The 57,671-nt window shown below is 57.1% G+C and carries 51 protein-coding genes; 36 read left to right on the top strand and 15 right to left on the bottom strand.

Translation table 11 applies throughout. The features are described 5' to 3' along the window. Positions 1–42: 42 nt before the first annotated feature. Complete coding sequence (locus tag AC13DD_RS03575) at positions 43–894, bottom strand: 6-carboxytetrahydropterin synthase (RefSeq protein WP_092029916.1); 852 nt, start codon at positions 892–894, stop codon at positions 43–45. Between the two features lie 73 nt (positions 895–967). On the opposite strand from AC13DD_RS03575, the gene AC13DD_RS03570 reads away from it, so the two are divergent. Continuing rightward, a complete protein-coding gene (locus AC13DD_RS03570) occupies positions 968–1,672 on the top strand; it encodes a nucleotidyltransferase family protein (RefSeq protein ID WP_405420413.1) in 705 nt (234 codons plus the stop codon). On the opposite strand, the gene AC13DD_RS03565 is transcribed toward AC13DD_RS03570, so the two are convergent. The 3 genes from AC13DD_RS03565 to AC13DD_RS03555 form a co-directional block, all read right to left on the bottom strand. Further along, positions 1,632–2,726, bottom strand: a complete 1,095-nt coding sequence (locus AC13DD_RS03565) for a response regulator (protein ID WP_008175032.1) — start codon at positions 2,724–2,726, stop codon at positions 1,632–1,634. The genes AC13DD_RS03570 and AC13DD_RS03565 overlap by 41 nt on opposite strands. Before the next feature lie 52 nt (positions 2,727–2,778). Next, a complete protein-coding gene (locus AC13DD_RS03560; RefSeq protein WP_008175029.1) occupies positions 2,779–4,092 on the bottom strand; it encodes an MORN repeat-containing protein in 1,314 nt (437 codons plus the stop codon). A gap of 115 nt (positions 4,093–4,207) precedes the next feature. Beyond that, positions 4,208–4,669, bottom strand: coding sequence for a hypothetical protein (locus tag AC13DD_RS03555; protein ID WP_008175027.1), 462 nt, complete (start codon positions 4,667–4,669; stop codon positions 4,208–4,210). Positions 4,670–4,768: 99 nt separating this feature from the next. Here AC13DD_RS03555 and AC13DD_RS03550 point away from each other — a divergent pair, with 99 nt between their 5' ends. Then, positions 4,769–7,693, top strand: a complete 2,925-nt coding sequence (locus tag AC13DD_RS03550) for an insulinase family protein (RefSeq protein WP_008175025.1) — start codon at positions 4,769–4,771, stop codon at positions 7,691–7,693. A 101-nt stretch (positions 7,694–7,794) separates the two neighbouring features. Here the strand turns inward: AC13DD_RS03550 and ppsR are convergent, their stop codons facing one another. Next, the gene (gene ppsR / locus AC13DD_RS03545; protein ID WP_008174940.1) at positions 7,795–8,610 is read right to left on the bottom strand and encodes a posphoenolpyruvate synthetase regulatory kinase/phosphorylase PpsR; all 816 of its coding nucleotides are present in this window, start codon (positions 8,608–8,610) and stop codon (positions 7,795–7,797) included. 215 nt (positions 8,611–8,825) lie between these two features. Between ppsR and ppsA the strand changes: the two genes are divergently transcribed. Further along, complete coding sequence (gene ppsA / locus AC13DD_RS03540; protein WP_410796000.1) at positions 8,826–11,162, top strand: phosphoenolpyruvate synthase; 2,337 nt, start codon at positions 8,826–8,828, stop codon at positions 11,160–11,162. A 30-nt stretch (positions 11,163–11,192) separates the two neighbouring features. Further along, entirely contained in the window at positions 11,193–11,672 is a 480-nt protein-coding gene (rraA, locus tag AC13DD_RS03535) for a ribonuclease E activity regulator RraA (RefSeq protein WP_008174943.1), read from the top strand. 51 nt (positions 11,673–11,723) lie between these two features. Here rraA and AC13DD_RS03530 read toward each other — a convergent pair whose 3' ends face one another. From AC13DD_RS03530 to AC13DD_RS03520, 3 genes are all read right to left on the bottom strand, one after another. After that, positions 11,724–12,014 carry a PilZ domain-containing protein gene (locus AC13DD_RS03530; protein WP_008174945.1) on the bottom strand — a complete coding sequence of 97 codons (291 nt, stop codon included), beginning with the start codon at positions 12,012–12,014 and terminating at the stop codon, positions 11,724–11,726. Positions 12,015–12,018: 4 nt separating this feature from the next. Beyond that, the gene (locus tag AC13DD_RS03525; protein WP_039882073.1) at positions 12,019–12,690 is read right to left on the bottom strand and encodes a TIGR04211 family SH3 domain-containing protein; all 672 of its coding nucleotides are present in this window, start codon (positions 12,688–12,690) and stop codon (positions 12,019–12,021) included. Positions 12,691–12,815: 125 nt separating this feature from the next. Further along, the gene (locus tag AC13DD_RS03520) at positions 12,816–13,115 is read right to left on the bottom strand and encodes a YciI family protein (protein ID WP_008174948.1); all 300 of its coding nucleotides are present in this window, start codon (positions 13,113–13,115) and stop codon (positions 12,816–12,818) included. Positions 13,116–13,246: 131 nt separating this feature from the next. Here AC13DD_RS03520 and AC13DD_RS03515 point away from each other — a divergent pair, with 131 nt between their 5' ends. Then, positions 13,247–14,125 (top strand): PHP domain-containing protein, encoded by an 879-nt coding sequence (locus AC13DD_RS03515; protein WP_039882074.1) that lies wholly within the window; start codon positions 13,247–13,249, stop codon positions 14,123–14,125. On the opposite strand, the gene AC13DD_RS03510 is transcribed toward AC13DD_RS03515, so the two are convergent. Together AC13DD_RS03510 and rne are read right to left on the bottom strand one after the other, a co-directional pair. After that, a complete protein-coding gene (locus AC13DD_RS03510) occupies positions 14,122–14,664 on the bottom strand; it encodes a YecA/YgfB family protein (RefSeq protein WP_008174953.1) in 543 nt (180 codons plus the stop codon). The two genes, AC13DD_RS03515 and AC13DD_RS03510, sit on opposite strands and share 4 nt — an antisense overlap. 3 nt (positions 14,665–14,667) lie before the next feature. Continuing rightward, positions 14,668–17,901 carry a ribonuclease E gene (gene rne, locus AC13DD_RS03505; RefSeq protein WP_092029911.1) on the bottom strand — a complete coding sequence of 1,078 codons (3,234 nt, stop codon included), beginning with the start codon at positions 17,899–17,901 and terminating at the stop codon, positions 14,668–14,670. 595 nt (positions 17,902–18,496) lie between these two features. On the opposite strand from rne, the gene rluC reads away from it, so the two are divergent. The 3 genes from rluC to AC13DD_RS03490 are packed head-to-tail and all read left to right on the top strand — an operon-like array spanning position 18,497 to position 21,282. Continuing rightward, positions 18,497–19,555 (top strand): 23S rRNA pseudouridine(955/2504/2580) synthase RluC, encoded by a 1,059-nt coding sequence (gene rluC / locus AC13DD_RS03500; protein WP_092029910.1) that lies wholly within the window; start codon positions 18,497–18,499, stop codon positions 19,553–19,555. After that, positions 19,552–20,199 (top strand): HAD family hydrolase, encoded by a 648-nt coding sequence (locus AC13DD_RS03495; protein WP_053112398.1) that lies wholly within the window; start codon positions 19,552–19,554, stop codon positions 20,197–20,199. Before rluC ends, AC13DD_RS03495 begins: the two co-directional genes overlap by 4 nt. Positions 20,200–20,238: 39 nt before the next feature. Further along, positions 20,239–21,282, top strand: a complete 1,044-nt coding sequence (locus AC13DD_RS03490) for a S49 family peptidase (protein WP_092029908.1) — start codon at positions 20,239–20,241, stop codon at positions 21,280–21,282. Between the two features lie 4 nt (positions 21,283–21,286). Here the strand turns inward: AC13DD_RS03490 and AC13DD_RS03485 are convergent, their stop codons facing one another. Next, positions 21,287–21,895, bottom strand: coding sequence for a Maf family protein (locus AC13DD_RS03485; protein WP_092029906.1), 609 nt, complete (start codon positions 21,893–21,895; stop codon positions 21,287–21,289). Positions 21,896–22,033: 138 nt separating this feature from the next. Between AC13DD_RS03485 and AC13DD_RS03480 the strand changes: the two genes are divergently transcribed. The 16 genes from AC13DD_RS03480 to AC13DD_RS03405 all read left to right on the top strand — a co-directional run bounded on the left by AC13DD_RS03480 (position 22,034) and on the right by AC13DD_RS03405 (position 37,845). After that, the gene (locus AC13DD_RS03480; protein ID WP_008174965.1) at positions 22,034–22,588 is read left to right on the top strand and encodes a YceD family protein; all 555 of its coding nucleotides are present in this window, start codon (positions 22,034–22,036) and stop codon (positions 22,586–22,588) included. Positions 22,589–22,688: 100 nt separating this feature from the next. Then, positions 22,689–22,868, top strand: a complete 180-nt coding sequence (rpmF, locus tag AC13DD_RS03475) for a 50S ribosomal protein L32 (RefSeq protein ID WP_008174968.1) — start codon at positions 22,689–22,691, stop codon at positions 22,866–22,868. 43 nt (positions 22,869–22,911) lie between these two features. Continuing rightward, entirely contained in the window at positions 22,912–23,913 is a 1,002-nt protein-coding gene (plsX, locus tag AC13DD_RS03470; protein ID WP_014577545.1) for a phosphate acyltransferase PlsX, read from the top strand. Between the two features lie 112 nt (positions 23,914–24,025). Next, on the top strand, positions 24,026–24,964 hold the full coding sequence (fabD, locus tag AC13DD_RS03465) for an ACP S-malonyltransferase (RefSeq protein ID WP_053112394.1): 939 nt from the start codon (positions 24,026–24,028) through the stop codon (positions 24,962–24,964). An 18-nt stretch (positions 24,965–24,982) separates the two neighbouring features. Further along, positions 24,983–25,726, top strand: coding sequence for a 3-oxoacyl-ACP reductase FabG (fabG, locus tag AC13DD_RS03460; RefSeq protein WP_008174974.1), 744 nt, complete (start codon positions 24,983–24,985; stop codon positions 25,724–25,726). 133 nt (positions 25,727–25,859) lie between these two features. Beyond that, positions 25,860–26,093: an acyl carrier protein gene (acpP, locus tag AC13DD_RS03455; RefSeq protein WP_012136033.1), complete on the top strand. Its 234-nt coding sequence runs from the start codon at positions 25,860–25,862 to the stop codon at positions 26,091–26,093. 130 nt (positions 26,094–26,223) lie between these two features. Further along, on the top strand, positions 26,224–27,471 hold the full coding sequence (gene fabF / locus AC13DD_RS03450) for a beta-ketoacyl-ACP synthase II (RefSeq protein ID WP_482930865.1): 1,248 nt from the start codon (positions 26,224–26,226) through the stop codon (positions 27,469–27,471). 8 nt (positions 27,472–27,479) lie between these two features. Further along, positions 27,480–28,298, top strand: a complete 819-nt coding sequence (locus AC13DD_RS03445) for an aminotransferase class IV (RefSeq protein ID WP_092029901.1) — start codon at positions 27,480–27,482, stop codon at positions 28,296–28,298. Between the two features lie 5 nt (positions 28,299–28,303). After that, positions 28,304–29,347, top strand: coding sequence for an endolytic transglycosylase MltG (gene mltG / locus AC13DD_RS03440; RefSeq protein ID WP_008174981.1), 1,044 nt, complete (start codon positions 28,304–28,306; stop codon positions 29,345–29,347). Then, positions 29,344–29,985 (top strand): dTMP kinase, encoded by a 642-nt coding sequence (tmk, locus tag AC13DD_RS03435; protein WP_039882076.1) that lies wholly within the window; start codon positions 29,344–29,346, stop codon positions 29,983–29,985. The genes mltG and tmk overlap by 4 nt, the downstream gene beginning before the upstream one ends. 101 nt (positions 29,986–30,086) lie before the next feature. After that, a complete protein-coding gene (locus tag AC13DD_RS03430; protein ID WP_008174983.1) occupies positions 30,087–30,866 on the top strand; it encodes a helix-turn-helix domain-containing protein in 780 nt (259 codons plus the stop codon). Positions 30,867–31,166: 300 nt separating this feature from the next. Further along, positions 31,167–32,657: a sodium/proline symporter PutP gene (putP, locus tag AC13DD_RS03425; protein ID WP_008174984.1), complete on the top strand. Its 1,491-nt coding sequence runs from the start codon at positions 31,167–31,169 to the stop codon at positions 32,655–32,657. A 251-nt stretch (positions 32,658–32,908) separates the two neighbouring features. Further along, entirely contained in the window at positions 32,909–33,916 is a 1,008-nt protein-coding gene (locus AC13DD_RS03420; protein ID WP_008174985.1) for a TAXI family TRAP transporter solute-binding subunit, read from the top strand. A gap of 2 nt (positions 33,917–33,918) precedes the next feature. Further along, on the top strand, positions 33,919–36,066 hold the full coding sequence (locus AC13DD_RS03415) for a TRAP transporter permease (RefSeq protein ID WP_008174987.1): 2,148 nt from the start codon (positions 33,919–33,921) through the stop codon (positions 36,064–36,066). Between the two features lie 13 nt (positions 36,067–36,079). Next, complete coding sequence (locus AC13DD_RS03410; protein WP_008174989.1) at positions 36,080–36,826, top strand: sulfite exporter TauE/SafE family protein; 747 nt, start codon at positions 36,080–36,082, stop codon at positions 36,824–36,826. Between the two features lie 26 nt (positions 36,827–36,852). Next, positions 36,853–37,845 (top strand): zinc-dependent alcohol dehydrogenase family protein, encoded by a 993-nt coding sequence (locus AC13DD_RS03405; RefSeq protein WP_482930864.1) that lies wholly within the window; start codon positions 36,853–36,855, stop codon positions 37,843–37,845. A gap of 74 nt (positions 37,846–37,919) precedes the next feature. Here AC13DD_RS03405 and AC13DD_RS03400 read toward each other — a convergent pair whose 3' ends face one another. Further along, the gene (locus AC13DD_RS03400; RefSeq protein WP_482930866.1) at positions 37,920–40,514 is read right to left on the bottom strand and encodes a bifunctional aconitate hydratase 2/2-methylisocitrate dehydratase; all 2,595 of its coding nucleotides are present in this window, start codon (positions 40,512–40,514) and stop codon (positions 37,920–37,922) included. Between the two features lie 256 nt (positions 40,515–40,770). Between AC13DD_RS03400 and AC13DD_RS03395 the strand changes: the two genes are divergently transcribed. After that, a complete protein-coding gene (locus tag AC13DD_RS03395) occupies positions 40,771–41,379 on the top strand; it encodes a MiaE family protein (RefSeq protein WP_273083522.1) in 609 nt (202 codons plus the stop codon). Here AC13DD_RS03395 and AC13DD_RS03390 read toward each other — a convergent pair. Beyond that, entirely contained in the window at positions 41,371–42,255 is an 885-nt protein-coding gene (locus AC13DD_RS03390) for a LysR substrate-binding domain-containing protein (RefSeq protein ID WP_273083523.1), read from the bottom strand. The two genes, AC13DD_RS03395 and AC13DD_RS03390, sit on opposite strands and share 9 nt — an antisense overlap. A gap of 145 nt (positions 42,256–42,400) precedes the next feature. On the opposite strand from AC13DD_RS03390, the gene AC13DD_RS03385 reads away from it, so the two are divergent. The 8 genes from AC13DD_RS03385 to AC13DD_RS03350 all read left to right on the top strand — a co-directional run bounded on the left by AC13DD_RS03385 (position 42,401) and on the right by AC13DD_RS03350 (position 50,707). Beyond that, a complete protein-coding gene (locus AC13DD_RS03385) occupies positions 42,401–43,171 on the top strand; it encodes a ferredoxin--NADP reductase (RefSeq protein WP_008174999.1) in 771 nt (256 codons plus the stop codon). A gap of 114 nt (positions 43,172–43,285) precedes the next feature. Then, positions 43,286–44,866, top strand: a complete 1,581-nt coding sequence (locus tag AC13DD_RS03380; RefSeq protein WP_482930863.1) for a PQQ-dependent sugar dehydrogenase — start codon at positions 43,286–43,288, stop codon at positions 44,864–44,866. A gap of 68 nt (positions 44,867–44,934) precedes the next feature. Then, positions 44,935–45,327: an acyl-CoA thioesterase gene (locus tag AC13DD_RS03375; protein WP_053112380.1), complete on the top strand. Its 393-nt coding sequence runs from the start codon at positions 44,935–44,937 to the stop codon at positions 45,325–45,327. Positions 45,328–45,360: 33 nt separating this feature from the next. Next, complete coding sequence (locus AC13DD_RS03370) at positions 45,361–46,248, top strand: hypothetical protein (RefSeq protein WP_482930862.1); 888 nt, start codon at positions 45,361–45,363, stop codon at positions 46,246–46,248. Positions 46,249–46,509: 261 nt separating this feature from the next. After that, the gene (locus AC13DD_RS03365; protein ID WP_008175006.1) at positions 46,510–47,535 is read left to right on the top strand and encodes an amino acid ABC transporter substrate-binding protein; all 1,026 of its coding nucleotides are present in this window, start codon (positions 46,510–46,512) and stop codon (positions 47,533–47,535) included. A 90-nt stretch (positions 47,536–47,625) separates the two neighbouring features. Further along, a complete protein-coding gene (locus tag AC13DD_RS03360; protein WP_008175007.1) occupies positions 47,626–48,813 on the top strand; it encodes an amino acid ABC transporter permease in 1,188 nt (395 codons plus the stop codon). Next, entirely contained in the window at positions 48,813–49,898 is a 1,086-nt protein-coding gene (locus tag AC13DD_RS03355) for an amino acid ABC transporter permease (RefSeq protein WP_273070930.1), read from the top strand. The genes AC13DD_RS03360 and AC13DD_RS03355 overlap by 1 nt, the downstream gene beginning before the upstream one ends. Positions 49,899–49,936: 38 nt before the next feature. After that, positions 49,937–50,707, top strand: a complete 771-nt coding sequence (locus AC13DD_RS03350; protein ID WP_014577526.1) for an amino acid ABC transporter ATP-binding protein — start codon at positions 49,937–49,939, stop codon at positions 50,705–50,707. Between the two features lie 38 nt (positions 50,708–50,745). On the opposite strand, the gene AC13DD_RS03345 is transcribed toward AC13DD_RS03350, so the two are convergent. After that, positions 50,746–51,471, bottom strand: coding sequence for a UDP-2,3-diacylglucosamine diphosphatase (locus AC13DD_RS03345; RefSeq protein WP_482930861.1), 726 nt, complete (start codon positions 51,469–51,471; stop codon positions 50,746–50,748). Next, a complete protein-coding gene (locus tag AC13DD_RS03340; protein ID WP_008175011.1) occupies positions 51,468–51,968 on the bottom strand; it encodes a peptidylprolyl isomerase in 501 nt (166 codons plus the stop codon). Before AC13DD_RS03340 ends, AC13DD_RS03345 begins: the two co-directional genes overlap by 4 nt. A 138-nt stretch (positions 51,969–52,106) precedes the next feature. Between AC13DD_RS03340 and AC13DD_RS03335 the strand changes: the two genes are divergently transcribed. From AC13DD_RS03335 to AC13DD_RS03325, 3 genes are all read left to right on the top strand, one after another. Beyond that, positions 52,107–53,786 (top strand): glutamine--tRNA ligase/YqeY domain fusion protein, encoded by a 1,680-nt coding sequence (locus AC13DD_RS03335; protein ID WP_482930860.1) that lies wholly within the window; start codon positions 52,107–52,109, stop codon positions 53,784–53,786. Continuing rightward, entirely contained in the window at positions 53,783–55,171 is a 1,389-nt protein-coding gene (cysS, locus tag AC13DD_RS03330) for a cysteine--tRNA ligase (RefSeq protein ID WP_008175013.1), read from the top strand. The genes AC13DD_RS03335 and cysS overlap by 4 nt, the downstream gene beginning before the upstream one ends. Before the next feature lie 150 nt (positions 55,172–55,321). Next, entirely contained in the window at positions 55,322–57,502 is a 2,181-nt protein-coding gene (locus AC13DD_RS03325) for a malate synthase G (RefSeq protein WP_092029885.1), read from the top strand. Positions 57,503–57,671: the final 169 nt, after the last annotated feature.

Raw genomic sequence — 57,671 nt, 5'->3', positions numbered from 1 at the left:
ACAATGGGGTCAAATGAAATTTCCATCTGACCCCGGATTTATTCAGCGCTCGGCAATGGCACCCTTCCCAACACCCTCATAAGCCTTCACCCGGATGGTGTCTGTCGCGAACTCCACCTTGAGCTTGTCGGCCATGTGGGCGGCAATCAGCTCCACCGTGGTGTCGGTATCCAGCATGTACACGCGATCCTCTGGCAGGGTCAGTGCAAACTCGCCCTGGTTGGCCTCGTATTCGAAGGTCACATAGCGAACGCCGTCTTCGCCAACATGGCGACGCACCACATCCTCCTCGGACCCCACGTAGATATCCCGCCAGAGCTTGGCCCAGCGGCGCTCCAGATCGTAATCGCGGTGGCCGTTCCGGTCGATACGAATCGGTGATCGATGGCCGTGGGCGATGCGCTGGCAGTTGCCCAGGTGTTTCTTAAGGCCGTGGACATAGTGGTAGTAAGCACCATCGATTTCCTCTTCCCGGAGATTGATCTCCACGGAAATCACGTTGGCCGGAAGCACGGCCTTTATTTCCTGTTCCAGCAAAGAGGCCACGGCCGAGGGCACAACCCGGTCGGCGGACAACCAGACAATGGCCTCGTCCGGTGAGCGGTGAATGATCTGGCTGCCGTCCGTGAGAGCCCAGGTAAAAGTGTCTGGCTGCTCCTCACTCCAGGACAGCCCCTGGTAGCCGCGGGGAATCACCAGACGATGGTCAACACGCTCATCGATCACCCGCTTGATGGTGCGTTTTACGTTACTGAAGTCGAACACCATGCCCTGTTCGTCCAGCTCCCCGCCAAGCACCACATCCGCAATCCAGCTTTCACCCACCAGCCCACGGGTCGGGTCCAGGTAGGCAAAATCGATAACGGTCAGGTTGTCTACAAACAGATGGTTCATCAAATTTCCAGGCGGGTGTGGTTGATTGATGGCCGAATTCTAGCAAAAATCACCGAATACAGCAGTCTGGCGGTTGGCCACTGCTTCATTTCTTTTTGCTATCGGACTCATCATTTTAAACCTCGACTCGCACATTGATCAGCAATTTCCGGTACTGATACTGGCGGCCGGTGCCTCGAGCCGCCTCGGTCGGCCGAAAGCCCTCCTGCCGCTGGCTTCTGGTGACGGGACAGACACGGACTGCCGTAACCGCACATTGTTGGACGCCGCCATTGCCCAAGGCCGAATCCTCAGCCCGGAAGTTCGAGTGGTGTGTGGGGCCTGGTACCCGCTCATACGGTTTCGTTGTCGGAGGCAACCTTCTTCCTGGTTGCGGGCGCCGGATTGGCAGGAGGGCATCTCGGCATCTCTGTCAGCGGGACTTCGCAGCCTGGGGCCAGCGGTAAAGGGCGTATTTGTTCTGGTGGCGGACCAGCCGTTACTGGATCTGAACGCCCTCGAGGCCTTTGGCAAGGCGGCCCGCTGTATACCGGAACAGCCCATCGCTGCAGATTACGGTGGCCGGCCGGGTGTGCCCGCCTATTTACCCAGATGGCTCTGGCCGCTGGTGTTGGATCTGGAGGGGGATAGGGGCGCCGGGCGACTGCTCGCAGAGGTGCGTGCAACCCGGGTAGATATTCCGGGGATCCACGATGATGTGGACACCCCGGCAGACTGGCACAGGATCAGGACCCTGCTCAACCGAACAGGCCAGACAGCCAGGCAATCCCGACGCTGAAGATGCCGAGACTTATGGCAAGACCAATGGTGTAGACCCGGGACGATGCCGAGCGCTGCTGCGCAACAAAAAGGTCGATTGTGCGCTGGGCTATGTCTTCAGCGGTTTCCCTCGAGATCTCGTGGGCTTGCTGAATAGCCTCGGACTGAAGGGTTTGCCAGAACTCGGTATCAATCGTCTGCACACTCGTGATGTGATCTTTCAGCTCGGCCATATGCTCGCTCGTGAAGCCGGAATTCTTTTTCAGCTCCTTCTTGAGCACGGCAAGTTCGCTGCCAAGGTTCAGGTTGACCTCCGCGGCAACTTCGTCCCGCAGATTTTTGGTCCGTTCGTCGACCATTTCGGTGACGGCGTTCAGGCGTTCCTCAATCACCGCGTCCTGTTTGCTTCGGGATTCATCCAGAGCCCGCTTCAGGTGATCGAACTGCTCGTCAAAGAGGGAACTGAGCAGTTCGTGGAGGCGGTTGTTGATGTGAGTTTTGACTGCGGAACGGGCGATCTGCTCAATCAACTCGCTGGTCAAGGGCACCACATTGGCTTGCGGGTTGCTCCGGCTGGCTGAATCGCCCGTCTTGGGCGACAGTTCCACCGACGCATCTGCAGGTACGTTCAGCAGTTCGTCCTCTTCCGCGGCAGCCGGCTCAGATTGCAGCGGTGGCTCCGGCAAGTTTCCGCCTGTGACGTCACTGGCCAGCTGGTCCAAAACCTCTTTGAGGCCCTCCGTTTGCGGCGGTTTAGTGAGGATGTTGTAAACACCGAAGTTCCTGGCCTCCTCCATGAATGATGACGATTTTTTGGATGTGCACATGATGATGGGGATGCCGGCGGTCTCCGGGTTGCCCTTGATGGCTTTGGTCGCCTCTACGCCATTCATCCCCGGCATTAGATGGTCCATGAAGATGACATCCGGACGCCCCTGGCTGTTCAGGAAATCGAGGGCCTCCTCGGCCGAGCCAGCCATATTGACTTCCATATCGCGACTTTCCAGCAGTTTGCTCAGGGCAAATCGGGCCACCTTGGAGTCATCTACCAGCAGAGCGTTCTTGATCGCCATGTCACTACCTCAATCGTTTACTGCAAACGCGTTTGTTATCGGGCCGTTATGATTACCAGCCTTCCAGTTTCGGGCACTCTGTGGCCCGGTAGCTCTTGTCCCGATAACAGACACCGGGTTCAGTGGTTCGGGCAGTGAAAATTTCCCCTGCCGCTGTGGTCAGGCGTACCTGTCCGTAGGGCTCGCCATGACGGAATGTCGCTTCGATCGAGCTGCCGTTGGGATTCTTCAGCAAGCCCTTACCGTGGAACTTTCCTTCAATGTATTCGCCCTCGTATTTCTTGCCGCTGGCGAAGACCTCTGCCCCGGTGCCATGGAAGGCGCCGTTGGAAAATTCGCCTTCGTAATGGCGACCGTCGGGGTAGGTGAGTGTGCCGGTGCCATGAAATTCGTCGTTCCGGAAGCCGCCGACGTAGAGCATGCCATCCGCGGTGGTCAGGGAACCGTGGCCATTAAGCTGTCCGTCCTTCCAGTGGCCGGTCAGTATGTCGCCGTTTGCCAGTGTAAGCGTGCCTTTGCCGTTAAACTGGTTGTCCCGGAATTCGCCGGAATAGCGCGAGCCGTCGGCACTGCGCCATTCACCGTCGCCCTCGCGGTTGCCTGCAGACCAGCCTCCCTCGTAACGGCCACCGTCGGGATACCACGCGGTGCCCTGGCCGTGGAATTCACCATCCACGAAATGCCCCTCGTAGCGCAGTCCATCGTTGTCCTGGTAGGTGCCATCACCGGTCTTCACGCCACCGATCCAGATCCCGTCACGGAAATTCACCGTGGTCAGAGCCTCCAGTTCGCCCACCAGAGTCACCTCATTGCCGGCTTTCAGGGCAATGGAGCGGTTCCAGGGTTTGAAACCTGGCTTGGTGATGGTGACCTCGTAGCGGCCCGGGTCCAGCTCAAGATCCAGGCGGGTCGCGCCATATTCCTTGCCGTTGATGGTGACCTGATCGCCGACAACGTTTGAGCGTAGTACCAGCAGCGCCTGCGTCGGTGGCTGGGGTTCCTGCTGTTTTTCCGGTTGTTGCGGATTTGCCGGGGCGGTGTCTGTTCTCGTTGCCAATACCGATGGCGGTTCAGCTACCGCCAGAACCTCCGGGTTCTCCGGCATGGATGGCACGGTAAACGGAGTGGCTTCCACCACGGGTGGGCGCGACTCCCGGGCAGCCTGTTTGGTTCTGGCGGATGCCTCCGGAACAGGCTCTGGGGCCGGCTCGGGCTCGGTAGTAATAGAGGCAACAGCTTGATCCGTCGAGGGTGGTTCGAAGGCTTCTGTTATCTGAAGGTCATCCCGAACCGAGGCAAACCCGGCGGTTACCAGCAGCATGAGCGCCAGGGCATTGACGAACAGAAGCGGTCTGAAATCGACCATGACGGAACCTCTTGATCCTGCATTCTTGGAATTCTGTCTACCGGTTCATCTTACCCAGTGAGTGCAACGCTATGTAACAGAAAGTGACGGGGAGTTACCGAGAATGCAGGCCAAATCACACTTTATCCGGAAGCTGATCATGGTTGAGCTGCTCCCATGATCTCATGTACACGTCGGCTTCGTATTGATAAGGCGATTTGAAAGGGGTTAGCACGAAATCGAAGACGAGAAAGAAAAACCCGATAGAAGCCCACGCGATGGCCAGGGTGCTAATGGTCGTTGCCTGTACCTCCGGGTTCGAGTCGACGAAATTCTGTAACACCGGAATCAGATCCGATGCCATCGCAACCGGGTTGAAGCTGGCCATCACCAGTGGCACCCAGAAGGCGATGAAGATCGGGAAGAATCCGAATGACCAGAGCAATCGGCGGAGCAGATAAAGGGCAACTTCCCGCCAGAAGCGCTGTCTGACTTCCGGTACTTTCCGGATCCGCTCGAGGTACCGCCGACGTTCTGCCCAGTAGGCGGCTACTTCCGGGGCCTCAACGGCCTTTGATTGAGGTGCAGGTGTTGTCATGTACGGCGCGGTACCCTATAGCTTCTGGAGTGATGCATGATAAGCGATACTACGTGTTACCCTACAATTCTCCAATTGTTTAAAGACAGGATAGTTTGAATGGCTGCAGTGATCGACAACGCAACTCATCCGGCCTTTGAGAAACTTCGCAGTCACCGGATCGATACACTCAATCTCGAGGTCGAGGAGTATCGTCACAAGAAGACTGGCGCCCGCCATCTGCATCTGGCAGCCGACAACGACGAAAACGTGTTTTTCGTTGCCCTGCGTACCTTCCCGATGGATTCCACCGGGGTGGCGCATATTCTGGAACACACGGCATTGTGTGGCAGCGAGCGTTTCCCGGTTCGTGATCCGTTCTTCATGATGATTCGGCGGTCACTGAACACGTTCATGAACGCTTTCACCAGCAGCGACTGGACGGCCTATCCCTTCGCCAGCATAAACCGAAAGGATTTCGACAACCTTCTGTCGGTTTACCTGGATTGTGTATTTTTCTCCAAGCTCGATCCGCTGGATTTTGCGCAGGAAGGTCATCGCCTTGAGTTCGATAAGCCGGAAGATCCGTCCACCGACCTGGTTTATCGGGGTGTTGTCTACAACGAGATGAAAGGCGCCATGAGTTCGCCCACGTCCCAGCTGTGGCAGAACCTCAGCAGCCACCTTTTCCCGACCACGACCTATCACTACAACAGCGGTGGCGAGCCCGACCACATCGTGGATCTGAGCTACGACGACCTGCTGCAGTTCTACCGCCACCACTATCACCCCAGCAACGCGATATTTGCCACCTACGGCGATATCCCGGCTCATGAGCATCATGAGAAGTTTGAAGAGCTGGCGCTGAAACGGTTCGACCGGCTGGACATCGATCTTCCGGTTCGCGACGAGAAGCGCATGTTCGCCCCGGTCAGGGTAGAGCAGGGCTATGCGGTCAACGAAGGTGAGGGGACCGACAACAAGACTCACATCGTTGTGGGCTGGTTGCTGGGCCACAGTTTTGATTTGCAGGAGAACCTGGAGGGTCAACTGCTCTCTGCGGTACTGCTGGAAAACAGTGCCTCACCACTGATGCGAGCCCTGGAAACCACGGATCTTGGTCATGCACCTTCGCCCATGTGTGGTCTGGAAGACTCCAACCGTGAAATGACCTTTGTTTGCGGCATCGAAGGCAGCGAGCCGGACAAGCACAAGGATCTGGAAGCCCTGCTCGAGTCCACGCTGCTCAAGGTCGTGGAGGAGGGCGTCAGCCAGGAACGTCTGGAAGCCATCCTGCATCAGCTCGAACTGCACCAGCGGGAAATTGCTGGTGACCAGTTCCCGTACGGCCTGCAGCTGATCATGAGTGCCATTGCACCCATGGTGCACGGCGGTGATCCGGTTGAATTGCTGGATCTGGAGCCGGTCCTGGCAACGCTCCGGGAGAAAATCCGGGACCCGCAATACGTGCCGGATCTGATCCGCCGCAAGCTTCTTGAGAACCCGCACCGGGTCACCCTGACCCTGCGGCCGGATGAAAAGCTCGAGTCCCGCCGGCAGGAAGCCATCCGTGAAGCGCTGGCCCGTCGCAAGGCCGAGCTTACCGATGACGAGGTCCGGATGATTGTCGACCGGGCCAGGGCGCTGGAAGAACGCCAGATGCAGAAGGACGATGACTCCATTCTGCCAAAGGTGGATCTGTCAGACGTGCCTCTGCAGATGCCAGAGCCGGAAGGGCGTTATGACGGCGACATTTCGGCAACCGTTTATGCCCGTGGTACCAACGGTCTGGTTTACGAGCAGATTGTTGTCCCGGTGCCGGCGCTGACCGAAGAGGAGCTGCTTCTGGTGCCTTACTACACCACGCTGATTTCCGAAGTGGGTTGTGGTGATCTGGACTACCTGCAAATGCAGGATCGTATCTCTGCGGAGTCTGGTGGTATCGGCGCAGCGTTCAGCGCCAAAGGCCGGATTGATGACGTTCAGGCGCTGTCCGGTTACATCATCTTCAACGGCAAGGCTCTGGCCCGTAATCGCAGTGAGTTGACCCGTCTTCTACGGGATGTCTACACCAGTGCCCGCTTCGATGAGAAAGAGCGAATCCGGGAGATCATTGCGCAGATCCGGGCCCGTCGCGAGCAGGCCGTAACCGGCAGTGGCCATGCACTGGCCATGGGCGCGGCTTCACAGGGTATGAGTCCGGGTGCCTGGCTTTCTTTCCGGCTGGGTGGTCTTGCCGGTATTCGCGGCACCAAGCAGCTCGATCAGGCCCTGAAGGATCCAGAGGAATTGACGGCGCTCTGTGACAAGCTTTCTGCATTGCACGAGAAGATCGGCAAGCAGGGTCGGGAGTTCCTGGTGATTGGTGAAGAGGATCAGCTCCCGGCGATGGTTGATGATCTGAAATCCTGCTGGCGTGATGCCTCTGGAGCGGGCATTGCAGGCTGGAAAATGGAACCGGTCAATTACACTACCCGTGAGGCGTGGCTGACTTCTACCCAGGTTAACTTCTGCTCCAAGGCCTACAGCACTGTCGCTGTGGATCATCCCGATGCGGCGGCACTGACCGTGCTGGGTGGTTTCTTGCGTAACGGTTATCTGCACCGAGCCATTCGGGAGAAGGGTGGCGCTTACGGTGGCGGCGCCGGGCAGGACAGCGTGAATGGCACGTTCCGGTTCTTCTCCTACCGTGATCCGCGCCTGGAGGAAACGCTGGACGATTTCGACGCGGCCCTTGCGTGGCTTCAGGACAATGACCACGACTATCAGGAGCTTGAAGAGTCGATTCTTGGTGTAATTGGTCAACTCGACAGGCCCAGATCGCCTGCGGGCGCTGCTCGCCATGCTTTTCACAACAAGCTGTTTGGGCGAAGTCCGGAGCAGCGTGCCAGGTTCCGGGAGCGGGTGCTGTCCGTCACCCTGGATGACCTGAAGCGTGTGGCCAGAACCTGGCTGGTGCCGGAGAAAGCCAGTACGGCCGTGGTAACCAGTCCGGAAAACCGGGCCAGGGCCGAGAAGCTTGGCCTGAACATTCAGGAACTGTAAAGCCAAAACAAAAGAGGCCAGATGAAGTGTTCATCTGGCCTCTTTTTGGTCTGGCCCCTTTCTTATTCTGCCCCGATGACGCCCTCCAGCCGTCTGTACCCCTAGCGTTGGCGCTTCAGACCGGTTGTCACCATGATTCGGGTGGAGATCTCCTCAACCGAATAGGCGGTGGTATTCAGGTACGGAATCCGCTCACGCCGATACATCAACTCGATTTCCTCGATCTCGTGCATGCACTGCTTGATGGATGAGTAGCGAGAGTTTGGCTTGCGTTCGTTGCGGATGGTTGCCAGCCGCTCCGGCTCGATAGTCAGCCCGAAAATTTTCTCTTTATAGGGTTTCAGGGCTTTCGGGATCTGCTGGTCTGCCAGGTCTTCTTCGGTAATCGGATAGTTTGCCGCTTTCACGCCATACTGCAGTGCCAGATAGAGACAGGTGGGGGTTTTCCCGCTTCGGGAGGCGCCAACGAGGATCAGGTCTGCTTCGTCGTAATGCCGGGTGCGTGCGCCATCGTCATTATCCAGCGCGAAATTGACGGCATTGATCCGGCGTTCATAGCTGCCTTCATTATTGATGGCATGGGATTTACCGACGGTATAGGAAGAGGAAGACTGGAGTTCCTGTTCCAGGGGGCTGAGAAACGTACCGAAGATGTCCACCATAAAACCCTCGGCGGTGGCGATGATTTCCCGGATATCGCTGTTTACAATGGTGTCGAACACCAGCGGCCGTGCGCCGTCTGTCTCGGCCGCCTTGTTGATCCGTTTGACCATTTCCCGGGCTTTTTCTTCGTCCGCAATGTAGGGAACAGTAACCCGTTCAAACTCGATCTTTTCGAACTGGGCCAGAAGGCTGTGCCCGAGAGCCTCGGCTGTCAGGCCGGTGCCATCAGAAATGAAAAAAGCAGTGCGTTTCATGCTGTATTGTCCGGTTCCTTGGTTCTTGATTCCTGGCTCGGTGGCCTAGGTAATTTCCGCAGGTTACAGTATCATACACGCCAAGTTCGAGACTCCGCAGTGGATATTGTCTGCTTTTACCGCTTGATACCGCTGGCCCGATTTTGCTCTTAGCTTCACAGACTCAAGGGAGACATGCTTTGGAAGATTACATTATCTGGTTTGATCACCTGGGAATGTCCGATGTCGATCGGGTAGGCGGCAAGAACGCCTCACTCGGCGAAATGATCAGTAATCTCGCCAACGCAGGTGTTACCGTTCCAGGTGGCTTTGCCACAACAGCGCACGCCTATCGCGAATTCCTCGCCACTGACGGACTGAAAGAGCGGATCGACAACGCTCTCGATGCCCTGGACATCAACGACGTCAACGAACTGGCCCGGGTTGGTGCCCAGATCCGTCAATGGATCATTGAAACGCCATTTCCGGATGTCCTGGAGAACGCCTTGAAGGAATCGTTCGCCACCCTGCAGGATGGCAACGAACACATGGCGGTTGCGGTACGTTCCTCTGCAACGGCGGAAGATCTCCCGGATGCCTCCTTTGCAGGCCAGCAGGAAACCTTCCTGAACGTGGTGGGGCTGCAACAGGTGCGCACCTCGGTCAAGGAAGTGTTTGCGTCGCTGTTCAATGACCGCGCTATTTCCTACCGCGTCCACCACGGCTTTGACCACAAGATGGTCGCGCTCTCAGCTGGTATCCAGAAAATGGTGCGCAGTGAGACGGCGGCCAGTGGCGTTATGTTCACCCTCGACACAGAATCTGGCTTCCGTGACGTGGTATTTGTAACTGCCTCTTACGGTCTGGGTGAGACCGTCGTTCAGGGTGCTGTAAACCCTGATGAATTCTACGTACACAAGCCTACTCTCGAAGCCAGTCGGCCGGCCGTCCTGCGTCGCAATCTGGGCAGCAAGGCCATCAAGATGGTCTACCACACCAAGCCCGGTGAAGGTGAATTCGTTGAAACAGTGAAGGTGGAGCAGGAAGACCGCAACCGCTTCTGCATCACTGACGCCGAGGTGGAAGACCTGGCACGTCAGGCGATGATTATCGAGAAGCACTACCAGCGACCGATGGACATCGAGTGGGCGAAGGACGGCGACGACGGCAAGATCTACATCGTTCAGGCGCGCCCTGAGACGGTGAAAAGCCGTGCGTCTGCCAATGTGATGGAGCGCTACCTGCTTAAAGAAACCGGCAAGGTGCTGGTGGAAGGCCGGAGCATCGGCCACAAGATCGGCAGTGGCCCGGTGAAGATCATCACCAGCATCAAGGAAATGGACCGGGTGCAGGCCGGCGATGTGTTGGTTACCGACATGACCGACCCGGATTGGGAGCCGGTGATGAAAAGGGCTTCCGCCATTGTTACCGACCGCGGTGGTCGTACCTGCCACGCGGCCATTATTGCCCGCGAGCTGGGCATTCCGGCCGTGGTCGGATGCGGCGATGCCACGGAGTTGCTGACCGACGCACAGGAAGTGACCGTCTCCTGCGCCGAGGGCGATACCGGCATGATCTACGAGGGCTCCCTGGATTTCGAGCTGCGGGAAAATACCGTGGACTCCATGCCGAACATCCCGTTCAAGATCATGATGAACGTCGGCAACCCAGACCGGGCTTTTGATTTCCAGGCGTTGCCGAATGAAGGTGTTGGTTTGGCACGGCTTGAGTTCATTATTAACCGGATGATCGGTGTTCATCCCAAGGCACTGCTGAACTTTGATGGACTGCCCCGGGATATCAAGCAGACCGTTGAGAAACGCATCTCCGGTTACAGCTCGCCGGTGGATTTCTATGTCGACAAGCTGGTTGAGGGCATCTCTACCCTGGCAGCGGCGTTCGCGCCCAAGAAAGTGATCGTGCGGTTGTCGGACTTCAAATCCAACGAATACGCCAACCTGATCGGCGGCACTCTGTACGAGCCGGATGAAGAAAACCCGATGCTCGGTTTCCGGGGTGCATCGCGCTATATCTCCGATACCTTCCGGGACTGCTTTGAGCTGGAATGCCGTGCCCTGAAAAAGGTGCGTAACGAGATGGGGCTGACCAATGTGGAAGTGATGGTCCCGTTCGTGCGTACCGTGGGTGAAGCGGAACAGGTAGTGAACCTGCTGGCGGAGAACGGGCTCAAGCGTGGTGACAACGGTCTTCGGGTCATCATGATGTGTGAGTTGCCGGCCAATGCCCTGCTGGCGGATCAGTTCCTGGAGCACTTTGACGGCTTCTCCATCGGCTCCAACGATCTGACTCAGCTGACCCTGGGTCTGGACCGGGATTCGGGCATCATCGCGCACCTCTTCGATGAGCGGAACGATGCGGTCAAGGCGCTGCTTTCCAACGCCATTCAGGCGTGCAAGAAGGCCGGCAAATACATCGGTATCTGTGGGCAGGGGCCATCGGATCATCCGGATCTCGCCAAGTGGCTGATGGATCAGGGCATTGATACGGTGTCACTGAACCCCGATTCGGTACTGGACACCTGGTTCTTCCTGGCCGACGAAAAAATCGACTGAGTTTATTTCCAGGATAAGGAGAGCGACAACGTGACGACGATAATTACCCCGGACCTGTGTGACGAATTTCCGGAAGTGCTGGTTGTAGAGCCCGGCTTCAATAACTACGGTGGCAACAAGGCATTTGGCGGTGAGATTGTGACCGTGAAGTGTTTTGAAGATAACTCTGTGGTGAAAGAGCAGGTTGGCCAGCCCGGGAACGGTCGCGTGATGGTCGTGGATGGTGGCGCTTCAAAGCGCCATGCGCTATTGGGCGACATGCTCGCGGAGAAGGCTGCGAGCAACGGCTGGGCGGGCCTGATCATCTATGGTTGCGTGCGCGACGTGGATGAGATTGGCAACACCGCCCTGGGTGTGCAGGCCCTTGGCACCCATCCGAGAAAGAGTGAAAAGCGTGGCCTGGGCGACCTGAATGTGCCGGTCACCTTCCACGGCGTTACCTTCCATCCCGGACACTACGTCTACGCCGACAACAACGGCATCATTGTTTCTGAGAAGCCTCTGGTTTGAGGCTTTTCGAGGCAGAGACAAAAACGGCGGCCAATGGCCGCCGTTTTTCGTTCAGCGAGTGACTTCGCTGATATTCGTTCCAAGGAGGAACCCGTCTCCTTCCGGTTCGCAGCGAATGACTTCGCAGACAGTCTCCAGCGGCGGAAACTGATCACTGCTGGAGTGAAGAACCGTGTGAAGTTCCTCGCCAACGTTCACGGCCTGCTCAACGTAGAGTTGCATGCCGGTCGCGCTCAGATCACGGCAGATCCCTTTGAAGCGGTTGCCCTGGCTGTCGCTGATCTCAATCTCCGAGTTCACCTGCATACGGTGGAAATCGCGTTTCTCCGAATAATCCTTCATGGCATCAGGCCCAGTTGTCGGTTTTTCTTGTTGGTTTGAGCATTGGAATGATCAGTGCCAGCAAAACGCCACCGAGAACGAGGCCCGCGCCCAGCAACATGAAATCGTATTCCTTGCTGGCTTCCAGACGTTCGTTTTCAGCCGTGAGCACTTCAAGGTCGTTGCGAATCTTCTGGTTCTCTTCCCGCAGCTCGCGGTTTCGACGTTCCAGATTGATGGAATCGGCGGCGATACTCTTGATCCGCTGAAGCTCTTCCTGGAGCTCCTGTGAACGGTCAGAAAGCGAGGCTTCGGAGCTTTCCAGCGCGTTGCGCTCAGTGACGACGTTAGATAGCTGCTCTTTTACCTGGGCGAGTTCAGCGCGCGTTTCTTCCAACTGACGGTTGGCCGTACGCAGGCGATCTGCAGCAATGGGTGTCTCGCTCAGGTATTGACTGGAAACCCAGCCCTCGGTGCCCTTGGGAGTGCGAACGAGGGTGTATCCGGAATCGGAGGCCTCGATGACTTCCAGCGGCGTGCCACTGGGAACCGCGTTTTCAATGATGCGGAACTGGGAACCTGCGCCTGACCTCACTGGCAGGTACAACTGGTCGTCAACCCAGACAGTCTTTGCCTGGGCAACAGCAATGGAGGACACTGCGAACAACACACTGATTGCTAGACGAAAAAGCGTCACTGGTTACGTTCCCTGAAATTCTGCGGTTGAAATCTGAGTCTGATTAAAAGCGCAATTTTGTCACAGATGCCCCGCCGTGCAAGCGTGCCATCATTACAATAAACTCATGGGCCCCCAAGGCCCGCTCACGGGAGGACGGCTTTGAAAGGCTTTACCACAACCTTGTCATAAACGCCTGCCTCCACATAAGGGTCGGCATCCGCCCAGGCCTGGGCCGCTTCCAGAGAGTCAAATTCCGCGATTACCAGACTACCGGTAAAGCCGGCATCGCCGGGCTCTGGAGTATCCAGCGCCGGATGAGGGCCAGCGACAAGTAATCGGCCCTCGGCTTTCAGGGCCTGAAGCCGGTCGATGTGAGCCGGACGCGCAGACTGGCGCAACGGCAGGCTGTTCTCGACATCTTCACTGATAATGGCGTAGTACATTCAGCTCTCCGAACAGGTTTTCAAAGACAGGATAGTTGATCAGACAATCAGCGGTCGTGTCGTGCAAGGGTTGGCTGGTACACTGTTAAACCCTGGCAAGCCGCCAGTTATCTGAAGATTCAGGATATTTTGTGACTATACCGCAAGACCCGCATTTGTGCATTGATCTGCATTGCCACAGCACGGCTTCCGATGGCGCGCTATCACCGGCGGCACTGGTCGAGCGCGCTGCCGGTCGGGGGGTTACCCACCTGGCCCTTACTGACCACGACACGATCGCTGGCCTTGCCGAAGCCGAGGCGGCTGCGCAGGCGCAGGGTATCATCCTGATTCCCGGGGTTGAGCTTTCCTGCCTCTGGAAAAGCCGGACCATCCACATCGTCGGTCTGGATTTTGATCCCGGGCAGGCCGGTTTCAGGCAGGCGCTGGAGCAGCAGAACGAGAATCGCTGGGCTCGTGCCCGCATGATCGCGGACCGCCTGGGTAAGCTTGGTGTTGATGGCCTTCTCGATAAGGCCTCCGAGGCTGCCGGTGGCGACGTGCCTGGACGGCCACATTTTGCACAGGTTCTGACAGAGGCTGGCGTTGTTCGTAATGCTGCCCAGGCATTCAAGCGATATCTGGGTAACGGTAAGCCCGGTGATGTAAAAGCTTTCTGGCCGGAGCTTCCAGAAGTCGTGCGCTGGATCACCGAGGCAGGTGGCGTTGCGGTTCTTGCCCATCCCCGAAAATACCAGCTTACGGCAACCAAACTCAGGGAGCTGACCGCGGATTTCCGAAGGGCAGGGGGGCAGGCAATTGAAGTGTCCACTTCAGGTCAATCCAGTGGTGATCTGGGGTTTCTTGCAGAGCTTTGTCGGAAAGAGAAATTGCTGGCATCCCAGGGCAGTGATTTTCACTTTCCCGGCGCTCCCTGGTGTGAGCTTGGCCGCATCATGAAAATGCCAGACGGGCTTGAGCCGGTCTGGCATTCGTTCAGACAACCTGTTCCGGGTGCGGCGCCGCCTTAATCCGGCGCATGGAACAGCAGGTACAGATCCGTCAGTGAGTCCGGGATGGCGTCGGCCATCTGCCGGGATAGCTTTTCACTGTTGCGAACCTTCTGGAAGTCCTCGTCATCGAACAGTCCTGAGAGTGTCAGCATAGGCACCATCAGGTCCGCCGCTTCTTCTTCGCTGGCTGCTTCGAGCCACTCTTCTTCGTGTTCCAGAAAGGTGTCCACGAACCCGGCGCACCAGTTTTCCAGCGCGTTCATGGGGTCGCCATCCTCCGGCTCCGGCAGTTCCAGAGACTGCCCCATGTCCAGGGAGTGGGCCATGTCATTGGCCAGCTGGGTCGAGCAGCGCCTGAACACCTCGGGAATCCCGGTGTCGGGCACCTGATCGGTGCCCGTGGCGAGGCGGAAGATTTCTTCCGCGCTCAGTTCAGCCGGGCCGACGACGCTGGCGCAGACCACCCCATGGAAACCGAAGAAATCCAGGGCTTCATCGCCCCAGGGCTCGGCAAAGAGGATGTCTTCCAGCGCTTCTATGTCGGAGTTCGATAGCATCAGTTAGTTACTCCCGGCCTTTTTGGCCTCTTCCGCGGCCTTCTGGCGCTTGCGGACTTCTCTTGGATCATTGTAAGCGCGGCCCGGTGTTACAGGAACGTCGACTGCCGGGGCATCGGCAGGCGTGTCCTTGGCTGTTGCCTCCGGAGCGGAAGGCGTCTCTTCCTTCACTGGCTCTGCGGTTTTGGGCTCAACTTTTTCGGGCTCGGCTTTCTTGGGCTCGGCCTTTTCGGGGCTGGCCTGCGCTGCTTCAGGCTGCTTTGGCTCCGGTTGAGCCTCGGGAGCCTTACGCTCTGGTGCTACCTTCTCCTCCGCTGGCTTTTCAGCCTTCTCGGGTTGTGGTGCCTCCTCCGGTTCTGCCTTGGCGGCTGGCGCTTCCTTGGGCTTCGCCGGCTGCTTCTTCGCCCGCGGCGCTTGTTCGCCGTCGGCTGTGGCCCTGGACTCCGGCTTTGGCCTCGGAGCTGCCTCTTTTTTCTCGGGAGCCTGGTCAGTCACCGGCGTTGGCTCATCAGTGGCCGCGGTGCTCTTGGCAGGCTCTTTGTCTGTGGCTGCGCCTTGCGCCTGCCCGGTAACGTTTTCGCTCTTTTCCTCAGGCTTCTCAAGGGGTTCGGAGCTTTGTTCAGCCTTGGCGGGCTCGGCTTTTTCAGGTTTCGCTTGGACAGCTTCCTGCTTTTCAACCGGGCTCTCTGCGGCGGGTTTTGTTTCCGCTGCCGGTTTCGCTTCCGGCTTGCTCTCCGACGGCGCTTTGTCTGCGGATGCCTTCTCGGGCTTCTGCTCTTTTGCCGGTTCTTTCTGAGCAGCTTCCGGTTTCGGTGCTTCGCTGGCTGCCGGCGCAGTCTCGGCCCTTGTTTCGGGCTTGTCAGACGCTTTGTTGACTGTTTCCTTTACCTGCTCGGCTTTCACCTCGGGCTTGGCATCGTCACGACCGTTTTCCGGCTGCGTGTCCTTCTGATGCTTCTCGCTACGAGCGGCTTTTCGATCAGCCGGAGCGGACGCCGGTGCATCAGACGGAGAGCCGTCGCGGTTGCGCTGGCGACGTGGCTTTCTGCGTTTCTCTTCTGAACCGGTCTTGTCCGCTGGACCGGACTTGGCTGCATTATCCTGCTGGCCCTGATCCTTCTGGTCCTTCTGCTCGCGATTATCCTTCGGGTCGCGCTGGGGCCTGTTGCGGCCGCGGCCCTGGTTGTCGCGACGGTTGTCACGACGATTTTCAGAGCCTTTGTTATCGGCGCTCTTGTTGTCGCCTCCGCGATTATCCTGGCCTTTGTTTTCGGATGCCTGGCGATTCTGGTTGCCACGGTTCTGGTCGTCGTTGCGGTTGCGGCCGCGGCCACGGTTGTCGTCACCACGGCCCTGCTGGCCGCCCTGGCGACGTTCGTTGCCACTGCGGTTGCCACCTGCACGCTGGTCATCACCGCGGGCTACCCGGGATTTGCGACGGTCCTGACGGCCCTGGTTGCGACGATCTTCGCGCTGGCTCTGGCTCTGCTCGCGATTCTCGACTTTCTGTTCTTCCTCGCCACTAAAGAAACCAGCGATCTTGCGTCCCAGCCGGCGGAAGAGGCCTTCTTCCTGTTCAGTGGTTTCATCAGCCTTCGGTGCGGCCGGGGCAGGCGCGGGTGCGGGTGCGCTCGGCCGGATCGCTTTTACCGCAGCCTGCTCGCGTACCGGCTTCTCAGGGGTGGGCGCCTCGAAGATTTCTTCTTCACGCTCGCTGTACTCCTGGGCCACCTGATGGCTGGAAATGTGCTCGGGCGTTGTTTCATCCTGACGCATCCGGATGATTTCGAAATGCGGTGTCTCCATATGAGGAACCGGCACCACGACAACGCTCACTTCCTGGCGGGCTTCAATGTCGGCCAGCTGCTTGCGCTTCTCGTTGAGCAGGAAAGTGGCGACGGAAACCGGCACAACGGCTCGTACTTCGCCGGTCTTGTCCTTTGACGATTCCTCGTAGATCAGGCGCATGATGCTCAGGGCGAGGGACTCGATGCCACGAATGGTGCCCTGACCTTCACATCGGGGGCACACTTCGCTGCGTGTCTCTCCCAGGGAGGGGCGCAGGCGCTGACGGGACATTTCCAGCAGGCCGAAGCGGGAGATCTTGCCCACCTGAACCCGGGCCCGGTCGATTTCCAGGGCCTCACGCATCTTCTGTTCAACTTCCCGCTGATGCTTCGCAGGCGTCATGTCGATAAAGTCGATGACAATCAGACCGCCCATGTCACGCAGGCGCAACTGGCGGGCGATTTCCTCTGCCGCTTCCAGGTTGGTCTGGAGCGCGGTTTCCTCGATATCCTGGCCTTTCGTGGCGCGGGAAGAGTTGATGTCGATGGAAACCAGGGCCTCGGTCGGATCAATCACGATGGAGCCGCCGGAGGGCAGTTTCACTTCCCGCTGGAAGGCGGTCTCGATTTGGCCTTCGATCTGGTACCGGCTGAACAGCGGGATTTCATCCTTGTACAGCTTGATCTTGTTTTCGAAGGTGGGCATGACTGCACGCACGAAATTCAGGACGTCCTCATAGACGCCATTAGCGTCAATCAGAACCTCGCCGATGTCCTGGCGAAGGTAGTCACGGACCGCACGGATGATAACGTTGCTTTCCTGGTGAATCAGGAAGGGTGCCTTGCGCTCGCCGGCGGCCTGAGTGATGGCCTCCCAGAATTGCACCAGGTAGTCCAGATCCCACTGGAGTTCTTCAGTGGTACGGCCGATGCCGGCGGTACGAACGATGATGCCCATGGATTTCGGCACCTGAACATCGTTCATCGCTTCTTTGAGCTGCGCCCGCTCATCGCCCTCAATGCGACGGGAGATGCCGCCGGCACGGGGGTTGTTGGGCATGAGTACCAGATAGCGACCTGCCAGGGAGATAAACGTGGTCAGGGCTGCGCCCTTATTGCCACGCTCTTCCTTGTCGACCTGCACAATTACTTCTTGGCCTTCGGAAACAACGTCCTTGATGTTGATTTTGCCTTCGATCTGGCCGGGCGACTTCTTGAAGTATTCCTTGGAAATTTCCTTCAACGGCAGAAAGCCGTGGCGCTCGGCGCCGAAATCCACAAACGCGGCCTCGAGACTGGGCTCGACCCGGGTAATGCGGCCCTTGTAGATATTGGCTTTCTTTTGCTCGCGGGAGCTGGATTCGATATCAAGGTCGAATAGACGCTGGCCGTCAACCAGGGCGACGCGCAACTCTTCGGGATGAGTTGCATTGATAAGCATTCTTTTCATGGAAAGAAAGAGTTCCTGTCGTTTGATTTGACAGAAAACCGGAGGGGATCGCATCAGCGAAGCAGGATGTGCGTGCCGCGGGCCCTGTTACATCAAGGGCGGACCGGCGGCCAGACGAATCAGACCCTTCTGGGGTTTGATCCTTTCGGTCTGAGACCAACGCCGACGATCCGGCTGCCTGTGGGCAGGGAGAGGTCGTGTAAGGTTCGTGTCTGTTGACGCATGTTATCCGTTTTCAGGTTCACTCAGGTGCCTGGGTCTCACGTCGTATTCGTATGCTGGACGGCCCGGCCCTGGGTGGCAGTGATTCTTCGCGATGTCGCCCGCGGTTTTCCGCGCGGTTTTTCTCTCTCCCGGGTACAGGATGCAGCCTTTCGAAGATCTGTCCTGGTCCTCCGGGAGCATTTCTCTCGCCGTTCCCGGTAGTGATTGGGTGCACGGCGTTCAAACTCTCGAATAGTGTCGGTATACTTCTGCCGCTCCGGCTTCTGACTTGAGTTGGTCAGGCCGTAGACAAACGGCAAAGCACGCCGGAATATAACAGTATTCATGCAGCCGTTCAATCCTGCAGTCACTCCAGTAGCCAAGGAACTTCATGTCTCGAAAGTCTGCGAGCAGAAAGCCAGCCCAAACGCGGCCCGAGAGGGCAAAAAAAACCAGCAGGGCCGGCAGTGAGAGTCAGGCTGTTCGTGGAGAAGTCCGTCAGGGCGTCCAGTGGGTTACCGTGGACGAAGACAACGATGGTCAAAGGGTGGATAACTTCCTTCTTGCCCAGCTTCGCGGTGTGCCCAAGAGCATTATTTATCGTGTCATCCGCAAGGGCGAGGTTCGGGTCAATAAAGGACGGGTCAAGCCTGATTCCCGGGTGAGAACTGGTGATCAGGTGCGTATCCCACCGATCACCCGAAAGGAAAAGCCGGATCAGGTGGCGCCCGGCTCCCGAGTGCAGGGCGTGATGGAATCCGCGGTTGTTTTCGAGAACGAGCAGATGCTGGTGGTCAACAAACCGTCCGGTATCGCCGTACACGGCGGCAGCGGCCTGAGTTTCGGGTTGATCGAGGTGCTTCGTTCCGCTCGCCCGAACGCAAAGTTTCTGGAGCTCGTTCATCGTCTGGATCGGGATACGTCCGGACTGATCATGGTGGCCAAGAAGCGGTCGGCGCTTCGGTATCTTCAGGATGAGCTGCGGCAGAAACGAATCCGCAAGCATTACCATGCGCTGGTCGCCGGCGACTGGCCGGCCAGCGTTGACCGGGTGGATGTGCCTCTGCTGCGCTACGAGATGCCCAATGGCGAGCGTCGGGTGAAAGTTGACGCTGCCGGCAAGGCCTCGCTGACGACATTCCGCTGCCTCGAGCATTACGCGGGCTACAGCCTTGTCGAGGCGTCGCCAATTACCGGTCGTACGCACCAGATCCGCGTGCACAGCGCCTGGGCCGGTCATCCGATTGCGGGTGACGACAAGTATATGGATGATGTCAGCCTCAAGGCGTTCCGGTCCATTGGCGGGCAACGGCTGATGCTGCATGCGCGGGCCCTGGAGTTTACCTTGCCGGTCTCGGGTGAGGCTATGCGCCTTGAGGCGCCTTACGACGATGCATTCAATGACGTGCTCAGGAAACTTTCCGGGCGTCTTAAAGGAAACGACCAATGAACGTCAGAGTAGTAATTTTTGACTGGGACGGGACCCTGGTGGACTCGGTTGAGCATATTGCTGACAGCCTGCATCAGGCGGCAACCGAGCTGGGCTTTCCCGCCCTGGAGCGTGAGGCGTACCGGGATATTATCGGGCTTGGCATGGTCGAGGCGTTGGAGAAGCTTTATCCCGGTATCAGTCGGGAAGAAATGAACAGGATTCGCGACGGATACGGGCGCTATTTCTTCAGCAAGGTGACAACGCCGCAAAACGTGTTTGACGGTATGGCCGACGTGGTCGCAGATCTGCGAGGATCCGGTCGCAGTTGTTCTGTGGCAACCGGCAAGAGTCGGCGCGGCCTGGACTTTGCGCTGGCTTCCAGCGGTCTTGGCGACCACTTCGAGATCACCCGTTGTGCCGATGAGACACGCTCCAAGCCCGATCCCGCCATGCTTGAAGAGATTCTTCGTTTCTATCGCATTGAGCCCGAGGAAGCGGTGATGATTGGCGATACCCGATACGATCTTGATATGGCCCGGCGTATCGGCATGCCCTCCATCGGCGTTGAGTGGGGTGTGCACAAGCGGGATGTGTTGGGTGAATATTCGCCCCATGCCATTGTTGAATCCGTGCCAGACCTCCGGCGGGTGCTGGGGCTGTAAACAGACCGAATTCATTGACGTTGCTGACAGGATGCGCACATGAGTGACTGGGAATCTGACAAGTCTGCCGATTGGGGTGACAAACCGGTGGAGCCTGAAAAAGAAAGTAAGCCGTTGTTCGGGCGCAAGTCACCGAAGCTTCCGCCCGAGTCCGGACGTGACTGGAAGCTCATCGAAAAACTCGTCATGTCGCTGCAGTCTGAGCAGCGCAAGAGCCGGCGCTGGGGTATCTTTTTCAAGTTCCTGACGTTTGGTTACCTGATTGCCTTGCTGTTTTTGATCAAGTTTCCCCTGGGCGATTCACTGGAGGGTGTAACCGGCAAGCACACGGCTCTGGTAGAAATAAACGGTCCGATCGCTGCCGACGAACTGGCCAGTGCAGACAATATTGTAGGTTCTCTGCGAACAGCCTTCGAAGAGCCAAACTCGGTAGCAGTGATTCTGCGCATCAACAGCCCGGGTGGCAGCCCGGTGCAGTCCGGGTATGTCTACGATGAGATCAAGCGCCTGCGGGAGGAATATCCCGAGAAAAAGGTCTACGCCGTGATCTCGGATATCGGCGCTTCAGGGGCCTATTACATTGCTGCGGCCGCGGATGAAATCTACGCCAATCGGGCCAGCCTTGTCGGCTCGATTGGGGTGGTGGCCGGTGGTTTCGGCTTTACCGAGGTTATGGAGAAGATCGGCGTGGATCGCCGTCTCTACACGGCCGGCGAGAACAAGGCGTTTCTTGATCCGTTTTCGCCGGAGCAGGAAGAGGAAGTCACGTTCTGGCAGAGTGTCCTCGAAAACACCCACCAGCAGTTTATCGAGGCGGTCAAGCAAGGGCGTGGTGACCGCCTGGCGGATGATGAGCGCCTGTTCAGCGGGCTGGTCTGGAGCGGCGAGCAGGCCGTTGAGCTTGGCCTGGCTGATGGGCTCGGCAGCGCATCACACGTTGCTCGGCAGATCATAGGTCAGGAGGAACTGGTGGACTACAGCCGTCGCAAATCACCGTTCCAGGATATTGTTGATCAGCTTGGTGTCGCCTTTGGCGAGGGTTTCGCCAGTCAACTGGTCGAGTCCCGGCTCGAGCTTCGGTAATGCCTTATGAGGCAGGCCGGTTTTCCAGCAGGGGATTCCGGCCCCATTGCCTCAGCAGATCGTTCAGGGCAATAAGGGGGAGGCCCACCAGGCTGTTCGGGTCCCGGCCGTCAAGGGCCTCGAACAGAGTAATGCCGAGGCCTTCCATCTTGAAGCTGCCGGCGCAGTCGTAAGGTTTCTCCCGCAATAGGTAGGCCTCTATCTCCTCATCAGCCAGTTCCCGGAACCTGACGTTAAACGGCTCGCAAAGGCTGTCGATTTTGCCGGAATCGGAGTCGAGCAGCGCCAGGCCTGTAAGAAATAGTACCCTGTGACCACTGCTCTGGCGTAACTGCTCTGTCGCCATTTCGTGGTTGCCGGGCTTGCTCAGTACCGAGCCGTCGGGCAGGCAGGCGACCTGGTCCGAGCCGATGATCCAGTGGCCGGGGAACCGGTCCGCCAATTCGCGGGCCTTGCTCTCGGCCAGACGTGTCGCCAGGGCCTCGCCGGTCTCGCCTTGATAGGGTGATTCGTCGATATCCGGGCTTGCGCAGGTGAACGGCAAGCCAAGCCGCTCCAGGAGCGCTCTCCGGTACGGTGATGAAGACGCCAGTAAAAGCGGTTTTGGGGGCATTGATCGAGTCCTTTAAGTACCTGGCCAGTGCATCTGTTGTGCGATTATCGTAAATTACACCTATCTGCACTGGAACCCCCGTGAAAAAGCAACGAAGTCTTTGACAGCGGCCGGCTGCGCCCCTAAAATTGCGCGCCTATGTCAAACGCGTCCAACGCCGAGTTGCCCAAATCTGTTGATCCTTACCGGTTAGCGGAACATAACAGCACACTGGAGGGAGTGATTCCCATCAGCGGGCTTGGCCGTTTTCGGGAATCCGTTCTCGGGTTTTCGGAAGGCGCTGCGTGCCGGGTCAAACTGTCTTTTTTTATGGATGGTGAGCGTCGTCGCGTTGTTTCGGGCGAGCTGGCGGCCCCGGTTGATCTGGAGTGTCAGCGGTGCATGGGCGCCATGAGCGTGACTCTGGTCTCCGAGTTCAAGCTGGGTCTTGTTACCAGTGACGAGCAGGCGCAACAGCTGCCGAAAGAACTCGAGCCGTTTTTGACCGATGATTTTACGGCGGACCTCTGGTCGATGGTGGAAGACGAGCTGTTGCTGGTTTTGCCACCGTTTCCGCTTCACGAACGGGACCAGTGTCCTGCCCGGGAAGATTTGGAAGCCTACGAGCCTGACAGCTCCGGGGCAGAGCCGGTGAGAAAGTCGGGTGAGAATCCGTTCAGTGTCCTGGCGGATCTCAAGAAGACAAAGCATTAACCGGGCGTGGGTCGTCCCTCGGGAGACCGGCGCACATTTAACGAACAGACGTTACTTATTCAGCAATACAAGTTTACGTTAACAGGTCAGGAGCATAATCATGGCTGTACAGCAAAACCGTAAGACCCGTTCCAAGCGTGGCATGCGCCGTTCACACGACGCCCTGAGCGCCGCTGCTCTGAGCACCGATGCGACTACTGGTGAAGTTCATCGTCGTCACCACGTGTCTCCGGACGGCTTCTACCGCGGCAAGCAGGTAATCGAAGCACGCGACGAGTAAACTCGTTGCCGCTATGCACCGTCCCGAGTCGGATGGCAGAACGGTGAAGCCGGTCACCATCACGATTGATGCAATGAGTGGCGACCGCGGCGCTGCTGTCGTGGTTGCCGCATCGCTGCGGGCGGTGCGTGAAAACGAAGCCTTGAGCATCGTTCTGGTGGGAATCCGGAGCGAGCTCGAGGCTTTGTTGCGTGAGGGGCACGCCCGAATTCGCATTGTCGAGGCGGCAGACGTTGTTCGGATGAACGAGCGCCCCTCCCACGCTCTCCGCCACAAGAAAAACTCTTCCATGGCCATCGCCCTGAGTCTTGTCCGCGATGGCGAGGCCCAGGGCTGCGTCAGTGCCGGTAACACCGGTGCATTGATGGCGTTCGGGCGCACCATTATCCGCATGTATCCGGGTATCGAGCGCCCGGCTATTGCCAAACTGATTCCCTCGCTCAGGGGGCGCTGTCACGTCCTTGATCTCGGCGCCAATGTCGACTCAACCGCCGAGAATCTCTATCAGTATGCCCTGATGGGGTCCCTGATGGCCTCTGCGATCTGCAGCCAGGCGGAACCAAGGGTCGCTCTTCTAAACGTCGGTGAGGAAGAGATAAAGGGCAATGAACAGGTGCGGCTGGCGTCTCATATGCTGGCCCAGTGCGATACCATCAACTACATCGGTTATGTGGAAGGTAGCGATCTGTTCCGGGACGTCGCCGATGTGGTCGTCTGTGATGGCTTTGTCGGCAATATAGCCCTGAAAACCGGCGAGGGTGTTGCCGGTCTCCTCATAGAGCTGATGGAACAGGCCTTCACACGAAATCTCTACGGCCGACTGGTCGGCCTGCTGGCCCGTCCGATTATCGGTCGGCTTCTGCAATTGATGGATCCTTCCCGACACAACGGTGCCAGTTTGCTCGGTCTCCAGGGCGTGGTGATCAAAAGTCATGGCAACGCCAATGAGCGGGCCATGTTGTCGGCCATTCGACAGGCCGTTCGGGAAGTTGAGCTGGAAGTACCCCGCCGTATCAACGAGCGTCTCGACGATCTCATGCTTTGAGTGCCTGAGACTAAAGTCTGTCCCGGTTTGGCCACGCATTCGCGGATAATTGGCCTAACTTGTACTATTGGCTAATCTCACGTAACCACCCAATGACGATAAGATCCCGCTTATGAAATCAGCCTTTATTTTTCCAGGACAAGGGTCGCAATCGGTGGGCATGCTTTCGGCTGCCGCTGAAGCCTGGCCCATCATCGACAGAACCTTTTCCGAAGCCTCCAATGTTCTCGGCTATGACCTCTGGGATCTCTGCCAGAAGGGGTCGGCGGAGGAATTGAATAAAACCATGGTGACGCAGCCTGCGCTCCTGACGGCCAGTATTGCCCTCTGGCGGCAGTGGTTTGTTGCCGGCGGTTCTTCTCCCGATTTTCTCGCCGGTCACAGTCTGGGAGAGTACAGCGCCCTGGTGGCGGCAGAGAGCCTCGATTTTGTTGAAGCGGTCAAGCTGGTTCGCCTGCGTGGTGAGCTCATGCAGGACGCTGTGCCGGCTGGAGAAGGGAAGATGGCAGCCATCCTTGGTCTTGAGGATGATGCCGTTGTGGCAGCCTGTCAGGATGCGGCACAGGGCGATGTGGTATCTGCGGTAAACTTCAATGCCCCTGGTCAGGTGGTTATTGCTGGCTCGGCAGCCGCAGTTGAACGGGCTATTGAAGCCTGCAAGGAAAAAGGCGCGAAGAAGGCCATGCCATTGCCTGTAAGCGTGCCATCCCATTGCGCACTTATGAAAGGCGCCGCGGAGGAACTGGCGAAAGCGTTGGAGGATGTTCGCTTTAATGATGCTGTCATCCCGGTTATACAAAATGTTAACGCTGCCGCCGAGACCGAATCCGCTACACTGAAGGCCAACCTTCTCAAGCAGCTTTATTCTCCGGTGCTCTGGACGGACTCTGTGCGTGCCCTCGTTTCCAATGATGTCGAAGTTGCAGTCGAGTGCGGCACTGGAAAAGTTTTGGCAGGGCTGGCCAAACGTATCGACCGGGCTTTGGCCGTTCACAGTATCGAAGACCCGGATTCGCTGGCGAAGGCGCTGGACGCTTTCGGTCAGTCCTGAAACGAAAGGGAGTTATTCATGTCTCTGGAAGGTAAAACCGCACTGGTCACCGGTGCTACCCGCGGTATTGGTCAGGCCATTGCCCGTGCGCTGGCCGCGCAGGGTGCCGAAGTTGTCGGAACAGCAACCAGTGAAGCCGGTGCAGAATCCATCACCAACGATCTCCAGTCGGCCGGTTACAAGGGTTACGGCATGGTCATGAACGTTGCAGACCCTGCCAGCATTGAAGCCGGTTTGAAGGAGCTGACGGAGAAATCGGGGGCTCCCCTGATTCTGGTCAACAATGCCGGCATTACCCGTGATAACCTCCTGATGCGGTTGAAAGATGATGACTGGGCCTCGGTTCTGGAAACCAATCTGTCCAGCGTCTATCGGACCAGCAAGGCCGTGCTTCGTGGCATGGCCAAGGCCAAATGGGGCCGGATTATCAATATCAGCTCCGTGGTTGCCGGTATGGGCAATGCGGGGCAGGGCAATTACTGCGCCGCCAAGGCCGGGGTTGAAGGGTTTACCCGAAGCCTGGCCAAGGAAATGTCGAACCGCGGTATCACTGCAAATTGCGTGGCTCCCGGATTTATTGACACGGATATGACAAAAAAACTGGACGACAAGCAGCGTGGGGCTATGCTGGAAATCATACCCGCGGGTCGTCTGGGTGAGCCGGAAGAAGTGGCAGCCGTGGTTGCCTTCCTGGCATCAGATGCAGCCGGATACGTGACGGGTGAAACCATCAACGTGAACGGCGGAATGTACATGGGATAAGCCCCTTTCGGGGTCTGTGCGCAACCCCTTGTCGCACAACATGTTTATCAGAATCCCTGCTTGTTTGCAGGTAGGGTTTAAACTAAACTGGCAGCACTAGAGTTGCTTGGTTGACACACAAAGTGAGGACATTATGAGTACAGTTGAAGAGCGCGTGAAGAAGATCGTTTGTGAACAGTTGGGCGTTAAAGAGTCCGAAGTTCAGAACTCATCTTCTTTTGTAGAGGATCTTGGCGCTGACTCACTGGACACCGTTGAGCTGGTTATGGCGCTGGAAGAGGAATTTGAAACCGAGATTCCAGATGAGGAAGCCGAGAAGCTGGCCAGTGTTCAGGACGCGATCGACTATATCGTCGCGCACACCTGATACTCTGCAATTAAGTAAGCCAGGCAAAAAGCCGTCCTTGTGAAACATCGAGGGACGGCTTTTTTATTGGCTGAATATCAGCTTCAATCTGCGTTCAGATTCATTCGGACAAGTTCAGGTGCAACAGGTTATGGCTAAACGGCGAGTTGTCATTACAGGTATGGGCATGCTGTCTCCAGTCGGCAATAATGTGGCGTCGTCCTGGGAAGCTATTCAGGCTGGCCGGAGCGGGATTGGTATGATCGACCGCTTTGACGCGTCTGCCTATAACACAAGGATTGGAGGGGCTATCCGGGATCTGGATATGGAGCCCTATCTCTCCCCCAAGGACGCCAGAAAGCTCGATGCGTTTATTCACTATGGCCTGATTGCCGCCCAGCAGGCGGTGGACGACAGTGGCCTGGAATCGTTCGACAGACTTGACCGGGACCGCGTGGGTATTGCGATTGGCTCCGGCATCGGTGGCCTTGAGTACATTGAGAAAAGCGTTCTCACCATGGGCAAGTCCGGGCCCCGCAAGGTTTCTCCGTTTTTCGTGCCGGCGTCTGTCGTCAACATGATTTCCGGTAATGCAGCGATCCGCTTCGGCTATCGCGGTCCCAACATCGCCATTGTTACCGCCTGCACAACCGGAACCCATAATATCGGATACGCAGCCCGAACTATTGCCTACGGTGATGCAGAGGTCATGCTTGCCGGTGGCTCGGAAATGGCGACCACGCGGACCGGAATGGCTGCCTTTTCAGCCGCCCGCGCGCTGTCGACCCGAAACGATGAACCGGAAAAGGCCAGTCGGCCGTGGGATAAAGATCGCGATGGCTTTGTGCTCAGCGATGGTGCCGGTGTGGTAGTTCTGGAAGAGCTTGAGCATGCGAAGCAGAGAGGGGCCACCATATACGGCGAAGTCGTTGGCTTTGGTATGAGTGATGACGCCCATCACATTACTGCACCGCCGGAGAATGGTGAGGGCGCGGCCCGCTCCATGGTCAACGCTATCCGGGACGCCGGCCTGAAACCGGATGAAATCGACTATATCAATGCCCATGGCACATCTACACAGGTGGGCGATATTGCAGAAGTGGCGGCTGTACGGACGGTATATGGCAGCCATGCTGAAAAGCTGGCTATGAGCAGTACCAAATCCATGACCGGACACCTGCTTGGCGCCGCTGGTGCGGTAGAGGCAATCTTCTCCGTATTATCGATACGCGATGGCGTCTTGCCTCCAACCATCAATCTGGACAATCCCGATGAGGGGTGTGACCTGGATCTCGTTGCTCACAAGAGCCGACAGGCCGATGTGCGGGTAGCGCTCTCCAACTCATTTGGATTCGGCGGTACCAACGGAACCCTGATTTTCCGCCGTTACGAAGGCTGATCCTGGACGTGTTTCGTCTGTTCTGGGCCGATGAAAGCGGCCTCCCTGCTGATGACCGCGGTTTGGCCTACGGCGACGGGCTGTTTGAAACGATCCGCATGGTTGAGCAGAAAGGAGTCCTGCTTTCGCGACACCTTGAGCGCATGGTTCGTGATGCCGGTCGGTTGGGCATCGAGGTTTCGCGAAGGGATCTGGCGAACGTTTGTGTCCAGGCGGCGCAGCGCTTTGCCGGTCGATTCAGGGGGGAAGGCTGGATTCTCAAACTGACCCTGACCAGGGGCAGCGGTGGGCGGGGTTACCGGCCTGCTCCCGGGATGGAGCCAAACCTGCTGGTGTCGGCTTCACCGTTGCCTCCGATGCCGGATATTGCCGGAGAGGCCGTTGACTTCTCGAAAGTCCCCCTGTCTGTTAATCCTGTCTTGGCAGGTATCAAGTCTCTGAACCGGATCGAGCAGGTATTGGCCGCCGCTGAACTGGGGCCATCCCTTTTCGAGGTCATCATGGCTGATCACGGCGGCAATCTGGTGGAGGGTACCCGCACCAATCTTCTGCTCCGGCAAAGCGATGGCTGGGTGACACCGCCGGCATCCAGCCTTGCGGTTGCCGGCGTTCTCAGGCAATGGGTGCTTGAACGGCTGAGGCAACAGGGGGAAAGGGTGTCGGAGCGTCCGGTTGCTGTAGACGATGTCCTCGGTCCGGATTGCCATGGGCTATTTCTTCTGAATAGCGTTCTTGGGTTTGTTCCGGTTCGCACTATTGCCGGTCATGATTTGCCTGTCGATGGTGGACTTGCGACAATCTTCAATCCTCTCGAAACACTGGAATAAATCGTTTGTTCAAGAAGTTATTGCTTGCGTGTGTTTGTGCTGCTGTCCTGATCTCAGCGGGAACCGGTCTGTGGGTGTGGCAAGGCTTGAAAGGCCTTGAAAAGCCAGTCGAGTTCGAAGAGCCGCTGCTTTTTCAGGTTCCCCAGGGTGCGTCTTTCACGGAAGTGGCGGGTCGCCTTGAAGATGAAGGATTGGTCTCGGACCGGCTGTGGCTCAGGCTATATGGTCGCCTTGACCCTGGGCAGACCCGAATCAAGGCTGGCGAGTATGAATTCCTTGATGGCATGAGTCCCGTCGACATGATTGGCATCATGGTCTCCGGCGATACCAAGCACTGGTATGTGCAATTTATCGAGGGATGGACTTTTCAGGATATGAGGGCAGCACTGGCAAACGCCGAGCGATTGCAAAAGCTCACAGGCGAGTGGTCCAGTGAAAAGATCATGGCGGCTGTCGGTGCGGAAGGGGAGCATCCTGAGGGGCGGTTTTTCCCGGATACCTACGCCTTTACCAGCACCGAGTCCGATCTGGATCTTCTGAGGCGTGCCTTCAGCCGTATGGAATCAGTGCTGGCTGAGGAGTGGGCAGCACGGGAAGATGGGTTGCCCTATGAAAACCCCTATGAAGCTCTGATCATGGCCTCTATTGTGGAGCGCGAAACTGGCGCCCCGGAAGAGCGCGACCAGGTTGCAGGGGTATTTGTTCGCCGCCTCCAGAAGGGAATGCGCCTGCAAACCGATCCCACGGTTATTTATGGTATGGGCGATAGTTATCAGGGCCGTATCGGCCGTAAGGATCTGCGCACCTACACGCCCTACAACACATACAGAATCAATGGACTGCCCCCAACGCCCATCGCCCTGCCTGGCCGTGAATCCATTCACGCGACCCTGCATCCGGATGATGGAGATGCGCTCTATTTCGTTGCCCGTGGCGATGGTACCCACAAATTTTCACGCACACTGGCGGAACACCAGAAGGCTGTGCGTGAGTTTCAGCTTAACCGACGTGAGGATTACCGCTCCTCGGTTAAGCAGGGTGGAGAATGAGCATGAGAGGGCAATTCATTACGTTTGAAGGTACAGAAGGCGTTGGCAAGTCCACTCAGTTGGCGAATGCCGCCAGTACCCTCGAGAACCTCGGTGTGGATGTGTTGGTAACCCGTGAGCCTGGCGGCACCCCCATGGCCGAGCACATTCGCGAGCTGCTGCTGGCAACCCGGGATGAGGTGGTTCACGAAACCACGGAACTGCTGTTGATGTTTGCAGCCCGCGCCCAGCACTTACATACGAGAATCCTGCCGGCACTCGACGCTGGTCAGTGGGTGCTGTGCGACCGGTTCACCGATGCCACATTTGCCTATCAGGGAGGTGGGCGCGGTGTGTCGCAGGAGCGGATTGCATTGCTGGAAAACCTGGTTCAGGGTAACGTCCGTCCTGATCACGTGATATTGTTCGATGCGCCAGTGGAAACCGGAATGGCCAGAGCAAGGCGTCGGGGTGAACTGGACCGGTTTGAGCAGGAAGATCTGGAGTTTTTTCAGCGAATCAGAAATACCTACCTCGACCGTGCCAATGAGGCCCCGGATAGATATCATATTATCAACGCGGCGCGCCCACTGAATCAGGTTTCCGAGGAGGTTGTCCAGCTGCTTACCGGTTTATTGAGCCCGACTGGTCATGGCTGAGGCCAGCTTGGTAGTTTTGGAGGTTTAGCCTTCATTCGTGCACTTTTTGTAAGGTTCTGCTTTAATTGATGTACATTCTCAATTAAAGACTGGCAGTCTTGATGGTCGACGCAAAACTTCTAAAACTCCCCAGCGCAGCGCATCAGCACCGCCACGAACATCATCAGATCGTGATCGGTGTCAGAGGGGAAGCCGAACTGAGTGTCGACGGGACAGGGGCTCGTCTGGATACCTGGAGAGCCTGTTTCGTGCCCACGGAAGCCCAGCACGATTTTTGTGGCAGTCACTCCAACCATGTTCTGGTCATTAATCTTGATCCACTGACTCCCGCGTTTAACACTCCGGCCCATGCGGATTACGAGCGGATGATGCGAGTCTTTGAGAAGCCGCGCACCCTGCAAATGGACAGTCGTTTGCAGGGCTTTGTCCAGTTCACCGCTACCGAATTTGATCGCGCGCCAGAGAACGCAACGCTCCAGCAGCACCTGGCTACCAGTATTCTCTACTGCATGGCCGACAGGATAGCCGGCGGGCAGACGCAATCTCCCGATCGGAACCCCGTAAGCCCGGAAGTCGTTCGATCGTACATCCTCAATAACCTGCACCGAAAAATCACCGTTGAGGAAATGGCGGGGAAGGCCTGTCTCAGTGTCAGCCGCTTTCACGAGGTATTCAGGGATGCCGCTGGTATAACGCCCCATCAATTCCTTCTTCAGACGCGTCTGGAGCAGGCCTCTGAACTTCTTGTCTCAACGTCACTCTCGGTATCTGAAATCAGTTACAGAACCGGCTTCTCATCTCAGAGCGCTTTGACCAACGCGTTACGAAAATACAAGGGAACCACGCCGTCCAGGCTACAGGCGGGTGCTTACGCTGCCTGATTCCGTGTTCTGAGCCCTACAACCGTAGGATTGTGCAAAAGAATCGTAGGATTTCGTAAGCCTGGCGTCCGTAGTAATACTAACTTATAGCGGTTGGGAGCCTGGCTTGAATGGCTGACTGCATTGGCGTCAAGAACCCGAGATGAGGATCACGCCGCGCAGGTGAGTCACTGAACAATCCCGTTCCGATAAGGAACAATTTTCGTGTGAACAAGAAGAACAGTGCAGCGCGTTGTCGGCAGGTCAGTTCTGTGCTTCGCGAGCGAACCTGATTCCGACTCATTAAACCGGAGGAGCCCTATGGCTATTGGTGTTTGGATAAGTCTCTTTGCATATTTTGCGCTCATGATTGCCATTGGCATATTCGCGATGCGCAGATCTACCTCATCATCTGAGGATTACATGCTAGGCGGACGGGCGCTCAGTCCGAAAGTGGCCGCCCTTTCGGCGGGTGCCTCGGATATGAGTGGTTGGCTGCTTCTGGGTCTTCCCGGAGCTTTGTATGTATCTGGCCTGGGTTCCGCGTGGATCGGTATTGGCCTCTTTGTCGGTGCGTTTTTCAACTGGACGCTGGTTGCACCGCGCCTTCGGGAACAGACGGTTCACTATGGGAATGCCATTACCATTCCGTCTTTCCTTGCTAACCGCTTCCCGACTCAGGCGTTATCGCTGAGAACGGTATCCGCTATCGTTATCGTCATCTTTTTTGCGGTTTACACTGCGTCCGGTCTGGTTGCTGGCGGCAAACTGTTTGAAAGTGCGTTTTCCGGTATTTTCAACTTTGGTGGCTTGAGTGATTACGCGGTGGGTATTGTCATTACGCTGGGCGTGGTGCTGGCCTACACCGTTGTGGGTGGTTTCCTGGCAGTAAGCATGACGGACTTCGTGCAGGGCTGCATCATGATGCTGGCACTGGTGATCATGCCCGCGGTTGTGCTATTCGGAGAAGGCGGTGGCGGTTTTGGCCAGGCTGCTGAAACTCTGAACTCGGTCGATCCCACGCTTCTGTCATGGACGGAAGGCCTGACCTTCATCGGTTGGTTGTCTGCGGTTACCTGGGGCCTGGGGTATTTCGGTCAGCCTCACATTATCGTGCGCTTTATGGCCATCCGTACCCTGAAGGATGTTCCGATTGCCCGTAATATTGGCATGGGCTGGATGGGTATCTCCCTGATTGGTGCGATCTCGCTGGGTGTTTTCGGCCGGGCGTATGCCGTTCGTAACGGTATGGATATTGCGGATCCGGAAACGATCTTCATCATTCTGTCCGATCTGCTGTTCCATCCGCTGATCACCGGTTTCCTGTATGCAGCTCTGCTTGCGGCAGTTATGAGCACCATCTCGAGTCAGTTGCTGGTGTCTTCATCTTCTTTGACTGAAGATTTCTATCGACTGTTCCTGCGCAAGGAAGCAACCGATAAGGAGTGCGTCAATATTGGCCGGGTGTGTGTGGTGCTGGTTGGCCTGGTTGCCGCGGTCATTGCATCCGATCCGAATTCACAGGTTCTGGCCCTTGTCAGTAATGCCTGGGCCGGCTTCGGTGCAGCTTTTGGTCCGCTGATTATCCTGTCGCTGATGTGGCCGCGCACGAATGGTGCCGGTGCCATTGCTGGCATGGTAGTGGGTGCAGCTACGGTTATGATCTGGATTTCTCTGGGTTGGAACGGTGAGTTTATGGGTGGTCCTGGTGTTTATGAGATCATTCCTGGCTTTATTGCTGCTTTCATCGCCATTGTTGCGGTGAGTATGGCTACCGAAGACGCAAACGAGTATCAGCACATTACACGCTAGGGCGCTAGCAGCTGGGCGCCGGAACTTCAGGTTTGGCGCTTATGCGAGTCGTGCTGATGTCAACAAACCCTCGCCTCAAGGGCGGGGGTTTGTTGTATCTGACGCCGGAGGCCTGTTGGTGGAAGCTGGAATGACTTAGACCATAGGCGATGGTTCATGATTTGAGCTGGTAGATCTCTGTCCGAGCCGCTACATTAATTAAGGTCAGATTCCAGCTTGAGAAAACAATAATCGCGAAAGGACAAAGGGTTATGAGAAACAATCGATATCTGAAATCAACACTGAGCCTGCTTGCGGCGGCTATGGTTTCTTTTTCCTCGGGGGTGCACGCCGAGGGTAATTATGTAATGGGCACTGCGACTACGGGTGGCACCTACTATCCGGTTGGCGTCGCTATTTCCACGTTGGTTAAGGTAAAACTGGAACCAACGACCAATATTTCCGTGTCCGCCATCAGTTCAGCCGGATCAGGCGAAAATCTGAAGTTGATGGACGAGGGGCAGATCCAGTTCGGTATTTTGCAGGGGCTATACGGCGCCTACGCCTGGAACGGCACAGGGCCAGTACCACAGGCCTATAAAAATCTGCGCTCGGTTTCCATGCTTTGGCAGAACGTTGAGCATTTTGTGGTCCGTAACAACGTGGTTGAGACCGGTACTATTTCGGATATGACCAACCTTTACGATGAGAGCTTCTCTATTGGAGCCCGGAATTCCGGTACTGAAGGTTCCGGTCGTTTTATCCTGGGCAAGGTCGGAATTGATCTGGAGCAGGTGGACATCGCCTATCTCGGCTATGGTCCCAGCGCTGACGCCATGCAGAATGGAAACATCGATGGTATGAACATTCCGGCCGGTGTCCCCGCATCTGCGGTTACCCGTGCCTACGCCAACCTCGGTGGCGAAATAACAACACTGGACTTTACCGAGGCGCAGCTGGCCGAGGTGAACAGTGATTTTGAGCTCTGGACGCCCTACCTGATCCCGGCTGGTACCTATCCGAACCAGGACAAGGACATCAATACTATCGCCCAGCCGAACATCATGGCGGCCCGAGCGGATGTCCCGGAAGAGGACGTGTATCAAATCACCAAGACAATTTATGCCAACCTGGCGTTTCTGAATAACATTCATCCGGCAACCAAGGCCATGGCGCTGGAGAAAGCGATTGCCGGTCTGCCGATGCCGCTGCATCCCGGGGCTGCGCGTTTTTACCGTGAGCAGGGAATTGAGATTCCAGAACGGCTGATTGCGGAGTAGTTGTGGCAGACCAATCAACAGGCGGGCCTCTCAGCGAGGTCCGTGATGAAAGTGCCAGCGAAGCTGGCGAACGCCTTGATCACCGGCTCTTCGGGCCGGTGATTTTTGGCCTCGCGATTCTCACCTCACTGATACACCTCTATTTCAACACGGTTTCTACGCTGTCAGAGCTCTGGACCTCAGCTTTGCACTTTGGTCTTTTCGGACTGATCTGTGCGTTGACCACCCCCATGTTCAAGGCTCGCTCAGTGGCTGGTAAGCGGGCTGTGCTTGGCATCGATGTTTTTCTTGGTCTGGCGGCGATGGCCTGTGCCGCTTACCTGATTCTGTTCGAGAACGCGCTCTATGAGCGAGGCGTTAATTTCAGTACCGGTGACTGGATCGTCTCGATTGCAGCGGTATTGCTGATCCTTGAATTTGGCCGCAGAACAGTGGGTTGGTTTATCCCGGTACTGTGCATTCTGGCGTTATCCTATGTCGCCTGGTGGGGCCAGTATGTTGACGGCATTTTTAATTTCCCGGGGCTCACCTGGGAGACTGTGCTGTTTCGCTCCTACATTGGCGGGCAGGGTATGCTTGGGTCGATTGCCCGGATCTCCTGGACCTATGTCTTCATGTTTATTCTGTTTGGGGCCTTCCTGGTAAAGTCCGGTGCCGGAGACTTTATCATTGAGCTTGCTCGCTGCGCTGCGGGGCGCTTCGTTGGCGGCCCGGGATTCGTTGCCGTATTTTCTTCAGGACTGATGGGTTCGGTGTCTGGCTCAAGTGTCGCTAATACTGTATCTACCGGTGTGATCACGATTCCGCTGATGCGTAAGGCCGGTTTCCCTGCCCGTTTTGCTGCAGGGGTTGAGGCAGCGGCCTCGACGGGTGGTCAGCTGATGCCACCGGTGATGGGCGCGGGGGCCTTTATTATGGCCTCTTATACGCAGGTGTCCTATCTCACGATCATTTCTGTCGCCGCATTGCCGGCGCTGCTCTACTTCCTTTCGGTGGCCATGTTTGTCCGTATTGAAGCCAAACGCAGCCACGCCACCCGGCTGGAGGATGCTGAAGCGCCTACGTTGAAAGAGGTGCTGAAAGATGGCTGGCATTTTCTGATGCCCTTGGTGGTGTTGGTTGCAGCGCTGGTTTATGGATTCACGCCTACCTACGCGGCCGGAATAGCCATCCTCTCCGTGATCGTCGCCTCGTGGCTGTCGAAGCATCCCATGGGGCCTCGGGACATTCTGGACGCCCTGGTGATGGGTGCCCGCAATATCACCACAACAGCGATTCTGCTGATCACTGTGGGGCTGATAGTGATGGTGGTGTCCACTACCGGGATCGGCAATACTTTTTCAATCATGATTACTGACTGGGCCGGTGGCAGCCTGTTGATCACCATCCTGCTGGTCGCCCTGGCGTCGCTCATCCTTGGTATGGGCCTGCCGGTAACGGCAGCTTATATCGTGCTCGCCACACTCTCCGCGCCGGCTATCTACAACCTGATTGCACAGAGTCAGCTGCTGGACCTGCTTGTGAGTGGCAACCTCCCGGAGCAGGCCAAGTCCATCTTCATGCTGGTAGCACCCGATAAAATGGAGTTGCTGAATGCGCCCATGGACACGGCTACGGCGCAGCAACTGCTGGCCTCCGTTCCGGACACCTTCAGCAGTCAGCTGCTTGAGCAGGCACTGTCACCGGCAACCCTGTCGATAACCCTGGTGGCGGCGCATATGGTGATCTTCTGGTTATCCCAGGACTCCAACGTGACACCGCCGGTCTGTCTCACGGCCTTCGCCGCGGCGGCGATTGCCGGCACACCACAGATGCGGACCGGCTTTACCGCCTGGAAGTTGGCCAAGGGCCTTTACATAGTGCCGCTACTGTTCGCCTACTCACCGTTGATTACCGGGAACTTCACCGAAATGATTCAGGTGTTCTGCTTCGCGTTATTCGGCGTTTACGCCATCGTAGCGGGGCTTGAAGGATACCTTGAGCATCCGCTGAATCCAGTGGTGCGTCTGCTGATGTTCCCCATCGGTTTGTTGATGCTCTGGCCCCATGGCCAGGTGCTGCTGGATGGCGCTGGCCTGGTGATCTTTGTCTTTGCGTTCGTGTGGAGTAGCCGCCAGGGCCGCCGGATGGCCACGCCAGCAGCTGCATGACAGGACCCTGACGATGACACTGTTTGAGATCCTGGCTCTGTTAGCGCTGGGTGGCATTGCCGGCTTCATTAACGTGTTGTCCGCGGGAGGGTCCATGCTGACCCTCCCGTTGCTTATGTTCCTGGGGTTGCCGCCGCAGGTGGCCAACGGTACCAATCGGGTGGCCATTACGTTGCAGAGCATCACTGCGGTGGGCAGTTTCTACCGCATGGGGCATGGCAACCTGATGGTCAGTCTGCACCTTGCTGTGCCGGCAATTCTCGGTTCGCTCCTGGGCGCCTGGGTTGCGACCTGGGTGTCAGACGCGGTGTTCGAGGTCGTCCTGGTGTCGGCCATGATCGGTGCCTCGGTATTCATGCTGTTACCTCAGCCCTCACTGAATACCCGCCCCCTGACCACAGACCGGCTGAGTCCGGGCATCTACCTGGCGATGTTTGTGGTTGGCATGTACGGCGGGTTTATACAGGTCGGCGTTGGTGTGCTGTTCATCGTGGTGCTTTACCACATGCTGAAAATCGACCTGAGGCAGGTGAACGTGCTCAAGGTTTCCATCGTGCTGCCCTTTACCTTTGCCGCGCTGGTGGTATTCGCTATCAACGATCAGGTGCGCTGGAGTGTCGGGCTGACCCTGGCTCTTGGCAATGTCACCGGTGCCTTTATAGCAACCCGGGTAAACATGAGCAAGCAGGGCGCGCGCTGGGTCAAGGGAATAACCCTGATAATGGTGGCGGCTATTCTGGTTCGACTGATCCTGTACTGATCATGATTTGAGGAGGTATAGAAAAAATGAAAGCAATGGTCATTGAAGAGTTTGGCGGGCCGGATGTGTTCGTTGAGCGGGAAGTGGACACACCAGAGCCTGATGAAGGTCAGGTTCGCATCAGGGTGGTGGCTTCCAGTGTGAACCCGCTCGAAACCAAAATTCGTTCAGGGCTGGTGAAAACCGGCCCGGCAATGCCCGCGATCCTGAATGGTGACGTCTCGGGAGTGGTGGATAAGGTTGGCCCCGGTGTGGCCGGCTTTGCCGAAGGCGATGAAGTGTTTGGATGCGCCGGTGGCGTCGGGGGCTGGCAGGGCGCGCTGGCAGATTTCATGATCGCCGATGTTCGATTGCTGGGTAAGCGTACTCCGGCCGTGGAATTGCCTCTGGCTGATTGTGCGGCATTGCCGCTGGTGTTCCTGACTGCCTGGAGCGCCCTGGTCGATCGGGCGGGGATTCAGCCCGGTGAGCATGTGCTGATTCATGCCGGCACCGGTGGCGTCGGCCACGTTGCCATCCAGATTGCCAAATACCTGGGTGCCCGGGTCGCCACCACCGTCTCAAACGAAGCGAAAGCGGAGCAGGCGCGGGCACTGGGTGCCGACGACATTATCTTTTACCGGGATGAGTCGGTAGAGGACTACAAGCAGCGCCTGACAAACGGCAAGGGCTTCAGCCTGGTGTTCGATACCGTCGGTGGTGGAAACGTGGACAAGTCCATTGAGGCCGCGGCAGTGAATGGTCGCCTGTGCTCAATCAATACCCGGTCAACCCATGATCTCAGTCAGATGCACGCCAAGAGTCTGACCCTGCACGTGATCTTCCGTTCGATTTCGCTATTACACGGGATCGGCATGGACGATCAGCCACGATTGGTGAAGGCATTGTGTGACATGCTGGAGCAGGGCAAGGTCAAACCGTTGCTGGATACTCAACGCTACAAGTTCACCCAGATCAGTGACGCGCATCGTCGTATTGAGTCGGGTGAGGCTGTCGGCAAAATCCTGCTTGAGCGATAAGCTTTTCGGGGCATAAAAAAACGCCAGCCCGAGGGCTGGCGTTTTTCGTGGAGATTACCGTAAAGGCTTGATGCTTAGGCGATGTTCGCTTCAGCGGCCTTCTTGGTGTAGTTCTCCATCTGGTCGAAGTTGAGATACTTGTAAATCTCTTTCGACATGCTGTTCAGGTCCTTGGCGTACTCCATGTACTCCTGCGGGGAGGGGAGTTTGCCCAGAACCGCGCCAACCGCTGCCAGTTCCGCTGAGGTCAGGTACACGTTGGCACCATCACCGAGACGGTTCGGGAAGTTACGGGTGGAGGTGGACAGCACGGTGGATTTGGCCGCAACTCGGGCCTGGTTACCCATGCACAGGGAGCAGCCCGGCATCTCGGTGCGAACACCGGCGGTGCCGTAAGTGTTGAAGTAGCCTTCTTCCATCAGCTGCGCCTGATCCATCTTGGTGGGAGGCGACATCCACAGGCGGGTCTTCAGCGGCTCTTTGTTTTGCTCGAGCAGCTTACCGGCGGCACGGAAATGACCGATGTTGGTCATGCAGGAACCGATGAATACTTCGTCGACCTTGTCGCCAGCCACTTCAGACAGGAACTTGGCGTCGTCCGGATCGTTCGGGCAGCATACGATCGGCTCTTTGATATCGGCCAGATCGATTTCGATGACGTGGGCGTACTCGGCATCCTTATCGGCACGCATCAGCTTCGGATCCGCAATCCACTCTTCCATTTGCTGGGCACGACGCTCCAGGGTACGCGGATCGCCGTAACCCTCGGCAATCATCCAGCGCAACATGGTGATGTTGGAACGCAGGTACTCGGCCACGGAGTCTTCAGACAGGTTGATGGTACAACCCGCGGCGGAACGCTCGGCGGAAGCGTCAGACAACTCGAACGCCTGCTCAACGGTCAGGTGCTCAAGGCCTTCAATTTCCAGGATGCGGCCGGAGAATTCGTTGATCTTGCCTTTCTTCTCAACGGTCAGCATGCCTTGCTTGATGCCGTACAGCGGGATGGCGTGTACCAGATCGCGCAGGGTGATGCCGGGCTGCATTTCGCCCTTGAAGCGAACCAGAACGGATTCCGGCATGTCCAGAGGCATAACGCCGGTCGCCGCGGCAAACGCTACCAGACCGGAACCGGCCGGGAAGGAGATGCCCATCGGGAAACGGGTGTGGGAGTCACCACCGGTGCCCACGGTGTCCGGCAGCAGCATGCGGTTCAGCCAGGAGTGGATGATGCCGTCGCCCGGGCGCAGTGAAACACCGCCGCGGGTACGGATAAAGTCCGGCATGGTGTGCTGCATTTCCACGTCAACCGGCTTCGGGTAGGCAGCGGTGTGGCAGAAAGACTGCATAACCAGGTCAGCCTGGAAGCCAAGACACGCCAAGTCTTTGAGTTCGTCCCGGGTCATCGGACCGGTGGTGTCCTGGGAGCCTACGGTGGTCATGTGCGGCTCGCAGTAGGTGTTCGGACGAACGCCTTTGCCTTCTTCCAGGCCACAGGCCTTGCCAACCATCTTCTGGGCCAGGGTGAAGCCTTTGGTGCCGGCTTCGGGATCTTTTGGCAGGCGGAACAGGTCGGTCGCGCCCATGCCCAGTGCTGTGCGGGCCTTAGCAGTCAGGCCACGACCGATGATCAGCGGGATACGGCCGCCGGCCTGAACTTCGTCCAGGATCACATCAGACTTGAACTTGAACTCGGAGATAGTCTCGCCGGCCTCGTTCAGGATCTTGCCGTCATACGGGCGGATCTCGATAACATCGCCCATGTTCATGTCGTCGACGGGGGCTTCGAACACCAGGGCACCGGCATCTTCCATGGTGTTGAAGAAGATGGGAGCGACCTTGTTACCGATGCAGACACCGCCGGCACGCTTGTTCGGCACGCCCGGAATGTCGTCACCGAAGAACCACAGAACGGAGTTGGTGGCCGACTTACGGGAGGAACCGGTACCGACAACATCACCTACGAAGGCTACAGGCAGGCCTTTGGACTTGATCTCGTCGATCTGGCTCATGGGACCGGTAACGCCGGGCTCTTCCGGCTTCAGGCCGTCGCGTTCCATTTTGTAGGCAGCGCGGGCATGCAGCGGGATGTCCGGACGGGACCAGGCATCCGGAGCCGGAGACAGGTCGTCGGTGTTGGTTTCGCCAGTGACCTTGAACACCACCATCTTGGTGCTCTCTGGTACCTTCTTCTTATTGGTGAACCACTCGCCGTTGGCCCAGGATTCGATAACTGCCTTGGCAACCGGATTGCCAGCGTCCATCTTTTCCTTCACGTCGTTGAAGGCGTCGAACATCAGCAGGGTGCGCTTCAGCTGCTCACCGGCCAGCTCAGCCAGCTCGGAGTCGTCCAGAAGATCAACCAGGGTCGCAATGTTATAGCCACCCTGCATCATGCCCAGCAGCTTGACTGCTGTCGGCTTGTCCAGCAGCGGAGAGGAGGCTTCGCCTTTTACGATAGCAGTCAGGAACGCGGCCTTTACGTAGGCGGCTTCGTCGACACCCGGCGGTACGCGGTTTTCCAGGAGATACACCAGGGTGTCTTCCTCGCCGGCCGGCGGGTTTTTCAGCAGATCGACCAGAGCAGCAGTCTGCTCGGCGTTCAGGGGCTTGGGAGGAATACCCAGGGCTTCACGTTCGGCAACGTGTTCACGATAGGCTTCTAACACGATATGGACCCTCATCAGTTGGAATGTCCCGCGCCGTTGGCTTCATGCCTTGGCGGGAGGTTTTGGCGGAAAGGCCGCAGGAGCCTCTGAATAATGCCTCAAATCACCGATGGGGTTTCAGGATTTATTCAGAGACTCCTTAATCTGGCGCTGTATTCTATAGGAAACCCCTTATAAAGTTAAGTTGGACAGAGGTCGGAGAGATCTGTTATCTGAGCTATAATCGCCGACCTCAAATCAACGACCGAATTCTGACATGAATGAAGCCCTGCAAGAGATTCACGACTTCCTGCCGTGCCGGACCCCGAAACAATGGATCGACAACGCCCTGGCCAACCAGGATCTGATGCTGATTGATCACGCCCATTGCGAGAAAAAAGCTGCGTCGACGGCATTAAGCCTGATGTATCGGTATGTCGAAAACACCGAGTTATTGAACAAGATGTCCAGACTGGCCCGGGAAGAGCTCCGGCATTTCGAACAGGTTCTTGCGATTATGACGAAGCGGGGTGTGGACTATCGCCATCTTACCCCGGCCCGTTATGCCGCAGGCTTGAGACAGCAGGTCCGCCAGGATGATCCGGGGCGGCTGGTGGATGTGCTTATTGTGGGTGCGATTATCGAGGCGCGGTCGTGCGAGAGATTTGCCGCGCTGGCGCCGTTTCTGGACGACAGACTGGCAGATTTTTATACCAGCCTGCTTAAATCCGAAGCCCGACACTATCAGGATTATCTGAAACTGGCCGAGCAGGCTGCCGGTGGCCCGATAGATGCACGCGTCTCGGAATTTCTGGCGACCGAGAAAGAGCTGATCGAGGCCCCGGATACCGAGTTCCGGTTTCACAGTGGGCCAGTATCATCGTAGCTGTCGGCATAGCTCGATCCAGGCGTCAATGCCTGCGCTACGGTATTTTTGTTTGTGCATGATGAAGTAGAACTGTCGGTCAAAGCGGCGATGTTCCGGAACAGTCAGCGGGACCAGGCTGCCACGTTTGAACGCGTCGGCCAGCACCACTTCCGACAGGCAGCCGATGCCGAGGTCTGTCTCTACGGCGCGCTTGATGGCTTCTGTGTGTTCCAGTTCCAACAGTACGTTCAGATCGGGCAGCAGGCCGTGCATACCCCGCTCAAAGCTTTGCCGGGTTCCAGACCCTGGTTCTCTCATGATCCAGGTGGCGTTGCGAAGGTCCTCATCCGAGAGCGAACCTTTGCTGGCCAGGGGGTGACTGGGAGAACAGAACACTACCAGTTCATCGCCTCGCCAGGGCAGGACATCCAGTTCCTGCGACTGTAGCTCCCCTTCGATCAGCCCGATGTCTAGCTCGAAATCCCTGACTCGCCTGGCAATCGTGCTGGTGTTGGCTACCTCCAGCGAGACCCGTGGATGGGTAGGGGTATTCATGTATTGGGCCATGACGCCCACGGCCAGATAGTTACCAATGGTAAGAGTGGCACCCACTTTCAGGGCACCTGCTTCGGTGTGTTTGCTGAAGGCCTGCTCCAGTTCATTGGCCTGGGCAAGGACGGCCTCCACCTTGGGGCGGTAAAGCCGCCCCAGCTCGTTTAACTGGAGCCGTTTGCCAACGCGGTCGAACAGCTGGATGTCGAACTGGTTTTCCAGTTCTTTCAGCGCACTGCTGGCTGCCGATTGCGACATGGCCAGCGATTCGGCAGCACGGGTAATGTTCTGGAAATGGGCGGCTGCCAGGAAAACTTCCAGCTGTCGAAAACTGTACTTCATAACTTTTCGCTCTTAATCGGCTCACTCGAATAAGGTTATGAGAATATCCCATTTTCCCGATAGGTTAGTGTCGGGTTAGACTTAGCGCAATCCAAAATTGAATCATTCGCCGTAAGAAAGCGTAACGAACAGGCAAGAGGTTTACATGAGCAACCTGATTAAAGAGAAAGTTACCAGCGTCCATCACTGGAACGATACCCTGTTCAGCTTTACCACAAGCCGTGATCCGGGCTTCCGTTTCAAGAACGGGCACTTTGTCATGATCGGCCTGGAGACCGAGGGTAAGCCTTTGATGCGCGCTTACAGTATCGCCAGTGCCAATTACGAGGAAGAGCTTGAGTTCTTCTCGATCAAGGTCCAGGACGGCCCACTGACCTCCCGCCTTCAGAAAATCCAGGTAGGTGACGAAATTCTGGTGAGCCGTAAGCCGACAGGGACGCTGATTCTGGACAACCTTCTGCCCGGAAAGAATCTGTGGCTGATCAGTACCGGCACCGGTTTGGCGCCTTTCATGAGCATCATCAAGGACCCGGAAGTCTACGAGGCGTTCGATAAGGTTATTCTGACCCATGGCGTGCGTTACGTCTCCGAGCTGGCTTATCAGAAGGAGATCGAGGAGCTGCCGGAGAACGAATACTTCGGCGAAATGGTCCAGGGCAAGTTGGTTTACTATCCGACCGTAACGCGGGAAGACTTCCGCAACCAGGGGAGGCTGACCGATGCCATGGAAACCGGCAAAATCACCCGTGATCTCGACCTGCCGGATTTTGACCCGGAGAATGACCGGTTCATGATCTGCGGCAGCCCAAGCATGCTCAAGGACACCTGCGCCATCCTGAACAACATGGGCTTCAAGGAAGCCCGGGGCGGCGATATGGGTCATTACGTGATTGAGCGGGCGTTCGTGGAGCAGTGAGCTCGCGGGCTGAATCCGCCTCGAAAAAAGCCGGAGCGTGATGCTCCGGCTTTTTTGTGTTTGTATCTGACAGAATGGGTCGTATAAACGGCAAAGGGCTTTGGAGGCGGAGCAATGGCAGGACGGCAGTTAACGAAGAAAAACGTCATCAGCTTTTTAGTGGCACTGGCGGTCGGGGTAATTCTTGGCACCGTGGTTCAGACCCAGCTAAACCTGTGGGCCCTTCAGACTATGGGGGTGGCGGTTGGGCTTGAAGCTCGCATTTCTGCCACCGGGCATGATCTGGTCTCTTTTGCGCCGCTCTACCTGCTCCTCTTTGGACTCAGTTTCCTTTTTTCCCAGGGCGCTGCGGCGGTCGTTTCCCGTTTCGTGGGGCGCGGACTTCGGGTGCCACTGTTCGCCCTGGCCGGGGCATCCGGGCTGTGGGTTGCACTAGTGTTGGTTAATGCCCTGGCTCCCATGCCAACCCTGATTGCGGCGACCCGAACCGGGGGAGGTCTGCTTGCCATGCTGTTAACCGCCGCATTTGCCGGAGCCCTGTTCGCCAGACTTACTGCCAGGCCTGCCACTGGGGTCAGTAGCCACGCCTCAGGAACCCTGCTGGCCTTTTGCCTGGCGGTTGGCCTCGGGGCGCTGCCAGGTCCGACACAGGCCCAGTCCTTGAGCGACTACACCGTCGAGACGTTGACTTCCGGGCTGGAGCATCCCTGGTCCCTGGCGTTTCTTCCCGGTGGTGGCGCCCTTGTGACGGAGCGGGCAGGGCGGTTGCGGATGATTTCAGAGGAGTGGGAGCTCGGCCAGGCGCCGATTACCGGAGTTCCGCCGGTTTTCAATGATGCTCAGGCAGGTCTGTTCGATGTGCTGTTGTCGCCGGACTTTGAGAATAACCAACTGGTCTTTCTCGCCTACGCTTGCGGGACGGCCTCTGCGAATCACCTGTGCGTGGCCCGTGGTCAGTTGCAGGCGGAGGCCTTGACGGAGGTTGTCGAGATATTCCGTGCCAAGCCGGCCAAGGAAGGCAGCGCCCACTACGGTGGCCGACTGGCCTGGCTTCCGGACGGTACGCTGATCGTGACGCTGGGAGACGGATTTGACTATCGGGAGCAGGCGCAGAACCTGTCCAGTCATCTGGGCAAGATCGTGAGGCTGAACCCGGATGGCAGTGTTCCCGCCGACAACCCCTTCGTTGGCAGGGAAGGCGCTCTGCCGGAAATATACAGTTACGGGCACCGGAACGTTCAGGGGCTGGTGTTTGATTCCGTCGAAAACGTCTTGATTGCCCATGAACACGGCCCCCGCGGCGGTGATGAGATAAATATTATCGAGCCGGGACACAACTATGGCTGGCCCGTGATCACGCACGGCATCGATTACACCGGCGCCATGATCACGCCCTTTGTTGAGCGGGAAGGTATGGAGCAACCGTTGTTGCACTGGACCCCTTCAATTGCCCCTTCAGGCATGACCCGCTATCGGGGTGTGCTGTTTCCGGACTGGCAGGGAAACCTCCTGGTCGGCGCCCTTGCCGATAAAAGCGTTCACCGCGTCACACTGGAAGTTGGCGATGCAAGCGACGTAGAGAGTCTGTTCGAAGCAATGGGCGAACGGATCCGGGACGTGGCTACCGGGCCTGATGGGGCGGTGTATCTGCTCACTGACAGTGCGGATGGACGGATTCTGCGTATCCTGCCTTAGTCTCGGCTCTGGGGTCTTTGGGCCCGGCCAGTGTATAGTAGGCGGTTTTCAGAAAGAGGGAAGCCGCTATGTTTCATCTGGAACTGGAACCACGTTTCAGCGATACCGATGCCCTCGGGCATATCAGCAATACCACTCTGCCGGTCTGGTTCGAGCAGGCCAGGACGCCGGTTTTCCGTATTTTTCACCCGACCCTAGAAGCCGAGACCTGGCCGCTGATCATTGCACGACTTGAGATTGATCTGATGGCACAGAGCTACTGGCATATTCCGGTCAAGATCAAAACAGGTATCGGTAAGATCGGCAATTCCTCATTTCATGTGATTCAGGAAGCCTGGCAGGGCGACAAGCAGATTGCCCGGGGTGTCGCCGTGTTAATTCACTTTGATTACGAAATCGAGAAGGCACTGCCGATTCCGGATGACATAAAAGCCAGGCTGGCAGAACATGCGGTAGCGTGATCGCGCACAATTCTGACTTTCCCGGAGGCGCTGGTGTTTGGTAAATACCTTGTATTGCTCTCTCTGATGAGTGTTTTGGTGGTCACTGGTTGTGATTCCACTAATGAGGATAACGCGCCCGAATCCGATGGCCAACAACTTACTTCACCGACTGGCCCGGATGTCGATGTCTCCCTGGCACTGACCTCCGCTCAGCTGGACTGGGTAGGCCAACAGATTTTCCGGAACGAGTGCGCAGGGCGTTTTCAGTGTCTGGTCCACTGGAACGACGGCGAGGCGTTTCCGTCATTGGGTATTGGTCACTTCATCTGGTATCCGGAGGGCGTTGAAGGGCGATTCGTGGAAAGTTTTCCGGCCCTTATGGAATACATGGAACAGCGTCAGGTCGATATTCCCGAATGGTTGCGAGCGCTCGAGCCTTTTGACGCTCCCTGGCGCGAAAAAGCAGACTTTCTGGCTGTAGACGATTCGCCACGAGTAGCAGAGCTGCGAGAGTTTCTGGCGGGTACCCAGGGGATCCAGGCTGAATTCATATTCCGTCGCGCCAGGCAATCGCTTGCAAAGGTTATTGAGGCAGCCCCGGATAACCAAAAGCCAGAGATCGCTGCCCGGCTGGAGTCTCTGAGCCAGACGCCCGGTGGCGTTTACGCCATCATCGACTATGTGAATTTCAAGGGCGAGGGGCTTTCGCATACGGAGCGCTACGAGGGCCAGGGCTGGGGGCTGCTTCAGGTGCTTTTGGAAATGTCTGAATCACCAGATCAGAGCGCCCTTGTTAAATTCAGGGAAGCAGCTGACACCGTTCTGACGCGACGGGCAGCAAACGCGGAGAATCCCATCGAGCGGGAGCGCTGGCTGCCGGGGTGGCGGAAGCGCCTCGAGACCTACGCAGAGCCCCCAGTCTTCAAAATTTCGAAATAATTTTGCATAAAAACTAGTTCATTTCCCGAACCTTGTTCTACTTTTAATAGGCGCGGCCCTTGGTCTGCCTTTTTTTGGCGCATGGGGTTGGAGCGAAAGCGCCGAACTGGTGCATGAAATGGTATTACTTCGTTCCAGATTCGCCTGAAACGCACCGGTGATTGATAAAAATAATATAAATCATCGGCTTACGCCGAGTGGCTTGCAAATTGCTGATTACACTCGTCGCGATAAAACCAACTGATGTGCGGAGAAAAGACAATGAGAAAGACGAAATCGATTGCCCTGGGGATTGCTCTGGCCGTAGGTACGTTCTCGGCCACTGGTGCCATGGCAGCTACAACTCTGGAGAACGTCAAGGAGAAAGGTCACCTCCAGTGCGGCGTGACCAGCGGTTTGCCTGGCTTCTCGCAGCCTGATGAAAAAGGTAACTGGACCGGTATCGACGTGGATACCTGCCGCGCGGTTGCTGCAGCCATCTTCGGTGACGCAAACGCGGTTGAGTTTACTCCACTGACTGCAAAGGAGCGTTTCACCGCCCTGCAGTCGGGTGAAATCGACATGCTCTCCCGTAACACCACCTGGACACTGACCCGCGATGCGTCCCTTGGCCTGAACTTTGCCGGCGTGAATTATTACGATGGTCAGGGCTTTTTGATCAACAAGGGTATCGGTGTGGACGATGCCACCCAGCTGGACGGTGCCACCATCTGTATCCAGGCCGGTACTACCACCGAGCTGAACCTGTCGGATTACTTCCGCGCCAAGGGCATGGAATTCAAGCCGATCGTGTTCGACACCTCTGAGCAAACCGTTCAGGGCTTTGCGGCGGGTCGTTGCGACGTTCTGACCTCCGACCGTTCGCAGCTGGCGGCGCTCCGCTCGAAGCTGTCCGATCCGAGTTCAGCCAAGATCCTGCCGAACACCATTTCCAAGGAGCCCCTGGGCCCGGTTGTTCGCCAGGGTGACGATCAGTGGTTCAACATCGTCAAGTGGGTGCTCTCCGTGCAGATCAACGCCGAAGAGTTGGGCGTGACCAGCGCCAATGCCGACGACATGCTGAAGTCCGACAACCCGAATATCCAGCGCCTGCTGGGTACCGATGGCGACATGGGTGCCAAGCTTGGACTGCCGGATGACTTCGGTTATCAGGCCGTGAAACTGGTTGGCAACTACGGTGAAATGTATGACCGCAACGTAGGACCGGATACCCCGCTGGGACTGGATCGCGGAATCAACGCGCTCTGGACTGAAGGCGGTATCATGTATGCGCCGCCGGTCCGTTAAGACCTGAAGGCATACGGCGAAGTCTCCTGTGGGAGGCTTCGCCGTTATCTCTGATGCTGTAAACCACAGGGAAGCTCTTCAGGACAATCCATGAAAAAACAAACAATCGATACCCGACCTGCAGGGCCCAAGCCCTGGTACGACCCCCGGGTCCGCTCACTCTTCTTTCAGGCGATAGCCATTGCCCTCGTGTTCTGGGGCGGATGGATTCTCGTCGATAACACGCTTTCCAACATGGAAAGCCGTGGCATCAGCACCGGTTTCGGTTTTCTCGGTGAAACCGCCGGGTTCGGCATCATCATGAATCTGGTGCCTTATGATGCAACCATGTCTTATGGCCGAACCTTCTGGGTTGGTCTAACCAATACATTGCTTGTTTCCGCGATGGGTGTCGTTGCCGCCACCATTCTCGGTTTCATCATTGGTGTTGCGCGACTCTCGAGTAACTGGCTTGTGGCCAAAATGGCGCTGGTTTACATCGAAGTGATCCGCAACATACCGCTGCTTCTGCAGATTTTCTTCTGGTACTTTGCCGTACTCAGCAATCTTCCGTCACCACGCCAGAGTGTTGATGTCGGTGGAGCGCTGTTCCTGAACAACCGGGGCCTCTACCTGCCAGATCCAGTGACCCAGGAGGGTTTCGGAATTGTCTGGGGCGGTATTCTGCTTGCCATCGCTGCCGTCGTCGGGATTCGGATATGGGCGAAAAAACGCCAGTTGGCGACCGGACAGATCTTCCCGACCTTCAAGGTCGGCGTGGCAATTCTGGTGCTGGTACCGATAATCTCTTATCTCGTGGCCGGTCGGCCTCTTGAGTGGGATTTGCCAGCGCTCAGGGGCTTCAACTTTGGCGGGGGAATTACCATCATTCCGGAGTTGGCGGCTCTGTGGATTGCACTGTCGCTGTACACCGCCAGCTTCATCGCTGAAATCGTGCGCTCCGGTATTCTGTCGGTCAGCAAGGGACAAACCGAGGCCTCCAAGGCTTTGGGGCTGCCCAATGGTCTTACCCTCAGGTTGGTGGTGATACCGCAGGCCATGCGGGTCATCATTCCGCCGCTCACCAGTCAGTATCTGAATCTGGTGAAAAACTCCTCCCTGGCAACGGCCATCGGTTACCCGGACCTCGTGGCGGTCTTCATGGGCACCACGCTGAATCAGACGGGGCAGGCCGTCGAGGTTGTCGCCATTACCATGGCGGTATATCTGACCATCAGTCTGCTGATCTCGTTGTTCATGAATATTTACAACCGGGCTGTGGCCATTAAGGAGCGATGATGACCGAGTCAACCATGAAAGCACCCAAGAAGGCGCTCCGTCCGGTCAAGTGGATGCGGGAGAACCTGTTCTCCGGCTGGTTCAACACGGTATTGACGCTGGGTGTGGCCTATCTGCTGATGACCAGTGTAGGGCCTTTGCTCAACTGGTTTTTCCTCGACGCCAACTTTGTTGGCAGTGATCCGAGCGCCTGTACGGGAGCGGGTGCCTGCTGGCTGTTTATCAGCCAGCGTCTGAATTTCTTTATCTACGGATTCTACCCGGATGAACTGCAGTGGCGGGTCGACGTGATGTTCCTGCTGCTGGCGGTTTCCTTTGTACCCCAGTTCATCGAGCGGTTCCCCGGCCGCAAGTGGCTCGGGCTGTTCGGTATCTTTGGTTTGCCCATTGTTGGCTACTTCCTGATTCCCGGAGGCAGTTTCGGCCTGGAAGAAGTGCAGAGCTCGAAATGGGGCGGCCTGATGCTGACCCTGATCCTGGCTTACATCGGGATTATTGCGTCCTTGCCCATTGGCATATTGCTGGCGCTGGGTCGTCGCTCCGAGATGCCGATCATCCGCGGGATCTGTGTGGTCTTTATCGAGGTATGGCGGGCGGTTCCGTTGATCACGGTTCTGTTCATGGCTTCGGTGATGCTGCCGCTGTTTCTCCCGGAAGGTGTGAACTTCGAGAAACTGGCCCGGGCGCTGATTGGTATAACCCTGTGGCAGTCCGCTTACATGGCGGAAGTGATTCGCGGTGGCCTGCAGGCCATTCCCCGGGGCCAGTATGAGGCTGCCGATGCTCTGGGGCTGGGATACTGGCGCAAAATGGGGCTGGTCATCCTGCCGCAGGCTCTGAAGATGGTTATTCCGGGTATCGTGAACACCTTCATTTCCCTGTTCAAGGACACCACGCTGGTGTTGATTATCGGCCTCTTCGATATCCTCGGCACAGTCCAGTCCACGGTTACCGATCCGGCCTGGCAGAATGTTGCCATTGAGGGCTATGTATTTGTGGCGTTCTGTTTCTGGGTCTTCTGCTTCGGCATCTCCAGATACAGCCAGAACCTTGAACGAAAACTAGACACTGGTCATAAGACCTGACGGGTAATCCTATGACAGAACAAACACAAACCTCAGAAATGCAGACCCCGCCGAAGGACCAGCCGGGAAAAAAACCGGGGATTATCCGGGTTGAGGGCATGCACAAGTGGTACGGGGACTTCCATGTTCTCAAAGATCTCAACCTGACCGTTGATCAGGGCGAGAGAATTGTCATCTGTGGGCCATCCGGCTCGGGAAAATCCACCTTCATCCGTTGCATCAACCGGCTGGAGGAGCATCAGCAGGGCAAAATCATTGTTGATGGTATCGAGCTGACCGATGATGTCCGCCACATTGATACGGTTCGGCGGGAAGTCGGCATGGTGTTTCAGCACTTCAACCTCTTCCCGCACCTGACCGTCCTGGAAAACTGCTGCCTGTCGCCGATCTGGGTGCGAAAAACGCCCCGAAAGGAAGCGGAGGCATCTGCGATGGAGTACCTTGAGCGGGTCAAGATCCCGGATCAGGCTAACAAATTCCCGGGGCAGCTTTCGGGCGGCCAGCAACAGCGTGTGGCGATTGCCAGGGCCCTGTGCATGAAGCCCAAGATCATGCTGTTCGACGAGCCAACCTCGGCCTTGGATCCGGAGATGATCAAGGAAGTGCTGGACGTAATGATTGAATTGGCGGGAAGCGGTATGACCATGCTCTGCGTAACCCATGAGATGGGTTTTGCCAAGACGGTGGCGGACCGTGTGATTTTCATGGACGGTGGCGAGATTGTGGAGCAGGCACCTCCCCACGAGTTCTTTACCAACCCACAGGAAGCCAGAACTCAGAAGTTCCTCCAGCAGATACTCGCGCACTGAAACCAAGACTAAAAAAGCCGGGCATTTGCCCGGCTTTTTTACAACGGCTCCTTGAATAGCTCGGGCTCCTTGCCTGGCTCTGCCTCAAGCCACCAAACGTTCTTGTCCCAGTCTCCCAGTACAATACGCTTTGCCGGCGACCCGTTGGCCGTCAGTTCATGAACCGCGGGGCGATGGGTGTGGCCATGGATCATTCGCTGGACACCGTGCTTTTCCAAGTCCTTGACCACTTCCTCGGGCGTTACGTCCATGATGAACTCCTCCTTGCCCTGATTTTTCGCCATGCTGATTTCCCGTAGCTGGCGGGCCATTTGCTGGCGGTCTTTCAGGGGGCGCTGGAGTATCATGTGCTGCCACTGCGGGTTACGCATGTTGGCCCGGAACTTCTGGTATTCCACATCGGCGGTGCACAGGCTGTCGCCATGCATCAGCAGGGTAGGGGTACCGTACAGATCAATCACCGTCGGATCGTCCAGCAGCGTTGCGCCGGCCCGGTCGCAGAAGTCCTGGCCGATCAGAAAGTCCCGGTTGCCGTGCATCAGGAAAATCCTGGTGCCGCTGTCCCGCAGTTTTCGAAGGGCAGTCGCAATCTGCTCCTGGAGCGGCGTGCGTTCGTCATCTCCTATCCACGCCTCAAAGAAATCACCGAGAATATACAGCTGATCAACACCACTGGCTTTCCCGTCGAGAAAGCCCAGAAATGCCTCAGTAATATCCGGGCGGGATTCCTCGAGGTGAAGATCTGAAATAAACAGCGTGGTCACGCGTCCTCCAGAACCTCGGCTTTTTCGATTACCACGTCATCGGCAGGCACATCCTGGTGGCCTGCACGCATGGTGGTGCGCACTGCTCGAATCGCGTTTACCGTGTCCATGCCGTCGGCCACTTTGCCGAACACGCAGTAGCCCCAGCCTTCCGCGTTTTTGGCGGTGTGGTCCAGGAAGCCGTTATTCTCAACGTTAATAAAGAACTGGGCTGTGGCAGAGTGCGGGTCCATGGTGCGTGCCATGGCAATGGTTCCCTGCATGTTGCTCAGTCCGTTATCGGCTTCGTTCTGAATCGAATCGCGGGTTTTACGTGGGGTCATGCCCGGCTCGAAGCCGCCGCCCTGAATCATGAAATTGCTGATCACACGGTGAAAAATCAGGCCATCGTAAAAACCGTCGCGAACGTACTGTTCAAAGTTTTTGGCGGTTTCCGGTGCCTTGTCGTAGTCCAGTTCCAGCTTGATGTCACCGTAGTTGGTTTTCAGCAGAATCATCAGGTTTTCCTGTTCAGAAAGGTTAGGTACGTTAACGGCCCCATTGTACTCAAGAGTTTCCCGCTATGCATGAGTCCGGCAAGGATTTGTGAGTATAATACGCGGTTTAAGATTCACTCCCCTTTTAACAGAGATTGTATGAGCGCCGAGTCGAAGAAAGCCCACAACTTTATCCAGAGCCTGATCGAAGACGCCATCGCCAGCGGAGAACATACCGGCAAGGTGGTCACCCGATTCCCGCCGGAGCCCAACGGCTACCTGCATATCGGTCATGCCAAATCGATCTGCCTCAACTTTGGCATCGCCGAGACCTTTTCCGGCGACTGTAACCTGCGGTTTGACGACACCAACCCGGAAAAGGAAAACCAGGAATACATCGACGCCATCAAGCAGGATGTGGAATGGCTCGGTTACGAGTGGGCTGGCGATGTGCGGTACGCATCGGATTACTTCGATGCCCTCTATGAGTTCGCCGAGGAGCTGATCACCCGGGACAAGGCTTACGTCTGCGCCCTGACGGCAGATGAAATGGCCGAGTATCGCGGTAGTCTCAAAGAGCCGGGCAGGAACAGCCCTTACCGGGATCGGCCGGTGGAAGAAAGTCTGCAACTGTTCCGCGATATGCGGGACGGCAAGTATCAGAACGGCGAACTGGTGCTGCGGGCCAAGATCGATATGTCTTCTCCGAACATCAACATGCGGGATCCGATTCTTTATCGCATCCGCTACGCCGAACATCACCAGACCGGGAACAAGTGGTGCATCTACCCGATGTATGACTTCACCCATCCCATTTCGGATGCCTTGGAGGGGATTACCCACTCCCTGTGCACGCTGGAATTCGAGGACCACCGGCCGCTGTATGACTGGGTTCTGGATAACATCTCCGGCCCCTGCCACCCGCGCCAGATCGAGTTTGCGCGGCTGAATCTGAACTACACCATCACCTCCAAGCGGAAGCTCAAGCGTCTGGTGGATGAGAATGTAGTTGATGGCTGGAACGATCCGCGTATGCCAACCATTTCCGGTATGCGCCGGCGTGGCTACACGCCGGAGTCCATCCGCACCTTCTGCGACATGATCGGGGTGAACAAGGCCGGCGGCACTGTGGATGTGGGCATGCTTGAGCACGCCATTCGCGAAGACCTCAACACCCGGGCCCCGAGAGCCATGTGTGTGATGCGCCCGTTGAAAGTCACGCTGACCAATTACCCGGCGGATCAAAGCGAAACGCTCACCTTGCCAGTGCACCCGCAAAATCCGGATATGGGCGAGCGGGAAGTGCCCTGGACCCAGACTCTGTATATCGACCGGGAAGATTTCGAAATGGAGCCGCCGCGTAAATGGAAGCGGCTGGCCCCGGACCAGGCAGTACGCCTCCGTGGCGGCTATGTGATGACCTGCCGGGAAGTGATTCGTGACGACAGTGGCCAGATTGTCGAGCTCAAGTGTGAGTACGATCCCAACACCCTGGGCGTCAATCCCGAGGGCTACAAACCGAACGGCGTGATTCACTGGGTTTCGGCGAGTGACAGTGTAGAGGCAGACATCAATCTGTATGACCGCCTGTTTAACCACGAGTCGCCGGACAGTGACAAGGAAGGCGATCTGATGGATCACCTGAATCCGGAATCGCTGGTGGTTCTCAAAGGCGCGCGCGTCGAAAAGAGTCTTGTCGCGCCCCGTATGGATCTTCCATACCAGTTCGAGCGGGAAGGCTACTTCTTCTGTGATCAGGCCCATACCGAGGCTGCCGGTCGGCCGGTATTCAACCGCACTGTTACGCTCAGGGATTCCTGGGGCAAGGGGGGCAAGTGATCCGCATCTACAATACTCTGACCCAACAGAAGGAAGAGTTTCGGCCAATTGAGCCTGGCAAGGTCCGGATGTACGTCTGCGGTATGACAGTCTATGACTACTGCCACCTGGGGCATGCCCGGGTGCTGGTAGCCTTTGATGTGATTACCCGTTACCTGCGTCATCGCGGTTACGACGTGAACTATGTTCGCAATATCACCGATATTGACGACAAGATCCTGCGCCGTGCGGATGAAAACGGTGAGCCCTATGACGAACTCACGGACCGGATGATCAAAGCCATGCACGAAGACGAAGCCCGTCTCGGCGTGCTGTCACCGGATGAAGAGCCCCGAGCTACCGCGTATATCGACGAAATTATCGCGATGATCCACAAACTGATTGCCGGCGGCCACGCCTACGCAGCGGACAATGGTGACGTCTACTTTTCGGTCGATTCCTTCGATGACTACGGCAAGCTCAGCAAGAAAAAGCTGGAGGATCTTCTGGCGGGCGCGCGGGTGGATGTTCAGGAAGCCAAGCGAAGCCCTGCAGATTTCGCGTTGTGGAAAGCGGCAAAGGCAGGGGAGGTCAGCTGGCCGTCGCCCTGGGGCGATGGTCGTCCTGGCTGGCACATCGAGTGCTCTGCGATGTCCACCTGCTGTCTCGGCGACACATTCGATATTCACGGCGGTGGCCCGGATCTGTTGTTCCCGCACCATGAGAACGAGATTGCCCAGTCAGAATGTGCCACTGGCCACACTTTTGTGAACACCTGGATGCACGCGGGTGCCATCCGGGTGAACAAAGAAAAGATGTCCAAGTCCCTGGGTAACTTCTTCACCATCCGCGAGATCATGGAGAAGTACCCGGCAGAAGTGGTCCGTTACTTCCTGGTTTCCAGCCACTATCGTAGCCAGGTGGATTACTCTGAGGAAAATCTGGCTGAGGCCGGCCGAACTCTGACCCGTTTGTACCATGCGCTCAGAGGCATCGTGCCCGCCAAGGCCGCCGATGTGCCGGAATCCGAGCACGACGAGCGGTTTGCCGAGGCGATGGACGATGACTTCAACACCGCGGGTGCAATTGCCGTCCTGCACGCTGTTGCCAACGAAATCAATCAGCATCGTCGCGATGGTCGTGAAGACGATGCCAAGCAAAGTGCGGCGATTCTGGTAAGGCTTGGTGGTGTTCTGGGGCTGCTGCAGCAGGATCCCGAGGCGTTCTTCCAGGCAGACACGGGTGGTGAGCTTAGCGCCGAAGACATTGAAGCAATGATCCAGGCCAGGGCTGATGCCCGCAAGGCAAAGAATTTTGCCGAGGCCGACCGGATCCGCGACGAGCTCCTCGAGAAAGGTATTATTCTGGACGATTCCCGAGAGGGGACGACCTGGCGTAAAGCCTGAATTTCCGGGAGCTGCCGGTTGGTCAGACCAGTTTTGCGCCTGCAGGAATGATCTTGTAAGGATTTTCCCTTACAATGCGGCGCTCAAATTAGAATGCCCCCTCAAGATGAAGGGGGAGTCGGGAAACGTAACCCACTGAGGCAGACAACGATGACAGAACGCGTACAAGTCGGCGGCATTCAGGTCGCAAAGAATCTGTATGATTTCGTGAACAACGAAGCGATCCCGGGCACCGGAATCGATGCCGATAAATTCTGGGCAGAATTTGACAAGATCGTGAACGAGCTGGCGCCACGCAACCGTGAATTGCTGGCCAAGCGTGATGCTATCCAGGAAAAAATGGACAGCTGGAACCGGGATCACAAGGGCCAGAAGCTCGACATGGGCGAATACAAGTCTTTCCTGAAAGACATCGGTTACCTGGTTGACGAGCCTTCCGAGTTCAAGATCTCCACCTCCAATGTCGACCCGGAAGTGGCAACCATGGCCGGCCCTCAGCTGGTGGTGCCGATCATGAACGCCCGTTTTGCTCTGAACGCTGCGAACGCGCGTTGGGGTAGCCTGTACGATGCGCTGTACGGTACCGACGCGATTTCTGAGGAAGACGGCGCTGAAAAAGGCCGTGGCTACAATCCGGTTCGCGGTGCCAAAGTTATCGAGTGGGCCCGCAACCTGCTCGACAGCTCGGCACCGCTGGCCTCTGGCAGTCACAAAGATGCTGCCAAGTATGTAGTTGAAGGTGGCAAACTGGTCGTCAAGCTGCAGAACGGTGAGTCCACGGGCCTGAAAGACGAAGCCGGCTTTGTTGGCTACACCGGTGCTGCTGATGCGCCCACCGGCGTGCTGCTGGTCAAGAACGGCATGCACTTCGAGATCCAGATTGACGCCACTCACCCGATTGGCAAAGACGACGGTGCCCACGTCAAAGACGTACTGATGGAGTCTGCACTGACAACCATCATGGACTGCGAAGACTCCGTGGCCGCTGTAGACGCTGACGACAAGGCGCTGGCCTATCGCAACTGGCTGGGCCTGATGAAGGGCGATCTGCAGGAAACCTTCGAGAAAGGTGGCGAGCAGTTGACCCGCAAGATGAATGCGGATCGCACCTACACCGCGGCAGATGGCAGCGAGCTGAGCCTGAAAGGCCGCAGCTTGATGTTTATCCGTAACGTCGGCCACCTGATGACCAACCCGGCCATCCTGCTGAAAGACGGTAACGAAGTGCCGGAAGGCCTGATGGACGGTCTGATCACCTCACTGATCGCCATTCACGACATGAAGGGCAATGGCAAGTTCCAGAACAGCACCAAAGGCTCCATGTATATCGTGAAGCCTAAGATGCACGGGCCGGAAGAAGTGGCATTCACCAACGAATTTTTCGGTCGTGTAGAGGATGCATTGAGCCTGCCGCGCTTCAGCCTGAAGGTCGGCATCATGGACGAGGAGCGTCGCACCACAGTTAACCTGAAAGCCTGTATCCATGCCGCGAAAGAGCGGGCTGTGTTTATTAACACCGGTTTCCTGGATCGCACCGGGGACGAGATACATACCTCCATGGAACTGGGTCCGTTTATCCGCAAGGGTGCGATGAAGCAGGCGACCTGGATCAATGCCTACGAGCAGTGGAACGTGGACATCGGCCTGGAAACCGGTTTCCGTGGCGTTGCCCAGATTGGTAAGGGCATGTGGGCCATGCCTGACCTGATGGCCGGCATGCTGGAAGCGAAAATCGGGCATCCGAAGGCCGGTGCGAACACTGCCTGGGTTCCATCTCCCACGGCGGCTACACTGCACGCCACTCACTACCATCAGGTAAGTGTGGCTGATGTCCAGAAGCAGCTGGAAAGCCGCACCCGCGCCGCTCTGGAAGATATCCTGACAGTACCGGTGATGGATGATCCCGCTTCTTTGAGCGCCGAGGACATCCAGCAGGAGCTGGACAACAACGCCCAGGGCATCCTCGGTTACGTTGTGCGCTGGATTGACCAGGGTGTTGGCTGCTCCAAGGTGCCGGACATCAATGATGTCGGCCTGATGGAAGACCGTGCGACTCTGCGTATCGCCTCCCAGTTGCTGGCCAACTGGCTGCACCATGGTATCTGCTCTGAAGATCAGATCATGGAGACCATGAAGCGTATGGCAGCGGTGGTCGACAAGCAGAACGCCGGTGATTCGGCGTACCGCCCGATGGCCGGCAACTTCGATGACAGTGTCGCCTTCCAGGCAGCGCTGGATCTGGTTCTCAAGGGCCGCGAGCAGCCTAATGGCTACACCGAGCCGCTACTGCACGCTTACCGCCTGAAGGCGAAAGCCAAATACGGGCAGTAAGAGCTGCGAAATAAAAAACCCCGCTTCGGCGGGGTTTTTTGGTGCGCCCGGCACGGGCGCACTCCTGGAGGTGCAAGTCCTCCCGTGAGCTGGCCACAGCGAACGAAGTGAAGCGCAACTGCGGAAGGGTGACCGACCGTGGGGAGGAAGCGTGGAGCGTAAACCGTGA

The organism is Marinobacter sp. L-13 (genome assembly GCF_056857715.1).
The sequence above is the reverse complement of the archived record's forward strand: the minus strand, read 5'-3'. Positions and strand labels throughout refer to the sequence as shown.

What these genes read in the sequence shown, in the direction of transcription:
- AC13DD_RS03560 (WP_008175029.1), bottom strand. Translation starts at nt 4,092, where the DNA reads ATGGTCGATTTCAGACCGCTTCTGTTCGTCAATGCCCTGGCGCTCATG.
- putP (WP_008174984.1), top strand. Translation starts at nt 31,167, where the DNA reads ATGGCTATTGGTGTTTGGATAAGTCTCTTTGCATATTTTGCGCTCATG.
- AC13DD_RS03375 (WP_053112380.1), top strand. Translation starts at nt 44,935, where the DNA reads ATGTTTCATCTGGAACTGGAACCACGTTTCAGCGATACCGATGCCCTC.
- rne (WP_092029911.1), bottom strand. Translation starts at nt 17,901, where the DNA reads ATGAAAAGAATGCTTATCAATGCAACTCATCCCGAAGAGTTGCGCGTC.
- AC13DD_RS03555 (WP_008175027.1), bottom strand. Translation starts at nt 4,669, where the DNA reads ATGACAACACCTGCACCTCAATCAAAGGCCGTTGAGGCCCCGGAAGTA.
- AC13DD_RS03340 (WP_008175011.1), bottom strand. Translation starts at nt 51,968, where the DNA reads ATGATTCTGCTGAAAACCAACTACGGTGACATCAAGCTGGAACTGGAC.
- rpmF (WP_008174968.1), top strand. Translation starts at nt 22,689, where the DNA reads ATGGCTGTACAGCAAAACCGTAAGACCCGTTCCAAGCGTGGCATGCGC.
- fabF (WP_482930865.1), top strand. Translation starts at nt 26,224, where the DNA reads ATGGCTAAACGGCGAGTTGTCATTACAGGTATGGGCATGCTGTCTCCA.
- fabD (WP_053112394.1), top strand. Translation starts at nt 24,026, where the DNA reads ATGAAATCAGCCTTTATTTTTCCAGGACAAGGGTCGCAATCGGTGGGC.
- AC13DD_RS03530 (WP_008174945.1), bottom strand. Translation starts at nt 12,014, where the DNA reads ATGAAGGATTATTCGGAGAAACGCGATTTCCACCGTATGCAGGTGAAC.
- AC13DD_RS03380 (WP_482930863.1), top strand. Translation starts at nt 43,286, where the DNA reads ATGGCAGGACGGCAGTTAACGAAGAAAAACGTCATCAGCTTTTTAGTG.
- AC13DD_RS03510 (WP_008174953.1), bottom strand. Translation starts at nt 14,664, where the DNA reads ATGCTATCGAACTCCGACATAGAAGCGCTGGAAGACATCCTCTTTGCC.
- AC13DD_RS03350 (WP_014577526.1), top strand. Translation starts at nt 49,937, where the DNA reads ATGCAGACCCCGCCGAAGGACCAGCCGGGAAAAAAACCGGGGATTATC.
- AC13DD_RS03495 (WP_053112398.1), top strand. Translation starts at nt 19,552, where the DNA reads ATGAACGTCAGAGTAGTAATTTTTGACTGGGACGGGACCCTGGTGGAC.
- tmk (WP_039882076.1), top strand. Translation starts at nt 29,344, where the DNA reads ATGAGCATGAGAGGGCAATTCATTACGTTTGAAGGTACAGAAGGCGTT.
- AC13DD_RS03355 (WP_273070930.1), top strand. Translation starts at nt 48,813, where the DNA reads ATGACCGAGTCAACCATGAAAGCACCCAAGAAGGCGCTCCGTCCGGTC.
- AC13DD_RS03395 (WP_273083522.1), top strand. Translation starts at nt 40,771, where the DNA reads ATGAATGAAGCCCTGCAAGAGATTCACGACTTCCTGCCGTGCCGGACC.
- rluC (WP_092029910.1), top strand. Translation starts at nt 18,497, where the DNA reads ATGTCTCGAAAGTCTGCGAGCAGAAAGCCAGCCCAAACGCGGCCCGAG.
- ppsR (WP_008174940.1), bottom strand. Translation starts at nt 8,610, where the DNA reads ATGAAACGCACTGCTTTTTTCATTTCTGATGGCACCGGCCTGACAGCC.
- fabG (WP_008174974.1), top strand. Translation starts at nt 24,983, where the DNA reads ATGTCTCTGGAAGGTAAAACCGCACTGGTCACCGGTGCTACCCGCGGT.
- acpP (WP_012136033.1), top strand. Translation starts at nt 25,860, where the DNA reads ATGAGTACAGTTGAAGAGCGCGTGAAGAAGATCGTTTGTGAACAGTTG.
- AC13DD_RS03385 (WP_008174999.1), top strand. Translation starts at nt 42,401, where the DNA reads ATGAGCAACCTGATTAAAGAGAAAGTTACCAGCGTCCATCACTGGAAC.
- AC13DD_RS03325 (WP_092029885.1), top strand. Translation starts at nt 55,322, where the DNA reads ATGACAGAACGCGTACAAGTCGGCGGCATTCAGGTCGCAAAGAATCTG.
- AC13DD_RS03550 (WP_008175025.1), top strand. Translation starts at nt 4,769, where the DNA reads ATGGCTGCAGTGATCGACAACGCAACTCATCCGGCCTTTGAGAAACTT.
- AC13DD_RS03420 (WP_008174985.1), top strand. Translation starts at nt 32,909, where the DNA reads ATGAGAAACAATCGATATCTGAAATCAACACTGAGCCTGCTTGCGGCG.
- AC13DD_RS03490 (WP_092029908.1), top strand. Translation starts at nt 20,239, where the DNA reads ATGAGTGACTGGGAATCTGACAAGTCTGCCGATTGGGGTGACAAACCG.
- AC13DD_RS03335 (WP_482930860.1), top strand. Translation starts at nt 52,107, where the DNA reads ATGAGCGCCGAGTCGAAGAAAGCCCACAACTTTATCCAGAGCCTGATC.
- AC13DD_RS03480 (WP_008174965.1), top strand. Translation starts at nt 22,034, where the DNA reads ATGTCAAACGCGTCCAACGCCGAGTTGCCCAAATCTGTTGATCCTTAC.
- AC13DD_RS03565 (WP_008175032.1), bottom strand. Translation starts at nt 2,726, where the DNA reads ATGGCGATCAAGAACGCTCTGCTGGTAGATGACTCCAAGGTGGCCCGA.
- AC13DD_RS03520 (WP_008174948.1), bottom strand. Translation starts at nt 13,115, where the DNA reads ATGTACTACGCCATTATCAGTGAAGATGTCGAGAACAGCCTGCCGTTG.
- AC13DD_RS03410 (WP_008174989.1), top strand. Translation starts at nt 36,080, where the DNA reads ATGACACTGTTTGAGATCCTGGCTCTGTTAGCGCTGGGTGGCATTGCC.
- AC13DD_RS03390 (WP_273083523.1), bottom strand. Translation starts at nt 42,255, where the DNA reads ATGAAGTACAGTTTTCGACAGCTGGAAGTTTTCCTGGCAGCCGCCCAT.
- AC13DD_RS03430 (WP_008174983.1), top strand. Translation starts at nt 30,087, where the DNA reads ATGGTCGACGCAAAACTTCTAAAACTCCCCAGCGCAGCGCATCAGCAC.
- AC13DD_RS03485 (WP_092029906.1), bottom strand. Translation starts at nt 21,895, where the DNA reads ATGCCCCCAAAACCGCTTTTACTGGCGTCTTCATCACCGTACCGGAGA.
- AC13DD_RS03360 (WP_008175007.1), top strand. Translation starts at nt 47,626, where the DNA reads ATGAAAAAACAAACAATCGATACCCGACCTGCAGGGCCCAAGCCCTGG.
- ppsA (WP_410796000.1), top strand. Translation starts at nt 8,826, where the DNA reads ATGTCCGATGTCGATCGGGTAGGCGGCAAGAACGCCTCACTCGGCGAA.
- AC13DD_RS03405 (WP_482930864.1), top strand. Translation starts at nt 36,853, where the DNA reads ATGAAAGCAATGGTCATTGAAGAGTTTGGCGGGCCGGATGTGTTCGTT.
- AC13DD_RS03575 (WP_092029916.1), bottom strand. Translation starts at nt 894, where the DNA reads ATGAACCATCTGTTTGTAGACAACCTGACCGTTATCGATTTTGCCTAC.
- AC13DD_RS03365 (WP_008175006.1), top strand. Translation starts at nt 46,510, where the DNA reads ATGAGAAAGACGAAATCGATTGCCCTGGGGATTGCTCTGGCCGTAGGT.